Genomic DNA, 57,143 nt, shown 5'->3' with positions numbered 1-57,143 from the left:
CGCCGCCACCGGCACCAGGGCCAGCACCAGCGCGGACACGCCGTAGACCGGCAGCCAGTAGGAACGGCGCGGCGGGGCCTCGACGGGGAAGCGGCGCTTGGGGCGGCCGACCTTCCGCGCGGGCGAGCCCGACCAGCGGGCGCCGGCCTTGACCTTCTTCGCGCCGGTGACGCACGAGCCGGCCTCGACGTGGGCGCCTTCGCCGACGACGGTGCCCGGCATGAGGGTGCAGCGCGCGCCGATGCGGGCTTCGTCGCGGATCTCGATGCGCCCGACGTGCACGACGTCGCCGTCGACCCAGTACCCGGAGATGTCGGTCTCCGGTTCGACGGAGCAGTAGTCGCCGAGGGACACGAAGCCCGTCACCGGCGGCAGGGTGTGCAGCGACACGCCCTTGCCCACTTCGGCGCCGAGCGCCCGGGCGTACCAGAGCATCCACGGGGCGCCGCCGACGCCGCGGGCACCGGAGGCGTCGGCCAGCCGCTCGGCGGCCCACAGCTTCATGTGCACCTTGCCGCCGCGCGGGTGGTCGCCCGGCGTGACGCCGCGCATCAGGGCGCGGGTGGCCAGCGCAGTCAGCGGCAGCGTGCCCAGCGGCGTGATGAACAGCAGCGCCAGCACCAGCGCCAGCCACCACGGCACGGGCAGCGTGAACGGCGCTCCCATGGCGTGGCCGATGCAGTTGAGCACGGCCAGCCACGTCATCCACTTCGCGGCGCGGATGGTCTGCAGCGGCACCATGGACAGGGACTGCGCGTGGCGGGTCGAGCGGGGGACGGGCTTGACGACGCGCTTCGGTTCCGCGTCCGCCGCGCCATCCGCGGAGCCATCGTCGAGCGTGAGACCGCGGGACTCCAGCTCTTCGGCGAGCCGGCCCAGGCGCGGGTGGTCGTAGAGGTCGCGGACGGCGACCTGCGGGGCGCGCTCGCGCATGCGGGCGACGACGGTCGCCGCGGCCAGCGACGTGCCGCCGAGGGCGAAGAAGTCGGCCGCCGCGCCCGGCGGGGGCACGGCCAGGACCTCGGCCCAGATGCCGGAGAGCCAGGCCTCGACGGGCGACAGGCCCGCCAGGGCGGCGTCGTCCACCGCGGCGCCGTCGGTGGGCAGCGGCCAGGGCAGGCCGTCCTTGTCCACCTTGCCCGAGGTGCGCACGGGAAGTTCGTCCATGACGTGGAGGCGCGGGACCATGGCGGCGGGCATCTCGGCGCGCAGGCGCTCGGCGGCGGCATCGGCGTCGACGTTGGCGGCGTTGCCGCCGGCGCCGACGTAGCCGACCAGGATGTCCTGGCCGCCGGCGGTCTGGCGGACCTGCACGCTGGCCTGGGTGACGCCCGGCAGGGCGGCCAGGTGGGCCTCGACCTCGCCGAGTTCGATGCGGCGGCCGCCGATCTTCACCTGGTCGTCGACGCGGCCGACGAAGTGCAGGCCCTCGGGCTCCAGGCGGACGTGGTCGCCGGTGCGGTAGGCGCGGTCCCAGCCGACCGACGGCATGGGGGCGTACTTCTCGGCGTCCTTCTCGGGGTCGAGGTAGCGGGCCAGGCCGACGCCGCCGATGACCAGCTCGCCGACCTCGCCGACGGCCACGGGCCTTTCTTCGGCGTCGACCACGACCAGATCCCAGCCGTCGAGGGCATGGCCGATGGTCACGGGCGCGCCGGGCTCGAGTTCGGCGGCGCAGGCGACGACGGTCGCCTCGGTGGGGCCGTAGGTGTTCCACACCTCGCGCTCGGGCGTCGACAGGCGCTCGACCAGCTCGGCCGGGCAGGCCTCGCCGCCGACGATGAGCAGGCGCACCGAATCCAGGGCCTCGGCGGGCCACAGGCCGGCGAGCGTCGGCACTGTGGACACCGCGGTGATGGACCGCGAGATCAGCCACGGGCCCAGATCCATGCCGGAGCGCACCAGCGAGCGCGGGGCGGGCACCAGGCAGGAGCCGTGCGCCCAGGCGATCCACATTTCCTCGCAGGACGCGTCGAAGGCGACGGACAGGCCGGCGAGCACGCGGTCCTCCGGGCCCAGCGGGCCGTCGGGGTGGTTGGCCAGGAACAGGCGGGACTCCGCGTCGACGAACGCCGCGGCGCTGCGGTGGGTGACCGCCACGCCCTTCGGCTTGCCCGTCGAGCCGGAGGTGAAGATGATCCACGCGTCGTCGTCCGGCACGGGCATGCGGGCGGGTTCCGCCGCGACGTGGCCCGGCGTCACGTGCAGGCCGTCGGCGCCGAACCACGCGGCGACGCCGGCTTCGCCGAAGACCATTTCGGCGCGCTCGTCGGGGTCGTCGGCGTCGACGGGCACGTAGGCCGCGCCGGCGGCGAGGATCGACAGGATGGCCACGTACAGTTCGCGGTTGCCCGACGGCATGCGCACGCCGACGCGGTCGCCGGCGCCGATGCCGCGCTCGCCGAGCCAGCCGGCGGTCTCGTCGATTTCGGCCAACAGGTCCGAGTAGGTGAGCACGACGTCGCCGTCGTCGAGCGCGGCCGCCTCGGGGTGCTCGGCGGCGGTGGCGCGCAGGATGTCGATGAGGGTCCGTTCGGGGGCGGCGAGGTCGCCGCGCAGGTATCCGGACCGGATCGGATCAGTCACGTCGTTCACTGCCTCTTGCCGCCCTTCTTCTTGTTCTTCCGCTTCTTCTTCGGCTTCTTCTGCGTCCCGTCGACGTCGGCGGGTTCCGCGGTTTCCGCGGGCTCCCCGGCGACGGGGGCCGATTCGGGGTTCGCCCCCGATTGTCCGTCGGCGGCGTCGGCCGCGCTCAGTGCGGCGGCCAGGGCGGCGCGCATGGGGGCGGGGGCGGCGGCGAACACGCGGGCCTCGGCGTCGGCGATGCCGGCGCGGATGGAGTCGCGGAGTTCCGCCCCTTCGGCGGTGGGGCCGACGAGCTGGCGGCGCCGGTCGGTGGTGTCGCGGACGCGCTCGACCAGCCCGGCGCCCTCGAGGACGTCGATGAGGCGGACCATGTCGGACCGGTCGATGCACAGCAGGTCGCACAGCTCGCGCTGCGAGTGGGCGGGGGCGGGGCCGATCGCCTCCAGGAGCCAGTACCCGCGCACGGTGAGGGCGGGGTCCTGCGCCCGGTCGGCCAGGACGCCGTCGATCGCGGATCCGAGCTCGGCGTCCAGGCGCCGGATGGCCCACGCCGCGGTCGACGTCACCGCCTCCGGCATGATGGGGGCCGGGCGGTCGGCCCGGGATTCCTTTTTCGTTGGCATGTCCCCATCATATGCACATGTGCGCGGATTCCAATAATGGGGCCGCCCCCACCGAATGTTTACGGCGGGAGCGGATCGGACGGGGAAACCGCTTTACGACGGCCGTCGTAAAGCGGTGCTGGGGCGTGCGGTTGCGGGCTCTCCGCCCGGGTCAGGCCTTCTCGATCGGCCGGCCGGCGTGCTCCCAATCGATCATGCCGCCGGAAATGTTGATGGCGTCGATGCCGTTCATCTCCAGCCACTGGCACACCTGCGCCGAGCGGCCGCCGGAACGGCACATCAGGTAAATGTCGCGGTCGAAATCGAACTCGCCGTAGCGGGAGGGGATCTCCTCCATGGGGATGTGCGTGGCGCCCACGGGATGGCCCTCGTCCCACTCCATCTTCGAGCGGACGTCGATGATCTGCGCGTCGTCGGGAACTTCGCTGACGGGGATGAATTCCATGGCGCCGATTGTAAGGGAGGGGATCGGGAACGGAAGAGGGGGCCTCGACCTGGCGGTTCACCCGCGCGTAATTGGTTGGTGAACAAATGTTCATCCTCCCGTACCCTTGATTCAACCCGAGCGGGACATGGTGATCATTTGTGGAAAGCAATGGGATCGAACCGGAGCGGCCCGGCGTCGAGACGGGCCCGGACGCGGATTTTGGCGCGGACTCGGACGCGGGTACCGGCTCCCAGGAGAAGCTCGAGGCCAGGGCCCGGCGGGCCCGGACCGGCGAATGGCTCCTGGCGGCGCTGCTGCTCGCCCCGAACCTGATCCTGCTGGGTGTATTCACCTACCGTCCGCTGCTGGACAACATCCGGCTGTCCTTCTTCGAGTGGAACATCTCGTCGCCGACGTCCAGGTTCATCGGGTTCGACAACTACGTGGAATGGGCGACGCGCAGCGATACCGCGAAGATCCTGTACAACACGGCCTTCTTCACGTTTTTCGCGGTGATCGGATCCATGGTCCTCGGCCTGCTCCTGGCCTTGTTGCTCGACCAGAAACTGCGCGGCCGCAACGCCGTGCGCTCGATGGTGTTCGCGCCCTTCGTCATCTCCGGCGCCGCCATCGGCGTGGCCTTCCAATTCGTCTTCGACCCGAACTTCGGCCTGGTCCAGGACCTGCTCGAGCGCATCGGCGCGGACAGCCCGAACTTCTACCAGGACCCCAAGTGGGCCCTGTTCATGGTGACGTTCACCTTCGTGTGGAAGAACCTCGGCTACACCTTCGTCATTTACCTGGCCGCGCTGCAGGGGCTCAGCCGCGACCTGTCGGAGGCCGCCGCCATCGACGGCGCCGGGGCCTGGACCAGATTCCGCAAGGTGACCCTGCCGCAGCTGCGGCCGACGACGTTCTTCCTGTCCATCACCGTCACCCTCAATTCGGTGCAGGTCTTCGACATCATCAACACGATGACCCGCGGCGGCCCGCAGGACGGCGGGACGACGACGCTGGTCTTCCAGGTCTACAACGAGACCTTCGTCAACTTCCGGGCGGGATACGGCGCGACCATCGCGACCATCCTCTTCCTCATCCTCCTGGCGGTCACGCTCATCCAGGTGCGCTACATGGACAAGGAGAACGTGCGGGCATGATCGGAACCGAACGCGGCATCGGCTGGCGCATCGTCGGCTACCTGGGCATGGCGTTCGCCGTGGCATTCATCGGCCTGCCCCTGATCTGGATCGTCCTGACCAGCCTCAAGCAGCACGGCGACATCTACTCGGTCCCCGTGCGCTGGTTCCCGGACGAATGGCACCCGCAGAACTACGCGGACGCGACGGAGCGCGTGCCGTTCCTCGCGTACTTCCGCAACTCGATCATCATCACGGTGATCCTGTGCACCATCAAGATCATCCTCGGCGTGATCTCCGCGTACGCCCTGGCGATCCTGCGCTTCCCGGGCCGCAACCTCGTCTTCATCCTGGTCATCTCGGCGCTGATGGTGCCCAGCGAGGTCACGGTGATCTCCAACTACGCGCTCGTCAGCCAGCTCGGGTGGCGCGACACCTACCAGGGCATCATCATCCCCCTGGCGGGCATCGCGTTCGGCACGTTCCTCATGCGCAACCACTTCATGTCCATCCCGCACGAGATCGTCGAAGCCGCCCGCATGGACGGCGCCGGCCCGTTCCGCCTGCTGTTCCAGGTGCTGCTGCCGATCTCGCTGCCCACGCTCGTGGCGTTCTCCATGATCACCGTGGTCAACGAGTGGAACCAGTACCTCTGGCCGTTCCTCATGGCGGATACCGAGGCCTCGGCGCCCCTGCCGGTCGGCCTGACCATGCTGCAGAACAACGACGGCGTCTCCAACTGGGGCCCGGTCATGGCCGCCACGATCATGACCATGATCCCCGTCCTCCTGCTCTTCCTGGCCCTGCAGAAATACATGATCAAGGGCCTCACGTCGGGCGCGGTGAAGGGATGACCCCCTCGCCCCGGCACCTCGGCTCGGGTCCCGCGCCGCCCCAGACGTCGCAAAGCCCGGAACCCCGCACATGCTCCCCCGAAAGGAACCCCCGATGAACGACCACGCGCAGCGACTGCCCAACGGCGTCAACCGCCGCACCTTCCTCGCCCTGCTGGGCCTCACCGGCGCCGGCGCCGCCCTGACCGCGTGCGCGGGCACCGGCGGCGGGGGCGGCGGAGCCGAAGGCGACCCCAACACCATCGTCTGGTGGTCCAACCACCTGGCCAGCTCCAAGGCCATCGAAGAGGAGCTGATCTCCCGCTTCGAGAAGGAGAACCCCGACCTCAAGGTCCGCCTGGTCGACGGCGGCAAGAACTACGAGGAACTCGGCCAGAAGTTCAACGCCGCGCTGTCCGGCACCGACCTGCCCGACGTCGTCGTGCTGTCCGACGTGTGGTGGTTCAACTTCGCGCTCAACGAGCAGATCGCCAACATCGACGACGTCGCCAAGCGCGCCGGCGTGGACACCTCCACCTACGTCGAGAGCCTCTACGAGGACTACGCGCTCAACGGCGGCCACTACGCCATGCCGTTCGCCCGATCGACGCCGCTGTTCTACTACAACAAGGACCTGTGGAAGAAGGCCGGCCTGCCCGACCGCGGCCCCGAGTCGTGGGAGGAAATGACCGAGTGGGGCAAGAAGCTCCAGGACAAGATGTCCGGCCGCGAGCACGCCCATGGCTGGGGCAACGCCGTCGACTACCTGTCCTGGACCTTCTCCGGCCCGCTGTGGACCCTCGGTGGCGCCTACTCCGACGGCTGGGACATGAAGCTGACCAGCCCCGAAACCGTCAAGGCCGTCGAGTGGCTGAAGTCCACCGTCGACGACGGGTGGGCGACCGTGTCCAACGACCTGGCCAACGAGTTCGGCACCGGCCTGCTCGGCTCCGTGGTCGCCTCCACCGGCGACCTCGCCGGCATCCTGGAAACCGCCGACTTCGAGGTGGGCACCGCCTTCCTGCCGAACCCCAAGGGCGACGGCGGCTGCCCGACCGGCGGCGCCGGCCTGGCCATCCCGGCCGGCATCTCCGAGGAGCGCCAGAACAACGCCGCGAAGTTCATCGACTTCATCACCAACACGGCGAACACCTCGTACTGGTCGCGCAACGTCGGCTACATGCCGGTGCGCAAGGACGCCGTCGACGATGCCGAGCAGAAGAAGTTCATGGAGGATAACCCGAACTTCCGCACCGCCGTGGAGCAGCTGCCGGAGACCCGCCCGCAGGACAACGCCCGCGTGTTCATCCCCAACGGCGACCGCAAGATCGGCGACGCCCTGGAGACCATCCTGCTGACCGGCGCCGGCATCGAGCCGACCCTGTCCGCGCTGGAGAAGGAACTGACCGGCACCTACGAGCGCGACATCAAGCCGAAGCTCTGATTTCGGCCCGGGGCGGCGGCCGGCGAACGACCGGCGCCGCCGCCCCGCCACGACTTCCGCGCCGGCCGACCGCCGGCGCCCGAACACCATCCACGAGGAGCAATTCATGGCGGGCGTCATCTTCGACGGGGCCACTCGCATTTTCGCCAAGGACGGCAAGCCCGCCGTCGATTCGCTGGACCTCGACATCGCCGACGGGGAGTTCCTCGTCCTGGTCGGGCCCTCCGGCTGCGGCAAGTCGACGTCGCTGCGCATGCTGGCGGGCCTGGAACCGGTCGACCGGGGCAGCGTCCACATCGGCGGGCTCGACGCCACCGGCGTGCGCCCGCAGGACCGCGACGTGGCCATGGTCTTCCAGAACTACGCCCTGTACCCGAACATGACGGTCGCCCAGAACATGGGCTTCGCCCTGCGCAACCAGAAGGTGCCCAGGGCGGAGATCGACGCCCGCGTGGGCGAGGCCGCGCGCATCCTCCAGTTGGAGCCGTACCTGGACCGCAAACCCGCGGCCCTGTCCGGCGGCCAGCGCCAGCGCGTGGCCATGGGCCGCGCCATCGTGCGCGAACCGGCGGTGTTCTGCATGGACGAGCCGCTGTCGAACCTCGACGCGAAGCTGCGGGTGGAAACGCGCGGGGAGATTTCGGCGCTGCAGCGCAGGCTGGGCACGACGACGGTCTACGTCACCCACGACCAGGTCGAGGCCATGACCATGGGCGACCGCGTCGCGGTGCTGCTCGACGGCGTGCTGCAGCAGGTGGACACCCCGGCGGTGCTGTACGACCGCCCGGTCAACGCGTTCGTCGCGGGCTTCATGGGCTCGCCGTCGATGAACCTGCTGCCCGGCGTGGTCCGGGGCGACGTGGTCGAGCTCGACGGCGGTGCCGTGGTGCCGCTGGCCGCGCCGCAGCGCGACGGGCACCGCGTCACCGTCGGTTTCCGGCCGGAGGACGTCGCCATCGACGCCGATGGCGCGGAGCCGGCCGATCATGCGGCGAAGATCGACGTCACGCAGGTGGAGGAGCTCGGCGCCGAGTCGATCATCCACGGCATCGGGCCGGGCGGCGCGAAGATCGCCGTGCGCCGCGAGCGCGGCCACGGCGTCGCAGCCGGCGACGGGCTGCGCATCGTGCCGGACGCGCGCCGGATCCACCTGTTCGACGGCGAATCCGGCGCGCGGCTCGGCGACTGAGCGCTTACGCGCCCTCGACGGGGGTGTGGCTCAGCGCGTGCATGCGGTTCCAGCCGTTGATGCAGATCGCGGCCCACGACAGCAGCGCGGCCTTCTCGTCGCCGAGGACCTCGCGGGCGGCGTCGTACTCGGCGACGTTCTCGTGCGCGGCCACCGGGTCGGTGGCGGTCTCGGCGATGGTCAGGGCGGCGCGCTCGACCTCGTCGTAGACCGCGCCGGCCTCGCGCCAGGCCGGGGTGACCGACAGCTTCAGGGTGGACAGGCCGGCCTTCAGACCCTCGCGGACGTGGACGTCGAGGCAGAAGGCGCAGCCGTTGATCTGCGAGGCGCGGACGTAGACCAGCTCGATGAGGTCGCGGCCGACGCCGAGCTCCTCGGCCTTCTTCCAGATCGCCTGGGTCTGGGCGGCCTGCGCCTTCCAGGCCTCCTTGAAAACGTCGCCGAGGGGCAGTCGGTCCATGGTGCTCTCGCTCATCGCGGGGTCCTTTCGAAGTGGGTTGGGGGACGGGGCGTCACGGTCCCGGCGTTCGTTCGGCGGCGCCGGGCGGTTGGCGGCGCGGCTGTCCCGGGGAGTTCCGGGGTGCACGCCATCGCACCGTTCAACCATACCCCTCGGGGCATTATTCCGGCGCGTCCCGAAACCCGCGGGCGGGTGCCCCCGCACACGCGAAAACCCGCCGCACGCCCATGGCATGCGGCGGGTTGTCGGCTGCGCGCCGCGCCCTACTTGTGGCGGGCGATGGCCTCGTCGAGGATGCGCTGGGCCTCGTCCTTGTCGCCCCAGCCGGAGCCCGAGACCTCCTTGCCCGGCTCGAGGTCCTTGTAGTGCACGAAGAAGTGCTCGATCTCGTCCAGGGTGAACTGGGAGATGTCGGAGATGTTCTGGAAGTCGTCGAAGCGCGGGTCGTCGAGGACGCAGAGCAGCTTGTCGTCGCCGCCGGCTTCGTCGGTCATCTTGAAAACGCCGACGGGGCGGGCCTTGACGATCACGCCGGGGAACACCGGCTCCGGCAGCACCACGAGGGCGTCCAGCGGGTCGCCGTCCTCGCCGAGGGTTTCGTCGATGTAGCCGTAGTCGGCGGGGTAGGCCATCGGGGTGAACAGGTAGCGGTCGAGGTAGACCTTGCCGGTCTCGTGGTCGACCTCGTACTTGTTGCGCTGGCCCTTCGGGATCTCGATGGTGACCTCGATGGTCATGTGGACTGCTCCTCTGGTGTGGTGTCGTGTCTGCACAGGCGCGGGCGCCTAAAGTGGTTCCAGCTTAGTCGTTGCCTACTGGAGGAGCCCCGTGAGCCGCACCGTCGGGTGGATGTTGTCCGTCGCCGCGTTCGCCGTCGTCGTGTGCCTGATCGTCGTCGCCGGGCTGGCGGTCAACGCCGACCGGGTGACGGTGGCCGAGGCGCCGCAGGTCCCGGCCGCGCAGGCGCCGTTGCGGCCGGCGGGTGCCGTGCAGGGGCTTGACGACGGCCCGTCGTCCGCGCCGTCGGCCGATGAGTCGGATTTGAAGGCGCGGGTCGCCGCGGTGATGGACGGTGCGGCGGGTGATCCGGCGCTGGGGCAGTTGACGGCGATCGTGTCGTCGGCGCAGACGGGGGCGACGCTGTGGGAGCGGGGCGCCGGAGATCCGACGCGGCCGGCGTCGTCGCTGAAGATCCTCACGGCCGCCGCGGCGCTGCTGCAGCTCGACCACGCCAAGACCGTCACCACCCGCGTGGTGCGCTACCCCGGGCAGGATGGCGTGGTGCTGATCGGCGCGGGCGACCCGACGCTGAGCATCGACGGCGCGGGCTTCTACCCGGGGGCCGCGTCGATCGCGGAGATCGCGGAGAAGGTCCGCAAGGCGTCGGGCGTCGCCGCGGGCCAGCCTGTGCCGGGCGCGCCGACGGTGTACGTGGACCGCTCGCTGTTCACGGACACGTTCCACCCGACCTGGGAGCGCGACGGCATCGGCGCCGGTTACATCGCCCCGGTCGAGCCGGTCATGGTCGACGGCGCCCGCCTGGCGCTCGACCGCGAGGACGCCCGCCGCACCCCGGACCCGGCCGCCGGTGCGGGAGAGGCGCTGGCGAGCGCGCTGGGCGCGTCGAAGGTCGAGGTCCTGGCACCGGAGGAGTCGGCCGCGAAGAAATTCGGCGGCGGAGCCGGTGCGCCGGAGGTGCTCGCCGAGGTCCATTCGGCGCCGCTGGTCGATCGCGTGCGGCAGATGATGACGCGCTCCGACAACGTCCTGGCGGAGTCGCTGGCCCGCGAGGTCGCCATCGACCGCGGCCTGACGCCGGACTTCGCGGGCGCGGCGAAGGCCGTGGCCGACACCCTCTCCGAGCATGGGCTGGGCCTGCAGTTCACCGGCCCGGGCGCGGCGAACCTGGCCGATTCCAGCGGACTGAGCGTCGACGACCGCGTCACGCCGCAGCAGCTCGACCGGGTGCTGCTCGCCGCGGCGGGCCGGCACTCCGACGGCCGCGACGTCACGGCGGAGCTGCGGCCCCTGCTCGACTCGATGCCCATCGGCGGCGTTTCGGGCACCCTCGCCGAGCGCTACGCGGGCACCGGCGGCGCCGGCTGGGTCCGCGCCAAAACCGGCACACTCGACGGGACCTCGGCGCTGGCCGGGTTCACGGTCACGAAGGGCGGCGACGTGCTGACGTTCGTCCTGCTCTCCAACGACGCCTCGCTGCTGCCCGCCCGCGCCGCCGCCGACGCCGCGGCGACGAAGCTCAGCGCCATCTCCTGACCCCGTCCTGATCCCGGCCTCCGGCACGGCCCGGCCGCCGCATCCGCACGCGGGCGTCGAAAAGCGATCCCCCGCGAAACGATCTCGTCTACGGTGGCCGTACACGCCCGTGCCCGGGACCGACGCGAGGAGAGATGATGGACGAGATTCAGCCGTTGACCCAGCCCACCGCCCGGGACATCGCCGCCGGGGTGCGCGCCGGGCAGCTGACGCCCGAGGAAGCGGTGCGCGATTCCCTCGACCGGATCGCCGCCGTGGACGGTGCGGTGAACGCCTTCACGGAGGTGTGGGCCGACCGCGCGATCTCCGAGGCCCGCGATCTGGCCAAGCGCCCCGACCTGGCGGATCTGGAACTGGCCGGCGTGCCCTTCGCCATGAAGGCGAACACGGGGCGGGACAACGACGTGGTCGCGCGGCTGGAGGAAGCCGGGGCGATCCCGGTGGGCACGACGGCGAACCCGCAGTTCTGCACGTGGGGCACCACCGACGTCCCCGGCCGCATCACCCGCAACCCGGTCCGCCCGGGGCGCACGCCCGGCGGGTCCTCCGGCGGTGCCGCGGCGGCGGTGGCGGCGGGCATGGTGCCGTTCGCCCAGGGCAACGACGGCATGGGGTCGCTGCGCATTCCTGCGGCGGCCTGCAAGCTGTCCACCATCAAGGCCACGCCGGGCATCGTCCCGGGGCGGTCCGGCCGCAACGACTGGTACGGCATGGCGGTGCAGGGCGTCCTCGCGCAGGACAACGAGGACCTGGTGCTTCTGATGAAGGCGCTGACCCGCGGCCACGTCGACGCCGTCGACGCCCCGCTGCCGCCGCAATTCGGCGCGATCCTGGACCTGTCGTCGCCGGTGGCGGGCTTCGGCGCGCAGCCGGAGTGGAAGGAGGCCGCGCGGATGGCGGCGCGGACGCTGTCCGACGCCGGGCTGCCGGTGCGCGAGGCGAAGGCCCCGTACCCCCTCAACCCGCTGCCGATGCTGGCGCGCTGGTCGGCGAGCGTGGCCAACTCGCTGGAGGACGAGGGCGCCGGCGAGCACCTGGAATGGCGCAACCGCGTCCACGCGGGCATCGGGCGGGGCCTGCGCTGGTCGATCTCCGACCGCCAGGTGGTCCGCGCCCGCGCGAAGATGGAGAAGTTCCTGCCGGGCGACAACGTCCTGATCACCCCGGCGCTGGCCACCGAGCCGCCGTCGGACGCCCAGTGGCACTCGCGGCCCTGGCTGGCCAACATGGCCTCGAACATGCGCTACGCCCCCTTCGTCTCCGTGTGGAACCTGCTCGGTTTCCCGGCGGGCGTGGTGGTCGAGCCGGTGTCGGGCGTGCCGGTGCAGGTCGTCGCCCGCATGACGCAGGAGCGCGTGCTGCTCACCGCCATGGACCGCATCGCCGCGGGCGGCGTTCCCGGCCTGGGCTGAGGGCGCGCGGCAGGGAGGCGGCGGGACTGACATAGCCTGTCGGCATGACCGAAGCACCGTTCTGGCCGCGCCGCAGCCCCGCGTTCCTGCGGGCGCGCCGGGCCGTGCGGCATTGGCTTGACGACGGCCCGCGCGACTCCCATTCGGCCGGCCCCGGCGTCATCGTGGGCCTGTCGGGAGGGGCGGATTCCCTGGCGTTGACCGCGGCATGCGCGGCGGAAGCGATGGCTTCGGGGGCCGGCTGTGGCGCGGTGCACGCCGTCGTCGTCGACCACGGGCTGCAGGAGGGCTCCGGGGACGTCGCCGAGCGCGCGGCCGCGGCGGCGCGGGGGTTCGGCGCGACGGCCGAGGTGATCCGCGTCGACGTGCCCGGCGGCGCCGCCGGAGCGGGGGAAGGGCCCGAGGCCGCCGCCCGCACCGCCCGGCACGCCGCCCTCCACGGCGTCGCCCGCGCCCTGGGGCGGCCGCTGCTCCTGGCGCACACCCTCGACGATCAGGCGGAAACCGTCCTCCTCGGCCTCGCCCGCGGCGCCGGCGCGGGCGCGTTGTCCGGCATGTCGCCCGACCGGACGTGGGACGACGGCGTGCGGGTGGTCCGGCCCTTCCTCGGGTCGGGCGCGCCCCATTCCGACGGTCCCCTGCGCCGCGCGGACACGCTCGCCGCCTGCGCGGAACTGGGGCTGGAACCCTGGCATGACCCGCACAACGACGACCCCAGGTTCGCCCGCGTCCGCGTCCGCGCCACCATCCTGCCCATGCTGGAGGAGCACCTCGGCCCCGGCGTGGCCGCCAACCTCGCGCGCACGGCGGACCTCATCCGCGCCGACGCCGCCGCACTCGACGCACTGGCCGTGGAAGCACTGGGCACCATGACCGAGCTCGACGCCGGCGACGTCGCAAAGCTGCCCGAAGCCGTGCGCACCCGCACCCTGAAGAAATGGGCCGAAGCCAACGGCGCCGCGGCGCTGACCGCCGCCCACGTCGCCGCGCTGGATAAGCTCGTGTGCGACCATCGCGGTCGCGGCCCGGTCGCCCTGCCTTCCGCCGAAACCCCCGATCGGCCCGGATGCAGGTTGGAGGCGCACCGAAAAGGTGGCACTCTGGCAGTGTCGCGGGGCTCCACCGGCCCCGCCGCGACCACGCAGTGATCCCGACGGGATCCCAGGCAGCAACCGCCGGCGCGCCCGCGCGGAAAGGACGACCGCATGCATGACGTCAAGGACTTCAACGTTCCGGACAACCCGTACGGGGAAGATGTCGAAGCCATCCTGATCTCCGAAGAGGAGCTGCGCGCGCGCATCGCCGAAATGGCCGAACGCGTCAACGAGCGCCACGCCGGCGCCGACGAGGACCTCATCCTCGTGGGCGTGCTCAAGGGCGCGGTGTTCTTCATGACGGACTTCGCCCGCGAACTGAAGTGCCCCACGCAGATGGAGTTCATGGCGGTGTCGTCCTACGGCAACTCGACGTCGTCGTCGGGCGTGGTGCGCATCCTCAAGGACCTCGACCGCGACATCGAGGGCCGCGACGTCATCATCCTCGAGGACATCATCGACTCCGGCCTGACGCTGTCGTGGCTGGTGAAGAACCTGCGCAACCGCAACCCGCGGTCGCTGGAGGTCATCACCCTGCTGCGCAAGCCCGACGCCCTGACGGCGAAGCTCGACATCTCCGACATCGGCTTCGACATCCCCAACGAGTTCGTCATCGGCTACGGCCTGGACTACGCCGAGCGCTACCGCGACCTGCCGTACGTCGGCACGCTGCACCCGCGCGTCTACCAGAGCTGACGCCCCGCTCCACGACGGCCCGCCGCGGCGAACAGCCGCGGCGGTCGTTTCGCACAAGGCCCAACACACCCGAGAAAGCCAAGGCCAAGCCACTCCATGGACAAGAACAAGGTCTTCAGGATCGCCGGCATCGTCGGCGTTTTCCTCCTCCTCATCTTCGCGGTGACCACCCTCACCGACGACACGCGGTCCTTCCGCGACGTCGACACGTCGGTGGCGCTGCAGCAGATCGACGCCGGCAACGTCACCGAGGCGCAGATCGACGACCGCGAGCAGCGGCTGCGCCTGAAGCTGAAGAACGGCATCGAGGTCGAGCAGACCAAGGACGTCAAGGAGGTGAAGACGAAGTACCCGGCGCGGGCCTCCGACCGGATCTTCGAGAAGGTCTCCGGCGCGCAGGGGATCGACAAGTACACGACGAAGGTAACCCAGGAGAATTTCCTGGTGTCCACCCTCGGCTTCCTGCTGCCGATGCTCATCTTCTTCGTCCTGATCATGTGGGTGTTCAGCCGCATGCAGGGCGGCCGCGGCGGCATGTTCGGCTTCGGCAGCTCCAAGGCGAAGATGCTGAACAAGGAGGAGCCGACCAACACGTTCGACGACGTCGCCGGGGCCGACGAGGCAGTGCAGGAACTCGACGAGATCCGCGACTTCCTGCAGAACCCGGCCCGCTACGAGGCGCTGGGCGCGAAGATCCCGCGCGGCGTGCTCCTCTACGGCCCGCCCGGCACCGGCAAGACCCTGCTGGCCCGCGCGGTGGCCGGTGAGGCGGGCGTGCCGTTCTACACGATCTCCGGTTCGGACTTCGTGGAGATGTTCGTCGGCGTCGGCGCCTCGCGCGTGCGCGACCTGTTCAACCAGGCCAAGGAAAACAGCCCCTGCATCATCTTCATCGACGAGATCGACGCCGTCGGCCGCCAGCGCGGCGCCGGCATGGGCGGCGGGCACGACGAGCGCGAGCAGACGCTGAACCAGCTGCTCGTGGAGATGGACGGTTTCTCGGACCGCTCCAGCGTCATCATCATGGCCGCCACCAACCGCCCGGACATCCTCGACCCGGCGCTGCTGCGCCCGGGCCGCTTCGACCGGCAGATCCCCGTCGGCGCGCCCGACATGGCAGGCCGCAAGGCGATCCTCGACGTCCACGCCCGCAACAAGCCGCTGGGCCCCGACGCCGACCTGGAGTCGCTGGCCAAGCGCACCGCCGGCATGTCCGGCGCCGACCTGCAGAACGTGCTCAACGAAGCCGCGCTGCTGACCGCCCGCGTCAACGGCGACGTCATCACCGCCGATGCGCTGGAGGAGGCCGTCGACCGCGTCGTCGGCGGCCCGCGCCGCACGTCGAAGGTGATTTCCGAGCAGGAGAAGAAGGTCACCGCGTACCACGAGGGCGGCCACACCCTGGCGGCGTGGGCGCTGAAGGACATCGAGCGCGTGTACAAGGTCACCATCCTCGCGCGCGGCCGCACCGGCGGCCACGCGATGACGGTGCCCGAGGACGACAAGGGCATGTACAACCTGCCCGAGCTCTTCGCGCGCCTGGTGTTCGCGATGGGCGGCCGCGCCGCGGAGGAGCTCGTCTTCGGCTTGCCGACGACGGGCGCGTCGGCGGACATCGAGCAGGCGACGAAGATCGCGCGGGCGATGGTCACCGAATACGGCATGACCGCGTCGCTCGGCCCGGTGAAGTACGGCGAGGAGGCCGGCGACCCGTTCGTCGGCCGCGGCGGCTCCGGCCAGCTGGACTACTCGCCCGCGGTCGCCGCGAAGATCGACGAGGAGGTGCGCGCGCTGATCTCCAAGGCCCACGACGAGGCCTACGACATCCTGAAGGAGAACCGCGACACCCTCGACGTGCTCGCGGAGAAGCTGCTGGAGAAGGAGACCCTGCGCCGCCCGGACCTGGAGGCGATGTTCACCGACGTCCGCATCCGCGAGCGCCTCGATTTCCTGGACACCGACAAGCGCCACCCGCGCGATGGCCGCGAGCCGGTGAAGACCCCGGTCGAGCTGGCCATCGAGCGCGGCGAGGAGCCGCCGCGCCGCGAGAACATCTTCGCCCCGGTGCGCCCGCGCCGCCAGGACGGCGCGCAGGGCGCCGGCGACGGCGGGCAGAAGGAGCTGCCGGGCCAGCCCGGACAGCAGATGCAGCCGGGTCAGCCGGGTCAGCCCGGACAGCAGATGCAGCCGGGACAGCCCGATCGCCGCAACGTGCCGGTCTACGGCGGGACCCCGCCGCCGCCGGATTGGATCGTCCCGGGCTGGCCGCCGAAGGACGGCGGAAACCGTGGTTCGCGGAACCCGTACGGCGCGCCGAACCAGCCTGAGCAGCGGGGACCGCAGGGTCAGCCGGGCCAGCCGGGTCAGCATGGCCAGCCTGGACCGCAGGGCGGCCACCCGGGCACGGCGAATTACCCGGCGCCGTCCGGGTGGGAGCGCCCGGGCCCGAACGCGGCGCAGATCCCGCAGCCGCCGCAGGGCCCGCAGAGCCCCCAGAATCCCCGGCCGCCCCAGACCCCGCAGGCCCAGCCGCAGCAGCCGGACGAACCCCGCGGGTTCCGCCTGCCCGACCATGAGCAGCCGGAGCACCGCGAGACCCCGAAGTCCCGCGAGGACGCCCCCGAGGGCCGTCCGCTCGGCGGCTCGGACACCGAGTCGACGCGGGAGTTCCCCACGGTCGGCTCCGGCCGCCACCGCGCCCCGGGCGAGGAGGAGCCGACCCCGCCGCGCCCGGACGAGACCCCGGGTTCGGGCACGACCGGAACGGAGGAGCCGCGATGAACTACGACCACAGGGATGACGAGGTCCACCCGGACATCGCCGCCGACCACGGCGAAAACGGCGGGACCTTCGACCAGCCCCGCGCCGAGGCGGCCGTCCGCGAGCTGCTGCTGGCAGTCGGCGAGGACCCCGACCGCGAGGGCCTGAGGGAAACCCCGGCGCGCGTCGCCCGGGCCTACCGCGAGGTCTTCGCCGGGCTCCACGTCGACCCGACGGAGGTGCTGCACAAGACCTTCGACGAGGGCCACCAGGAGCTGGTGCTGGTCAAGGACATCCCGATCTACTCGACGTGCGAGCATCACCTGGTGCCCTTCTTCGGCAAGGCCCACATCGGGTACATCCCCGGCCCCGAGGGCCGCGTGACCGGCCTGTCCAAGCTGGCTCGCCTGGTGGACCTGTACGCCAAGCGCCCCCAGGTCCAGGAACGGCTCACGGCGCAGGTCGCCGACGCCCTCGTCGACAAGCTCGAGCCGACCTCGGCGATCGTCGTCATCGAGTGCGAGCACCTGTGCATGGCGATGCGGGGCATCCGCAAGCCGGGAGCGACGACCATCACCTCCGCGGTGCGCGGCGGCTTCAAGTCCGACGCCCGGTCGCGCGCCGAGGCGATGTCGCTGATCACGGGGCGCTGATCGCCGTGGCCCCCGACCGGCTCGCCCTGCCCGCCCGCGACCGCTGCCTGGTGATGGGCATAGTCAACGTCACCGAGGACAGCTTTTCCGACGGCGGCCGCTGGATCGACCCCGACGTCGCCGTCGCCCACGCGGGGCGGCTCATGGCCGACGGCGCCGACCTGGTCGACGTCGGCGGCGAATCCACCCGCCCCGGGGCGGTGCGCGTCGCCGCGGAGGAGGAGCTGGGCAGGGTCGTGCCGGTCGTCCGCGAGCTGGCGGCCGCCGGGATCCCGGTCAGCGTGGACACCATGCGCGCCGCCGTCGCGGAAGCCTCCATCGAGGCCGGGGCGGTGCTGATCAACGACGTCTCCGGCGGCGTCGCCGACCCGCGGATGCTCGATGTCTGCGCCGCCGGCGAGGTGCCGGTGTGCCTGATGCACTGGCGCACCGACCGCTTCGGGTCGGCGTCCGGGCGGGCGGAGCCGTCGGCCGAGGGCATCGTCGCCGAAGTCCGCGGCCACCTGCGGCGCCTCGCCGACCGGGCGCTGGCCGCGGGCATCCCCGAGGAGCGGATCATCGTCGACCCGGGGCTGGGCTTCGCCAAGAACGCCGACGACAACTGGGCGCTGCTGCACGCGCTGCCCGAACTCGTCGCCGACGGATACCCCGTGCTGGTCGGCGCGAGCCGCAAACGATTCACCGCCACCGTCGTCGACGGCACCCCGCGCCCGCCGAGCGACGCCGACGACGCCACCGCGGCGATTTCCGCGCTGTCCGCCGCCGCGGGCGCGTGGGCCGTGCGGGTCCACGAGGTATCCGCCAGCCGCGATGCCGTCCACGTCGCTGCGGCCTGGACCGCCGGGCGCGCGCCCGAGGGCGTCGCCGCCGACGGCGACTACCCGGCGGGCGGGGGCAACAGGCCGATGGCGCAGCCGGGCGCGACGGACGGATCCGCCGGCGCGGGGGAGGAGAACTGACATGGCCGACCGCATCGCCCTGACCGGGCTGAAGGTCCGCGGCAACCACGGGGTCTTCGACCACGAAAAGCGCGACGGGCAGGAATTCATCTGCGACATCATCCTGTGGCTCGACTTCACCGCGGCGGCCGCGAGCGACGACCTGGCGGACACCGTCGATTACGGGGCCGTCGCGCAGACCGCGCACGACGTCATCGCCGGGCCGCCGCGCGACCTCATCGAAACCGTCGCCGCCGAGATCGCCGACAAGCTGCTGGCCGACGACGGCGCCGCGGCCGCCGCGGCCTCCCGCCCGCCGCTGCTGCACGCCGTCGAGGTGACCATCCACAAGCCGCAGGCCCCGATCCCGCTGGAATTCGGCGACGTCGCGGTGACCGCCCGCCGTTCGAGGAAGACCCGGCGATGATCCGCGCGGTGCTGTCGATCGGCGCGAACCTGGGCGACGCCCGGGCGGCGCTGCGCGGCGTCGCCGACGCATTCGCCGACGTCACCGTCGCACGCTCGGACGTGTTCGCCACCCCGCCATGGGGAGGCGTCGAGCAGGGCGACTTCCTCAACGCCGTCCTCATCATCGAAGTCGATCAAACGCCGCTCGAGCTGCTGCGTTTCGGGCAGTCCCTGGAAAACGCCGCCGGCCGGGTCCGCGACGTCCGGTGGGGCCCGCGGACCCTCGACGTCGACGTCGTGCAGGTGATTCCGCTTGGCTCGGCTGATTTGCTTGGCTCGGCTGATTTGCCTGACGACGTCCCGTCCGGCGGGGAACTCGTCTCCGACGACCCGACGCTGACCCTGCCCCACCCCCATGCCCGCGATCGGGCCTTCGTGCTCGTCCCGTGGCTCGACGCCGATCCCGGCGCCCGGCTGCTCGGCGAAAACGTCGCCCGCCTCGTCGCAAAGCTCGATGCGGAGGAAGTGGCCGCGGTGCGGCGCGACCCCGGGGGTTGGGGACCGTGAACCAGATGAAGCCGACCTCGATCGTTTCCCTGGCCGCCGCCGCGCTGGTCCTGGCCTTCGCCGGGTACTTGCTCTACGGGCGCTTCTACGGGTCGATGGGGCCGCGCAGCTGGTGGGACCTGCTGTTCCCGTGGGTGCTCACGCTCGTGTGCGCCGCGGCCGCGCGGTGGATCGGCGCCGCCCTCGACGACGACCGCGTCGGGCAGGACTCCAGCCAGATCCAACCGCTGACGGTGGCCCGCTGGCTGGTCATCGGCACTTCGGCGGCGTGGCTCGGCGCCGTGCTCACGGGGCTGTACGCGGGGGCGCTCGTGTGGGCGATCCCCCGCTGGAGCGACCTCGCGGCCGCCGCCGAAGACGGCCCCGTCCTCGCCGTGGGGGCGGTGAGCGGCGTGGCCCTCGCGGCCGCCGGACTGTGGCTCGAACGGTGTTGTCAAGTTCCCCCGGATGACGACCCGCCCGCCGCGTCGGGCGGGGAACCGGTCCCGCCGTCGGTAGGCTGGGGAACATGACTCAACCGGAGGACTTCGACGTGGACCGAAACGGGCAGCATCCCGACGTGGCCGAGTCCGGGCACGTCGGGGAATGGGATGAGCGGGACGACGACGCGCCAGTCGCCGGCGGTCCGGTGGCGACCGGCGACGGCGACGCCACCGACAAGGTGGCCATGATCATGATGGTGGCGCTCATCGCCCTGGCCGTGGTCGCCAGCATCGTGATGCTGTTCACCGACTCCACCGGTTGGATGAAGATAGCCGTGCTCGCCGGCCTGTGGGCCGCGGTCATCGGCGCGCTGCTGGTCACGCGCTACCGCCGCCAGCTCGCCGCCGAACGCGAGCGCATCGCCGACCTGGAGGTGATGCACGAGCTGGAGCTCGACCGCGAGGTGGCCACCCACCGCGAGCAGGAGCTCATCCTCGAGCAGAACTACCTCGACTCCCTCGACGCGAAGTCCGAGGACACCATCGCCCAGTTGCGCGCCGAGATCGTCGCGCTGCGCGAGCACCTCGCCGAACTGCTCGGCCAGGACCTCGACGAGGAGCGCATCGCGCTGCGGGCCCGCGCCGAGCGCCTGCGGGAGCTCGACGCGCCGATGTCCTCGCCGCTGAAGGACCCGGAGTCGCACCAGCGCCCGAAGCCCCGCGCCACCGCCCACCGCGCCGAGGCCACCGCCAACGGCACCGTCGGCTCCCACACCACCCACGGCCCCCACGGCCCGACGGTGACGGGCGTCCCGGAAGGCTGGGACCGGCGCGATTCCTTCGACTCCCGCGACGACAGCGAGCCGGTCGACGTGCCCGTCGTGGACGGCGGCCCGTCCGGGCAGTCCTACGGCGGCTACGACACCGGTGATTTCCGCGCCGTGCCGTGGGAGACCACCCCCGCCACCGCCCCGGAGAAGGAGCCCGAGCCGGTGCCGGACTACGGGTGGGCGAGCAAGGTGAGCAAGCCCGCCGAGGACAGGCCGGCCAAGCCCGCCAAGCCGGCCGAACAGCCGAAGGAAGAGAAGAAGGAAGAGAAGGCCGAGACCAAGTCGCAGTACCGGCCCCAGCCCGACGCTGCCGAATCCCGCCCGACCGCCGTGCTGCCGCGCATCGAGGGCGAGTCCGGCGATTCCGGCGAGACGGACGCCGGTTGGGCGAGCGATTCGCCCGAGACCGCCGACTTCCCCAAGATCGGCGATCGGCCCGCGCACGGCGCACATGAGGCCGCCGCCGCCACCGATGCAGCCGCTGCCGCCGCCCGCGCCGGTTCGGATGCCCCCGCGGATGCGGAGGCCGAGGAAGAAGGGTCCGGCCGCCGCTCCCGCCACGGCCGCCGCCGCGCCGAGGACCACGAGGGCGGCCTGACCGTCGCCGAGCTCCTCGCCCAGATGCGCGCGCGCAAGGACTCCGGGGAGTAGGCGGCCAGTGCCGGGAGCCCCCCGACTCACCGCCGCCGTCATCTCCGCCGGAGCGGTCGGCACCGCGGTGGGCGAAGCGCTCGCCCGCGCGGGCCACGCCGTCACCGCGGTCGTCGCCCGCTCCGAGGCGTCGAGGGCGCGCGCCGCGCTGCGGCTGCCGCAGGCCCGCATCGCCGACGTCGAGTCCGCCGCGCGCGACGCCGAACTGATCATCCTGGCCGTGCCCGACCCCGAACTGCCGGGCGTCGTCGAGCGGATCGCCCCGCACGTCGGCCCCGGGCGCATCGTGGCCCACGTGGCCGGTTCCCGCGGCCGGGCGGTGCTCGACCCCATCGCCCTGACCGGCGCGCTGACCATCGCCGCGCACCCCGCGATGACCTTCGCCGGCGTGCCCGAGGACACCGACCGCCTGGCCGGGTGCCCCTGGGGCGTCACCGTCGGCGACGAGCTCTCCCGCACCGTCGCCGAACTGCTCATCTCCGAAATCGGCGGCCGCGCCATCCCCATCCCCGAAAGCCGCCGGCCGCTGTACCACGCGGCCATGGCGCACGGCTCCAACCACCTGGGGGCCGTCGTCGCCGACGCCGTCGAACTCCTCGCCCGCACCATCTCCGACCGCGGCGACCCGGCGGCGGGGCATTCGCCCGCGGCCGCCCGCGAACAGGCCGCCGCCCTGCTCGGTCCACTGCTCGGGGCCTCGCTGGAGAACGCCCTGAAATGGGGCCCGCGCGGACTGACGGGACCGGCCGCCCGCGATGACGCCGGCACCGTCGCAAAGCACCTCGAGGTCATCGGGGACGAGCTGCCGCGGGTGACCCCCGCTTACCGCGCCATGGCGCGGCGCATCGCCGAACTGAAGGGTTCGGCCGCCGTCCTGCGCGAATTGGGGGACCCGGGGGACGGGGCCGACTAGGATCGGCCGGGGCCGGGAGACTACCGTCTATCGGGAATTCTCCCCGGCCACCCTTGGGGGAACCACGACGAACGTCAGTCGGGCGTTCGCGCATTTTCGGAGGAAACGTGAGCGGCTACACCGCCGGAGACATCACAGTCCACGACACGATCGCGGGAATCTCGCAGGTCACGCGCGCCATGCGCAAGACCGGCCGGCCCGTCGTCCTCGTGCCCACCATGGGCGCGCTGCACGAGGGGCACCTCGAGCTGGTCCGGGCGGCGCAGTCGCTGCCGCGCGCCGTGGTCGTCGTGTCCATCTTCGTCAACCCGCTGCAGTTCGGCGAGGGCGAGGACTTCGACGCCTACCCGCGCACGCTCGACGACGACGTCGCGAAGCTCAAGGCCATCGGCTGCGAGCTGGTCTTCGCGCCCACCGCCCGCGAGATGTACCCCAACGGCTTCCGCTCCACCGTCCAGCCGGGGCCGCTTGCCGACGAGCTGGAGGGCGCCACCCGCCCCGGCCACTTCGCCGGCGCGCTGACCGTGGTGAACAAGCTGTTCAACATCACCAACTGCACCGACGCCATCTTCGGCGAAAAGGACTACCAGCAGCTCGCGCTGATGCAGCAGATGGTCACCGACCTGAACATGCCGGTGCAGCTGCACGGCGTGCCCGTCATCCGCGAGGCCGACGGCCTGGCCATGAGCTCGCGCAACCGGTACCTCTCCGACGCCGAGCGCGAGCTGGCCGTCACCCTTTCGGCGGCGCTGACCGCCGGCGCGCACGTCGGCGACCACGGCGCGGAGGCCGTGCTGTCCACCGCCCGCGCCGTGCTCGACGAGCGCCCCGAGGTCGACGTCGACTACCTGGAACTGCGCGGCCCGGGCCTCGGCGCCGCCCCCGAGGAGGGCGAGGCCCGGCTGCTGGTCGCCGCCCGGGTGGGTACGACGCGGCTGATCGACAACGTCGGCGTGCTGCTCGGCGACATGCGGGAACGCGAGATCGCCCAGGCCGCGCTGTCCGCCGCCGGCGTCGACGACGCCCCGCTGACCGAAGAGGAGATGGCCGAGCTGAAGAGGCTCAAGGCCCGCGTCGACGAGGTCCGCGCCGAACGAGAGGCGCGCGAGGCCCGCGAGGGCCTGCGCGGCGCCGGTTTCGCGGCGGGGGGAATGGGTTTTCGCGCCGAAGGCGTTGAGGGTGGTACGGTGCGTCGTCCGGTTTCGGAGGGCGATGTCGCCGGAACCACCGATTCCGCAACCGCCGATCCCGATACCGCGTCCGAAGGAGGCCGCTGATGTTCCGCACCATGCTGAAGTCCAAGATCCACCGCGCCACCGTGACGCAGGCGGATCTGCACTACGTCGGTTCCTGCACGATCGACGCCGATCTGCTGGAGGCCGCCGACCTGCTCGAGGGCGAGCAGGTCGACATCGTCGACATCGACAACGGCAACCGCCTGACCACGTACTGCATCACGGGCGAGCGCGGGTCCGGCATCATCTCGATCAACGGTGCCGCCGCGCGACTGATTTCGCCCGGTGACCTGGTGATCATCATCGGCTACGGCACGATGACCGACGAGGAGGCGCGCACCCGCAAGCCCAACGTCGTCTTCGTCGACGAGAACAACCGCATCGTCACCGAGGGCGACGATCCCGCCAACGTGCCGGTCGGTTCCGGCCTGTGGGATCCCCGCAAGCCCGAGGAGTTCTAGGCGCGGCGGATTCTCCCGGCCGGCGCTGCTAGGTCAGCAGCTGGCCGGCCTTGTCCAGTTCGGCATACGCGCGGCGAAGATTCACCACCGCGACCTCCTCGGCCGGATTGAGCATCCGCAATGCGAGTCCGTCCAGCTTCGCCCGCTTCTGCCGGACGGCTTCGATGATCTCGAAGCCCGAGGCGAAACGGGAAAGGCCGAGCCTCTGCCCGTTCGAGGTGCCCTGGCACACTTCGAATACCGCGGCGGTGATCTCGGGGTCCGCTCCGTTCATGAGCAGAGCCTTGAGATCGCCCAGCAACAGCACCGGGTACATCCGCGGGTCGAATCGGAGGGCGGAGGCGAGGCGCCGGATCTCCGGTCCATGCTCCCTGTGCTCGTAGACGAGCCGCTCGAAACGCTCGACGCAACGCCAGGCCCTGTGGAGCCGCGCGTACGGGCCGAGGGCTTCGTGGAGGGATTCCTCGAGCGCGGGCACCCCCGAGCGCTCCTTGAGCCAATGGGTCAGCTCCGTCGCGCCCCCGTCCACGCGCCGGCGTCCTTCGATGAGCCCGTACTCGCCGATCACTTCGATCAGCTCGAGAATCTCGTCGCGATCCGGCGTGCGCGGGCCGTGAACCAGGGCCATGATTTCCGCGGGGGACTTTTCCCGGTTCGCTGCGACGCGGCGGGCGAATGATTCCGTGACCGCGCCCCCGATGGCCGACTGCGCCATCAGCCCCGCGACGGGAATCACGCGGAAGACGAACTGCCGGAGCTGATCGAGAAGCACCGACGAATGCGCGAGCGCCGCGTCGATCGGATCTTCCGCGCCCAGCGCCCCCGGCCCGAAGGAATCCGCGCGCGACAAAACTCCCAGCAGGTTCAGGGGAGTGAAGCCCAACTGCTGGACGAACTCGATTTCGTCGGCGCGCGGCACCGCATCGAACAGGAACACGGCGGCATCGGCGGACGCGGACGCCTCCCTGGTCTGCTCGAAACCGTCGATGCCCAGGGCCCGCCTGGTCGTCCGCTCATTGGCTTCGGTCAACGTGGCCAGCCCCGGGGTGTCGATGAGCGTGTAGTTCCGCAGGGCACCGGCCGGCATCCACCGCTCCACGAAGTCGACCTCGTCCGCGGGGACGGACAGAGACGCGACCTCTCCCCTCCGGGTGGCGACGGGAATGCGATCGCCCGTCTTCAGCACCACTTCCGCGCGATCCGGGGCCCCGTACTGGTACGCAGTGACGGCGTTCGTGGCCTCGAGGGTCGCCGTCTCGGCCACGGGGGCACCGATCAACGCGTTGACCAGGGTGGATTTGCCCGCCTTGAGGCGGCCCGTGATCACGATGCGGGGCGGCTTCGACAGCTCGTCGGAGATGGCGTCGGATTCCGCCCGCAGTTCGGGTGACAGGCGTGCCAGGGCCGACAGGGCCGAGTCCAGGGCGGATTGGATGGGGTCCACTACCGTGCTCCTCCGCGGTCATCGGCGCCGGGGGACTCCGGCACCGCATCTTGTTCGAGTACTTCGATCATCCGCTCGACGCGCAGGATGCTCTTCACCACCACCGCGTGGTTCTTCTTCAGCCGTTCCAGCGAGCGCTTCCGCGAGGCACCGTCCCGTTCCGCCTGGGCTTCGGCGACCCTGATTTGGCGCTGCAAGTCTTCGGTGGCCTCGCGGAGTTGAGCTCGGTACCTCAGCACGATCGCGGGCCTGGCGCTCGCGGCGACCGAGTCGATCAGGCGCGAGGTGAATTGCTTGGTGGTCACGGTGGTTTCCCGGATCCAGGTCACGAGATTGTTCTTGCCGGTGCGCATCGCCTTGAAACCGACGTTGAAGGCCACCCAACCGACGCCCGCGATCAAGCCGAGACCCGCGAAGGAAACCACCGTGGCCAGGGCCGTGCCGATCATCGTGCCGCCGGAGACGCCCATCATGAGCATCATGGGGTCGACGATGCCCTCCCTTTTGCTCTTTACGGAGGAAGTGCGGAGCTCGCGATCGAGGAGCGCGCCCTTGATGTCCTCCTCGATGTCGCGCCACACCAGTTCCGATTTGAAGCGCGGCTCGACGATCTCCGTCCGGAGCTCATCGGTGTAGGCGGTGAGCGCCGAGACGACTGCACCATTGAATTCCGCCTCCATGAGAGACGTGAAGTACTGGGGGTTCTTCCGGAGGACCTTCATCCCGGACTTCGAGATCCGCTCCGACCAGGACTGGCGGATGCGGTCCAGTTCCGAATCGAGCTGCAACGCCACCTTTTGACGCAGCAACGTCAGGTCGCGGCCGAGGTAGTGCTCCCACTGTTCCATCTCGCGCTTCAGCGCCTTGAGTTCGTCCAAGTCCTGCGCGAGCTTGGGCACGACCCCGGCACCCTGCTCGACGACGGCCAGTTCTTCCTCGAGCTTCGCCTTCAATTTCTGCAGCGTCGCCGCGGCCACGCGCAGCCCGTTGATGGCCGGAAGGTTCTCCGCGTTGGCCAGGCGCCGGAAGATGGCCTCCCGGAGATCCCCGATGCCCGAGAATGAACGCATCAACTCCATGTCCCCTGGATCGGGGGATTCGTACGTGGCCATCACGCTGGACACCGGAATCACCGGGAGTTCCCGGCCGACATGCGCGAGCAGGAGTTCCCGGTTCTGTTCGGCGATGGACCTGAATCCGGTGGCGTGCTTGTCGGTCTTGGTCACCGCCACGATCACGGAGCCGATTTCCGAGCCCGTGGTGCGGATGAAGTCCATTTCGGGTTTCGTGATCGGGGTCGAGGCATCGACCGTCACGACGAGGATCGTCGCCTGCCGTGCGTTGGTGACGGCCAAACCGGCATGGTCGGAATTGATGCCGCCGACGCCGGGGGTGTCGATCACGATTGCGTCTCCCATGGCGGAGTCGGAGACCGCGACGAATGCCCTGGTGGGCCGATCTTCCGCGGGATCGCCGGGAACGCTGGCCGTGGGCGAGGTGACGTGCGCGGCCAATTCCCCGTGTGGGATCGCGACCGCGCGGTCGGGGTAGAAGAGCTCCGCCATTCCGCTTTGCAACGCCTCCGATTCGGGGCCGAGCGCGATCGCCGTCGAAGTCGTCAATCCGACGCCTTGGGGCGAGGCCCCCGGCATACCGACCAGGGCACTGGCCAACGCCGACTTGCCGCGGGATACTTCGCCGACCACGACGACCGTCTTCTGCTGGGATGCCGCGGAAAAGCGCTCGCGGGCCACGTCGCATTCCGACGCGTATCCGTAGGGGAGCAGCACCTGGTCGATGACGTGATCGAGCAGCGCCGAAGCTTTCTCCAGCGGCGTGGACGGCATTGCCTTGGTCATGTTCCTCCTAGCGCGGTGCAGCACGGTGCGGTGCAGCACCGCTGCCCACTGCGCACAACATTATTGCAGGGGAACCCGGGGGTGGGCGGGGCAAAAGATGTAACCATCCGGATGAACGCCCCATCTAACTTCATGAAGGTCCGCCACCGGTCGCCGGGAAACCCCGAACGGCCCGTGGCAGGGACGTGATCGATCCGAAGGAGCACCGGAATGAAGAAGAAAAAGATGGCGACGATGTTCGCGGCAATTGCCTCGTGCATTGTCTTGGTCGGCTGCGGGGGAGATGTCGCCCCCGATGCGGCGGGAGCGGAGTCCTCGGCGGATCAGGCGTCGCCCCCGTCCGCGGCTTCGGGGGTCGATCCCGGCTCGTTCGATTCGGGCCCGTTCTTCGACAAGTACCGGATTCCGCTCAAGAAGATCGATAACGCGGAAGTCGGACGCGTCGTCGAAAGCACCGCCATCGGCAACAGCATGCCCTTGGCCTCCGAAATCGATCCCGATTTCACCGTCGGAAGGGGCGGCCGCGAGGTGATCGGCAGTGCGTCGACTTCCTTCTTCTTCGGCAAGGAGAACATTGAGTCGCTGAAGCCGTTCGATCCTTCGTATCGCGGCGGCTATTTCCGCCTTGCCAACGATGTGGGGCGGAACAAAACCGTCACGGTCGCGGCGTTGCGCTACGAAACCCCGGAAATAGCGGCACGGGCAAGTGCCGCACTGTACGAGTCCTACACCAACTCCGCTCCGACTGAAAGTGAATCCATGAAGGGAGAGGGGTGGGTCAATGGTTTGCCCACGACGCGGGCGATTGTTTGGGCCACCGAGCACAAGGACGATAAGAATGAAGCGATGTTCACTTTCTCGACGGAGGGGGAGTTCATCTTCTACATTTACTACGAAGGGGGAGAAGGGTCCATCAAGGACATCCGCGAATTCCACTCGGAATATCTTTCCCGTGTTCCGGACATGGTGGCGGAACTGGCCGACATTGCGAAGACGGATGAGTCCGGCAAGGTAGTGGAGTGGCCGGAGGTGGATCCCGATGGATTGCTGAGGTACGCGGTTTCTCCGCTCGGCGACGAAAAACCTGCACTCTTCCCCGCGACCAACAACCCTCGCGGATATGCTGGCACTCAGAGTTTCGTGACGGAAACGAAGCAGGCCGTTGAGCTGTCGGGAATCGAGTCCTTGGGCGTCTACAACACGGCCGTGGCTAGGGCTCGCAGCAACACGGGGGCGCAGGCGATGCAGAGCGCGGTGATCACCGTCTACGAGTCGAAGGATTACGAGATCTACGAGGATCCCCAGGGGCTCCCCGATGTCACGTGCGCCGAAGGGGCCCCTACGCCGGGCGGCATGCACTTGACCTGCGTGATGGTGTACGGCGACAAGGTCGCAATTGGCGAAGAAGTCTATTTCGAGCGTTCAAGCGGGAAGTCCCGGGACGTTCGGGAATCCGAGTCCGAAAAGAACAAGCCGAAAACCCTGGAAGAGGCCCGAAAGCGCCTTTCGCAGAAGATGGCGGCGCAGTACAAAATCTTCCGTGACGCGGAAGTCAATCCGGAAGGGTCGAAGCTTCCCGGCGCTGAAGTGCGGGATGAGCCTTCCAGTGAGGCGCCGACCGTTTCCGGAACCATGTCCACGGAAAAGCCGGCCGGGTCCGCCGAGCCGACCCCGGAGAAGTGAGGGTCGGACATGAGCGCAGTCGCGACGAAGACGAAAGCAGGTTCTTGATGTCCGGCAACGAGTGGATTTTGGGCATTGACTTCGGAACGTCAAACACGGCCGCGGCCCATACGAATCCGATCAAGGGCGTTATCGAAGCGGTGAATCTCGGCCATGGCAACGCGACGATGCCGTCCTCGGTCTACTACGGCTCCGAAGCCGATGTAGAGGTCGGTAACGTGGCGATCGATCGGGGCGAGGCGAATCCCGCAGGGTTCATTCCGGCGCCGAAGCGTTTGGTTCCGCAGCAGACGTTCCAGTTGAACGGCTACGACATCGACAGTTCCGCGCCGATTGCCGCCGTGTTGGCGTCGGTCGTGGAAAGGGCGACGAAGGAGCACGGCGGTGTCCGGCCCTGCGAGATCGTCTTGACTCACCCGGAATCATGGTCGGATCTGGAAATCGAGGTGCTTCGGACCGCGGCGCGCAATCTCGGGGTGCCGCCCGAGAACATCCGGATGGTGTCCGAACCGAAGGCGGCCGCCCATTACTATTCCCGGGCCAAGCGGCTGGAACCGGGCCAGCGGATCGCCGTGTTCGATTTCGGCGGTGGCACGCTGGACGTTGCGGTGCTCGAGGCTCAGGACGACGGCTCCTTTTCGGTCATCGCGGCGCGCGGGGATCAGGCACTCGGCGGAAAGAGCTTCGATGCGGTGCTCAGGGGTTGGATCGACGAGCAAATCGAGTCGTCGGATCCGGAGCTGCTGGAGTACGTGCGCACGCGATCGCCGCTCGTGGAACGGCACGCGACCGAGGACTCCCTGCGTCGCGCGAAGGAGTTGCTTTCGGAGTCGTCGGTCGCTTCGGTGAGCGTCATCGCGGCGGGCGAAATCCACCAGTTCCAGATAGCGCGGAGCGAGTTCGAGGAACTCGCCCGCCCGCTGATCGATCGCGCCGTCGATTTGACCAGGAAGACGCTGGCGGACGCCGGCATCGTCGGAGCGAACGAGATCGAAGCGCTCTATTTGACGGGTGGGTCGTCCCGTATTCCGGCGGTGCAGGAGGCACTGAAATCACTGGGCCCGCTGGCGACGCTCGACGACCCGAAAACCGTCGTCGCGCAGGGCGCGCTGAGCGCGGTCGGTCCCGTGCTGACTCACTTGCGGGCGGGGCCGCCCCCCTCGGGGCCGGTGGGCGCGGAGGAAGAATCCGCGCGGGCGAGCCTTCCGGAAACGATGAGGGAAAGTGTGATCGGGGATTCGCCGGCCCCGACGAAGCCCTTGGCGCGGGCGGGTTCCCGGAGCAGATGGCCCCTCTTCGCGGTCGTCGGCGCCCTGGTGGCGGTGGCGTTGATCGGGGGTGGCGCTTGGGCGGTCAAATCAGCGTCCGGGGATTCCGACGAAGCCGTGGCAAAGCCAACGTCCGGCGCGGCGACTCCGTCAGGCGAAAACACGGGTTCGTCGGAGCAGTCGCCCACGGCCGATGCGGGGCGGGCGACGGCGTCGCCGGTCGACAACGCGCTGGCGGCGATCCCCGCGGGCATGGAACCGGAGATCGGCCGGTGCGTCGAGTCAAGTCACTATCGCGCGGGAAACCCTGCCGGGATCAATTGCGACGTCGTCAATTCGGATCGGATGGCCGAGTTTTTCAACTTCAGTCGGGAATTCGACAAACCCCAACTCTCTTTTTACGTGAGCGAAGTCGGCGCGAAGGGTGAACGCACCAGCGCGCGGGATGGGAACGGTTACGGGGACGTCGTCCTGCGCGATTTCGACCGTGACCGCAGCACGTCGGTCTACGTGTCAAAGGAAACGTATTCGGAGACGAATGTTCGGGCGATCTACGTCGACGTTGAAAAGAACCTCATCATCGAGGCGAGGCATCTGAAGGGTCCGGACGAGGCGATTGCCATGTTGCGTGCATTTGATTTGTTGCCCGCCGATTCTCAGCCGATCCCCGAGGGCGAGTGAGCTGCGGCCGGTGGGGCGTCATTTCGTTAAGGTGGGATCCGACCGGAGTGCGAGGGAGGTGCATGGTGGTCCCGAGCGAAGACCCGTTGTTTGAGCTCGTCGGGTTTCCCGATGATGAATGGCCGTCGTTTCTCGACTTCGCGCTGAACAACGATCCGGTGGTCGGCGACGGCGAACTGGTTCCGGAGGATTCGCCGGTGGCCGCCGACGGGCTCGACTTCGGCGAGGATGCGCCGGCCGGCGTCGGCGGCGAGGATGGCGACGAGGATTCGGGGCCGGCCCCGGATGATTTCGACGTCGGCGTCGAATCCCCGGAGACGACCGATTGGGGGGTCGGGGAGGATGGGGGCGCGGGGCAAGAAGTTTCCTCCGAAGACGGTGCCGACGGCCCGTTCGCGATAGAATCCCCGGAAACCTGGGATTCGGCGGAGGGCTCGCTCTGACGTTCGGTGTCCGGAACCCGGTGTCATGACCGTGAGCCGTTCGTCTGGGAAAGGGGTCGTTCCGGATGCCCCGTGAGGAGCTGGAGATCGTCCGCGAAGCCCTCGGCGGCGATCAGCGTGCCTTCGCCGAGCTCGTGACGCGGCATCGGTTGAAGGCGTGGAACGTGTGCCTCCGGATCTGCTCTGACCAGCATGATGCCGAGGATGCGTTCCAGTCCGCGATTGCGCTGGCTTGGCGCAATCTGGGGAAGTTCCGGGGAAACTCGGGTTTCGGCACCTGGTTCTACCGCATCGCCTCGAATGCGTCGCTCGAGCTGGTTCGTTCCCGGCGGGACGTGGTGTCGCTGGACGGGGAACTGGGGGATGGGAAAGAGGTCCATTTGGTCGGGCACTCGCCGAGTTTCGAAAACTCGGTGGTCGACTCCCAGGAACTGAGGGCGGCGCTGGAGGGGTTGACCCCGGAGGCCCGTGAGGCGATCGTCCTTTTCGAGATCGCGGGGCTGAAGGTCGCCGAAATCGCCGATCACCAGCAGTCGACGCTCTCGGCGACGAAGGTTCGGCTCCATCGGGCCAGGAAACAGCTCGCGTCCGCGCTGGTGCATGACGGGTAGTCCGATCGCCGTCGCCGATTGACGGGCGCGGGGCTGCCGTCGCGGGGTTGCCGGGGTGGGGCCGCCGGTGGGGGTCGCCTGGGTGGGGGTTGGAGCGAGGTCACGGAAAAACATAACGAAAAACATTGCGCTGGCGGGCGTCGCGCAGTAGGGTAACGAATATCGATGGGGTATCGACATTCGTTACCCTCCGCATCAAGGTCCGAGGAGGCCGACATGTCCACCTGGAACGACGAAACACGGCGGCGCGACGGGCGCCGCTATCCGGAGCCCGCGACGCCGCGCCGCGAACGCATCGACATCTACGCCACGGGTGCCGCGCTGGCCTTGGCCTTGCTTCTGCTGCTCAATCACGCGCTGCGCCCATTGCTCGACGGCGAAGGCGTCCCCGCCAAGGTCGCCCGCATCGCCGGCGACGCCGCGGTCGACGAGGGCCGGGCGGTCTCCCGCGAGGCCATTTCCGACGGTGCCGCGAATTTCCTGTGGGCGGCCCATTGGATCGGGGCGGCGGCCCTGCTGGTGGTGGTGTTGTGCGCCGCGGGTCTCACCCGCAACTTCCTGCGCGGTGACTTCTTCACCCTCGGCTCGTACCGGTGGGTGTCGGCGTTGTGCTGGGCGCTCATCTTCTATCTGCTCGTGCCCGGTTTCGTGGGCATGCTCGGCGGCAACATGGTGCTGCGCGACCTGGGCCGGGACTGGTTGAGCATTCCGGCGATCGACACCAGCGACTTCATAGTCATGTACGTGCTGGTGATGACCCTCTCGCTCGTCGCCGTGGCCATCCGCCGGGCCAGCGTCCTGGAGCGGGACACGGAGGGCCTGGTCTGATGGTTCCCCCTCCCGCCGCCGAGGCCGACGGCCACCGGGTCCGCTGCCACCTCGACCGGCTGCTCGAGGAGCGGGGCCTGACGCTCCGGGCTCTGTCCGAGATGGTCGGCATCAGCACGGTGAACCTGTCGGTGATGAAGAACGACCGTGCCAAGGCAGTTCGCTTTTCGACGCTGACGGCGTTGTGCGACGCGCTGGCGTGCACCCCGGGAGACTTGTTCTCCGTCGAGCCGTCGTAAAGCAAAAGCCGGGGCCTGCACCGCCCGCCCTCAGCCGGCAAGCGCCTCGAAGAACCGGGCCATGACCAGCGCACCCGGGTCGGCGACGCCCTTCGCGGCGTCGCCGACGTAGCTCGCCCGCCCCTTGCCCGCGACCCGATCAGCGGTCGCCTCCGCGCCGGTGGCCGCATGGTGCGCGGCGTCGGCGAGCGTGCCGCCGTCCTCCAGCGCCAGCACCGCCGGTTCGATCGCGTCGACGACCGTGCCGTCGCCGACCTGCGCCCCACCCAGCTCCACCACCGCGTCGAGGCCAGCGCGGGCCACGGCGGCGAGATCCACGTCGGACAGGGATTCCGCGTCCCCCGCGGTGGCGCCCATCGTGGCGAAAAACAGGCCGAAGACCGCCCCCGATGTGCCTCCCGCCCGAACCAGATACGACTCGCCCAGCGCGTGGAGCACTGCGCCGACCGTGCCGCGCAACGGCAGGTCGAAGGGGGCGAGCGCCTCGCGCATGTTCACTCCGAAATCCCCGTCGCCGGCCTTTCGGTCCAGCTCCGTCAACTCGTCGGAAGCGGCGAGGACCCGCTCGACCCATGCGGACAGCTCCGGCTGTGCCGGGCCGGAGTCGGCCGCGGGCAGGTCGTCGAGCGCGCCATCCGAAATCTCGGGAACGCCGGAGTAGGGGGCCGGGGCGTCCCAGGCCGGCGCGGAGGTGGGGGCGTCGAGCAAGTCGAGCAGATCGTCGTCGACGCCGAGCACCGTCAGCGAAAACCCGGCCATGTCCCACGCGGTGATGTAGTTCCCGCACATCGTCCGTTCGATGCGCGCGCCCCGGGATTCCAGTTCGCCGCAGGCCAGCGCCAGAATCGCCTCGAGCTCCAGGCCCGCGATGCCGCCGAGGCCATTGGCCAGGACAAGTACGCGGTCGGGGGAGCCCGCGGCGCCGTGGACCTCGTCGATCATCTCGGCGACGGCGTCCTCGACCGACATGCGCTTGCGGCGGTCGACGCCGCGCTCGCCGTGGATGCCCACGCCGAACTCGGCTTCGTCGTCGGCGAGGGAGAAGGACTCCGCCGAACCCGGGGTGCGGGCACCGCCGAGCGACATCGCGATCGACCGCGCGCGGCGCGCGACGTTGCGCCCCACGTCCGCGACCACCCCGAGCTCCGCGCCCCGGGCGGCCGCCGCGCCGCAGGCCTTCTCCACCAGGATCGTCGCACCCGTGCCGCGGCGCCCGGGGCCGCCGGATCCGCCGGCCACCCCGTCGCCGTCACCGTTCCCGCCTCCGTCGCCGTTCCCGTCCCCCAAGTCGGTGGCGACGTCGTCGCCGACCAGCACCGTCTCCACGCGGATGCCCTCCTCGGCCGCGAGAGCGGCGGCGACGCCGAAGTTCATGACGTCACCCGTGTAGTTCTTCACCACGTGCACCACGCCGGAGCCGTCGTCGACGGCGCGGGTGGCCTCCAGCACCTGGCGCGCGTTCGGCGACGTGAAGATGTGCCCGGGGCACACCGCCCCGAGCATGCCCTCGCCGAGAAAGCCGGCGTGCAGCGGTTCGTGCCCCGAGCCGCCGCCGGAAACCAGGGCCACGCCCTTCTTCCGGTCGGTCAGCTCGAGGAAGCCCCGGTCGCGCCAGGCGATGTCGGAGCGCCCGGCCACCATGCCGGCCAGGCCCAATCGGTACGGAGTCGTCGCGTCGTCGAAGAATGCGCCCATGCCACGACGGTACGGGCCGCCGGCACATCCGGCATGCGCCGGAAACCGCCGAAAAGTTCCCGCCGATACGGATGCTCACCAACCGTTAACTTAAGCGTCACCTTTCAATCACCGGCGGTCCACCCGGGCGTCCTAACCTTTTCTGCGTCTGGGCCCCGCCGCGGAGCGTTCCGCCGGTGGGGCCGACCCCATGAAGCCAGCCCAGAAATGAATGAGGTGCGCCGTGGCGCTGATCAACAAGAACCTGCTGAAGAACCCGTTCGCTTCTTCCCGTAGCTCCCTGACCTGCACGTACAAGTGCGGCAACGCGTGCCGCGACGAGGCCCCCAACGAGTTTTCGGCGAACGAGTACTTCGGTGACGTCGCCAAGCGCGCGTACAGCCGCCGCCAGGCCCTGAAGGCCGGCGGCGCCGCCACCGTCGCGTTCGGCGGCGCGTCGCTGCTCGCGGCCTGCACCTCCGGCGACGGCGACGGCGGCACGACCACCGCGACCACCGGCAAGGACGGCAAGGGCGGCGAGGCCCTGGAGGGCATGCGCTTCCCGGTCGTCGAGCCGAACGAGAAGGACGAGGTCGTCATCCCCGAGGGCTACGAGCAGAACGTGCTCATCGCCTGGGGCGACCCGGTCGAGGACGGCGCCCCGGAGTGGGACTTCGACAAGCAGACCGCCGAGGCCCAGAAGAAGCAGTTCGGCTTCAACAACGACTTCGCCGGCGTCCTGAAGGCGACCGACGGCACCCTGGTCTACGTCTGCTCGCACGAGTACACCACCGAGCCGATGATGTTCCGCGACTGGGACGTCGAGAAGACCACCGAGGAGCAGGTCAACATCGGCATCGCCGCCCACGGCCACACCGTGCTGGCGGTCGAGGAGGACGACAAGGGCTTCCTCAAGCCGATCAAGGGCCACGAGCTCAACCGCCGCATCACCGGCTTCACCGAGTTCACCGTCACCGGCCCCGCGGCCGGCCACGAGCTGCTGAAGACCAAGGCCGACCCGAGCGGCAAGAAGGTCATCGGCACGTTCAACAACTGCTCCGGCGGCATCACCCCGTGGGGCACCATGCTCTCCGGCGAGGAGAACGTCGACCAGTACTTCGGCGGCATCGACAAGGTCGACGACGACGAGCTGAAGGACAAGTACTCCCGCTACGCCATCAAGAACGAGAAGTCCGACCGCGGCTGGGAGAAGTACCACGACCGCTTCGACCTCTCCAAGGAGCCGAACGAGCCGAACCGCTTCTACTGGATCGTCGAGATCGACCCGTCCGACCCGAAGTCGACGCCGGTCAAGCACACCGCCCTGGGCCGCTTCAAGCACGAAGCCGGCCAGATCCACGTCACCGACGACGGCACCGTCGTCTGCTACATGGGCGACGACGAGCGCTTCGAGTACATCTACAAGTTCGTCTCCTCCCGCAAGGTCAAAGAGGGCGACCTCAAGCACAACATGGGCATCCTCAACGAGGGCACCCTGTACGTGGCCAAGTTCAACGGCAACTCGCCGGCCGACCAGATCGACGGTTCCGGCGAGCTGCCCGAGGACGGCAAGTTCGACGGCGAGATCGAGTGGATCCCGCTGATGACCGCCAAGGCCGACGGCTCCGGCGAGTCCCACGTCGACGGCATGGACGCCGCCGAGGTCTGCGTCTACACCCGCCTGGCCGGCGACAAGGTCGGCGCCACCCGCATGGACCGCCCGGAGGACGTGGAGGCGTCGCCGGTGACCGGCAAGGTCTACGCCGCGCTGACGAACAACAAGTACCGCGGCATGTCCAAGGGCGGCGACCAGGGCGTCCAGGACAACAAGCCGGACAAGTCGACCGACGGCGCGGGCCGCCCCTACGAGGGCCCGACCGAGGTCGCCCCGATCACGGAGAACAAGAACGGCCTCGTCCTGGAGATGGAGGACGACCACGCCGGCACCAAGGGCAAGTGGAACCTGCTGCTCGTCTGCGGCGACCCCGATGAGGCGTACTCCTACTTCGGCGGCTTCGACAAGAAGTCCGTCTCGCCGATCTCCTGCCCCGACAACCTGGCGTTCGACGAGTACGGCAACCTGTGGATCTCCACCGACGGCAACGCCCTGAAGTCCAACGACGGCCTCTACGCCGTCGCCGTCGAGGGCGAGCGCCGCGGCGAGGTCAAGTGCTTCCTCACCGTGCCGGTCGGCGCCGAGACCTGCGGCCCGATCGTCGAGGGCAAGCGCGTGATGGTCAACGTCCAGCACCCGGGCGAGGACGACGACGCCACCCCGGCCGACCCGATCTCGCACTGGCCCGAGGGCGGCGACGCCCAGCCGCGCCCGGCGGTCGTGCAGGTCGTCCGCGCCGACGGCGGCAAGATCGGTGCCTAAAACCCCGGTCCATCGCGGGAGGTTCCCGCGTTGACCTTCCGTCATGGCCCCACCTTCCTTAAGGTGGGGCCATGATCGTCGTTGGCGGAGAAATGTTGGTTGACCTGGTGCCCGTCCCGGGGACGGACCCGGGTGGCGACGGAAGAGAGAGCGGCGGTGCCGGGGCGGGGGAGGCGGCCGGTGCGGCGGGCACCGCGCCGGCGGGGCCCGATCTGCGGCCCCATTTGGGCGGCGGCCCGTTCAACGTGGCCATCGCAGCGGGGCGGCAGGGGGCGGAGGTCGCTTTCCTGTCGAGGGTGTCCAACGACGCCTACGGCCGCGCCGGGCTGGAGCGCCTGGAAGAGGCGGGCGTCGACGTCGCCCACGTGCAGCGCGGCGGCGAACCGACGACGCTGGCCGTGACGCAGATCGACGCGGACGGGTCGGCGACCTACGACTTCCACTGGGCGGGCTCCGCCGACCGGCTGGTCGCCGATCCCGGGCCGATCGACGCCGACGTGGTGTGCCTGGGCACGTGCTCCCTGGTCTTCGAGCCGGGCGCGTCGGTCTACGAGACCATCCTCTTCCGCGAGGCCGACCGCGGCCGCGTCGTCGCGCTCGACCCGAACGTCCGTCCGGCCATCATCTCCGACCCCGCCCGGTACCGGGAGCGGTTCCGCTCGTGGTTGCCGCACGTCACGGTGCTGAAGCTCTCCGATGCGGATTTGGCTTGGCTTTACGACGACCCGCGCATCGATGCCCACCGCACGTGTTCGGAGATCGCCGCGGAGTTCGGAGGTGCCGTGGTGCTGACGGAAGGGGCCGGGGGCGCGACGGCGTTCACGGCTCACGGTGCGGTGTCCGCCGCGGCGCCGAAGGTGGATGTCGCCGACACGATCGGCGCGGGCGACACCGTGATGGGCACGATCGTCGCCGAGATCGACGCGCGGCTGCACGGAGCCGGCGGTGGCACCCCCGCGGACCTGGTCCGGCGCTGGGGGCCGGAGCAGTGGGAGCCGATCCTCGATCGTGCCGTGCGGGCGGCCGCCATCACGGTCTCCCGCGCCGGGGCGAATCCGCCGACGGGCGCGGAGTTGGACGGGGAGTGACCCGGGACTCGTTGAAGCGGGCGGGTGAGCCGGGAGAGGAACGCCATGGAGGAGTTGGTTTTCGGGGAAGACGAGGGCTTCGAGGTGCTCGTCGACGTGAAGGGCGGGGTCGGGGAGATCTTCCTGAGCATCAGCGACGACCTGGATTCCGCGTATGAGCCGGTCGGGGACGAAAGCCGGGAGAGGATCCGGCGCTTCATCGACCGGGTGGAGGAATGGCTGCCGGTCGCGGAACGCCGGCTCGAAGCCGACGCGTCGAGCATCGATCCCGCCAACGATGAGGCGTTCAAGTTGGTGAGAATCGCGATCCTGTCGGAGCTGGTGGACGCCGATCTGGTGTTCGGCCTCCAGTTCTGGGTCTCGGGCGACGTCGAGCATGGGCGTGGGATGAAGATCCGGGAGAGCGATTTTGAAATCCTCGACTATGGCTCGGCGGAAGTGGCGATATTCCCCGATTAGGCGTTCCGCCCGGCCGGCTACCGGAGCGCCGTCCACCTGAGCAACACCATGCCCTCGCCGGCTACCGGGGACATCACCGCGCCCGGTGCCGACCCGCCGCCCACCTGAGCGCCGCCGCCCCCGTCGGCTACCGGGGCGCCGTCCACCTGAGCAACACCATGCCCTCGCCGGCTACCGGGGCGCCGTCCACCTGAGCGCCGCCGCCCCGTCTTCTACCCGGTCGGGGCCGCGTCCCTTCATGCAAACCCACCCCGAATGCGCAGACCCACCCGCTGTAACGGGTGGGCCTGCGCATTCGGGGTGGGTTTGCCACGGAGGTTGCCTAGGCCGGGCACCATTCGGGGTGGGCCTGCGCATTCGGGGTGGGTTTGCCAGGGAGGTTGCGGTTGAGAGCCGGCACCGCCCGGTGCCGCCCCGCCTCCCGCCCCCGCAGGCCGCGATTCGGGGCGTTTTTCGCGGGGCGCCCGGACAGGATCCGGCACCGCCCGTATCCTTTGCTGCACGGAAGCTCCTCGCCCGCATCGGGCGCCGGGGCGCAGATGGTAACCGGATCGGACGAAAGGGCGGGACATGAACCTGATCATCGTGGTGGGGGTGGTCATCGTCATCCTGGGAGTGGTGTTGGTCGTCATGGCCCAGAAGAAAGAGACCGACGATGGCCCCCGGTACAACGATCCGCTGCTGACCGGCGAGTTCCGCAAGTTCGGGCCGACGTCCATCGCCCCGGGCGCGATCATCGGGCGCGAGGGCCACGATCACGTCGTCCGCGGCACCCTCGCGCTCAGCGAGGGCCCGTTCCGCTGGTGGGAGCACCTGCTCGACGGCGGCCGCGACGGTGCCTGGTTCGGCGTCGAGGAGGACGAAGCCGAGGTCGAGCTGACCTGGTGGCAGCGTTACCCGGGCGCCCACCAGCCGACGAATCCGCTGGTCATCGAGGGCATCGAGTACCGCGAGCAGGATCGCGGCACGGCCCATTACCGGTCCGTCGGCACCACCGGCCTGCCGCCGGAGGGGACGATGGAGTACATCGATTACGAGGCCGACGGCGGCCGTCTGCTCGGCCTCGAGCGCTGGTCCCCGAACGGCCCGTGGGAGGCGTCGTTCGGCCACCGGGTCTCGCCGGGCGAGTTGACCGTGTACTCGGCGCCGACCGACCCCAACGGCCAGTTCCCCGCCTCCGGCAACGACGGCCAGTGACCATGGGCAGCGCAATCGGCACCATGGCTCCGGCCGCCGCGGGCGCCATCGCCCTCGACGTGCCCTTCGCCGACGTCCGCGCCGCGGACCTGCGTCTCTCCATCGGCGGCGCGGTGCCCGCGATGCTCGCGAGCGTGGTCATCGACCCCCGCTCATCCGCGGCCGGGTCCCTGCCCGCGCAACCGCCGCTGACGCTCGGCATCCTCGGTTCCTCGCACGTGGCGTTCGTCGGCGATGCCGAGGCGCCCGAGCACGTCGAGGAGCTGTCCTGCACGGCCCCCGGCGGAGTCCCGCTCCACGCCGCCGGGCGGATCCCCCACGCCCCGGCCATCCGCGTCGAAAAGCTGGGCGAGGAGGGCTTCGGCTCCGTCGTCACGCGCATGCGGGGGCTTTGCGACGACCCGTCGGCCCTCGTCGCGGAGTTCCCCGGGGCCGACGGCGCCATCACCGCCGTCCGCGGGGACGCCGTCCCCGGCGGATACCGCTGGCGGACCTGGCACCTGTACCCCGATGACGCGGGCGGCGGCGAAGTCGTGGCCACCGAGTCCGTCTGGCGGAAGGGGGCGGAGCGATGAAGCGCGGCGGCATCGTCCTGATCATCATCGGCACCCTGCTGATCATCGTCGGCGCTTTCTCGGGGGCCAGGTCCGTCGAGGGCACCATCGACGACCGGTACGAACGCACCGGCAGCCCCGCCGGCGTGACCACGTGGAGCTGCGGCAACGACGATCCCATCAAGGTCGGCCGCGAGCTCCGCGAACGGCTGCGCCCCCAGGCGTACCAGGAGCACGAGGGCGCGGCGTACCTGCGCACCAAGAGGCGCACCGTCATCGTCGAAGGCGGCGCCGACGGATGCCGCATCACCGCGGAAACCCACGACCGCAGGTACTCCCACGGCGGATTCATCTTCCTCGGGCCCGGCTTCGGGCCGTCCTCGCCCGCCGGCGGATCCGGGGGCAACTCCGGATCCTGGGGTGGCGCGAAATGACCGCGAACCGCTTTTCCGACATCCACCCCGCATGAGCCAAGGAGCCCCGAGATGACCAACGCCCTCAACGACAACGGCACCTACGACTTCTTCCTCGCCGCCCGCGGCGCGGTCGAGCCCGCCGCGGAGTCGCTCGGCGAACAGCTCGCCGTCGGCGTGCCCGCCACCATCGCGTACTTCGCCACGGGCATCGTCGTGCTCGCCGTCGGGTTCGTGGTGCTCGACCTGCTCACCCCGGGCAACCTGCGCGAGCTGGTCTTCGTGGAGAACCGCGCCGGCGCCGCGGCGCTGGCCTCCGCGCAGCAGATCGCGCTGGGCATGATCATCGTGTCGGTGATCAGGGCCTCCGACGACCGGCTGTGGATCGGCATCGCGGAAACGCTCATCTACGGTGCCATCGGCATCGTTGCGCAGGGCCTGGCGCTGCTGGTGCTCGAGGCGCTGGTGCCGGGCCGCTTCCGCGACGTGGTCATGGATGCCAAGCTGCGGCCGCGCGCCGTGATGGCGGGGGTGACGCTCGTCGTGATCGGCCTGATCAACGCCGTCGCGCTGTCGTGACGCGGCAGTCGGTGAGCGAAGGGGACGCGGCCCCCGGCCGGCTCTGGCGCGCGCTGCTGCTGGCCTCCGTCGCGGCCTGCGCGGCGTGCGGCCTGATCTACGAACTCGCGCTGCTGGCGCTGTCCGCGTCGCTGGGGCGCGGCGACGTCGTGGCCACCTCGGTCATCGTCGCCGGCTACGTCGCGTCGCTGGGCCTCGGCGCCCTGCTGGCCAAGCCGCTGGTGCGGTGGGCGGCGGCGTCGTTCCTCGGCGTCGAGGCGGCGCTCGGGCTGGTCGGCGGGTTCTCCGCGACGCTGCTGTACCTGGCGTTCGCGGTGACCGGGGATTCCCTGTCGGCGCTGACCATCGCGACCATCGCCATCGGCGTGCTCGTCGGCGCCGAGGTCCCGCTGCTGATGACGCTGCTCCAGCACGGCCGCCGAGCCACCGCCGCCGAATCCGGCGCGGTGGTGGCCAACCTCAACGCCGCCGACTACCTCGGGGCGCTCATCGGCGGCCTGTCGTGGCCGTTCATCGTCCTGCCCGTGTTCGGCATGCTCCGGGGCACGGCGGTGGCCGGGCTGATCAACGTCGCCGCGGCCCTGCTCATCGCGTCGCTGCTGCTGCGCCGGATGCTCACGCGCCGCGCGCTCGCCGTCGCCGTCGCGGTGCTGCTCGCCGCGGCCGTCGCCCTGGTGACGCTGCTGTTCACCGTCCGCCAGGTCGAGGTCACCGCGCGGCAGGCGCTGTTCGCCGCGCCGATCGTCCACGCGGAGCACAGCGACTACCAGGAGATCGTGATCACCCGCTCCGGCAAGGACACCCGCCTCTACCTCGACGGCGGCCTGCAGTACTCCAGCCGCGACGAGTACCGCTACACCGAATCCCTGGTCTACCCGGCACTCGGCGCCAACCCCCGGACGGCGCTGATCCTCGGCGGCGGCGACGGGCTGGTCGCCCGCGAGCTGCTGCGCATGCCGGGCATCGAGCGCATCGTCCAGGTGGAGCTGGATCCCCGCGTGGTCGAGCTCGCCCGCACCGAACTGGCCGCCGACAACGGCGGCTCGCTCGACGACCCCCGCGTCGACGTCGTCATCGACGACGCCTTCGCGTGGCTGCGCGGCCATTCGGCAAAGCCCCGCGACATCCCCGCCGGCGGCTTCGACGTCGTCTACGCGGACCTGCCCGACCCCGACACCCCGGTGCTGGGGCGGCTGTACTCGCAGGAGTTCTACGGGCTCATCCGCGGCGTCGCCGCCCCGGGCGCCCGGCTGGCAGTGCAGGCCGGTTCGCCGTTCTCCACTCCCGACGCCTTCTGGCGCACCATCTCCACCATGCGCTCGGCGGGCTGGGCGACGACCCCCTACCACGTGCACGTGCCCACCTTCGGCGACTGGGGATTCGGGCTGGCCACGCTCGGCGCCGGCCCCGGCCCCGAGGTCACGCTGCCGCCGGGGGCGCCGCCGCTGCGCTTCCTCACCTCCGACGTCGCCGCGGCGGCCACGGTCTTCGGCGCCGACAACGCCCCCCGCGTCCTCGAACCGAGCACGCTGGCCGCCCCCGCCATCGTCGATGACCTGCGGCGCGGTTGGCGGCGCGCCGGCGAATAGGCCGAGCACGGTCCGGGCACGCACGCGCGGGCGGGCCGGAACGCGTCCGGATATGCCGTCGTAAAGCGGTGGGCTACCCTGTGAAACCGTGACTGACGCGAAGAACCCCGCCCCGAACCAGGCCCAGAAGCCCGCCACCGACCTGCCCGAGCAGCTGCGCATCCGCCGCGACAAGCGCGCCAAGCTGCTGGCCGACGGCGGCGAGGCCTACCCGGTCGAGGTCCCGCGCACCCACACCCTGGCGCAGGTCCGCGAGCAGTGGGGCCACCTGGAGGCGGGGGAGGAGACGCAGGATGTCGTCACCGTCGTCGGCCGCGTCATCTTCGTGCGCAACACCGGCAAGCTGTGCTTCGCCACCCTGCAGGAGGGCGACGGCACGCAGCTGCAGGCCATGCTCAGCCTGAAGGAGGTCGGCGAGGACGCGCTGGCCGCCTGGAAGTCCGACGTGGACATGGGCGACTTCGTCATCATCACCGGCCGCGTCATCGCGTCGCGCCGCGGCGAGCTGTCCGTCATGGCCACCGAGTGGACCATGGCGTCGAAGTCGCTGCGCCCGCTGCCGTTCGCGCACTCCGACATGAGCGAGGACCAGCGCGTCCGCCACCGCTACACCGACCTGATCATGCGCCCGGAGGCCCGCGACAACGCGGTCACCCGCATCAAGGTCATCCGCGAGCTGCGCCACGCGCTGGAGCGCCGCGGCTTCCTCGAGGTCGAGACCCCGATGCTGCAGACCCTCCACGGCGGCGCCGCCGCCCGCCCGTTCGTCACCCACTCCAACGCGCTCGACCTGGACCTGTACCTGCGCATCGCGCCGGAGCTGTACCTCAAGCGCTGCGTCGTCGGCGGCATGGAGAAGGTCTTCGAGATCAACCGCAACTTCCGCAACGAGGGCATCGACTCGTCGCACTCGCCGGAGTTCGCCATGCTCGAGTACTACGAGGCCTACGGCACCTACGACGACTCCGCCCGCACCGTGCGCGAGGTCATCCAGGAAATCGCCGAGGCCGTGTTCGGGTCCACGAAGGTGACGCTGGCCGACGGCACCGAGTACGACTTCGGCGGCGAGTGGAAGCAGCTGGAGATGTACCCCTCGCTCAACGAGGCCCTGGCCCGCAAGTTCCCCGGCCAGCCCGAGGTCACCGTCGACTCGACGGTCGACGAGCTGAAGGCCATCGCCGACGCCATCGGCCTGGAAGTGCCCGAGAAGGGCGGCTGGGGCCACGGGAAGCTCGTGGAGGAGATCTGGGAGCTGCTGTGCGAGGACCAGCTCGACGGTCCCGTCTTCGTCCGCGACTTCCCGGTGGAGACCTCGCCGCTGACCCGCCAGCACCGCTCCAAGCCGGGCGTCACCGAGAAGTGGGACCTGTACGTCCGCGGCTTCGAGCTGGCCACGGGCTACTCCGAGCTGGTCGACCCGGTCATTCAGCGCGAGCGTTTCGAGGACCAGGCCCGCCTGGCCGCCGGCGGCGACGACGAGGCGATGGTCCTCGACGAGGACTTCCTCCACGCCATGGAGCAGGGCATGCCCCCGACGACCGGCGTGGGCATGGGCGTCGACCGGCTGCTCATGGCCTTCACCGGCCTGGGCATCCGCGAGACGGTGCTGTTCCCGATCGTGAAGCCCGAGCAGAACTAGGCTCCGGAGCAGAACTAGGCTCGCGGTTTCCGGGCCACGGGCCCGGCTGCTTGACGACGGGCCGGCGTGGTGATGCGCCCGCACACCTCGGGTGAGTCCGGCCGGTTCTCCGTCATGGGCCCCGGAGTCGCCGGGGTGCCGTCGCAGCGGCACTCGAAGACGTACTCGCGGCCGGGTTCCAGGCCGTCGACGGTGATGACGTGGACGCCCGTGCCGGAGTCGCCAGCCGCGACGACGGGCAGTTCCGGCATGCCGGGCCGGGCCCAGGTGCCGCCGGGTCCGGGGATGGCCGCCGGGCCGACCGGGTCGGCCATCACCGCGGGGTCGTCCGCCGGGGCCATGGCCACTTCGCCGAGCGTCGGCACGGTCGGGCGCACGGGGCCGAAGGCGGGGTGCGGGGCGGTGCGCGAGGCGAACGCCAGCGTCACGGAAGTAGGGGTGAGGGCGACGACCGCGAGGTCCGTCGCGTCGATGCCGCCCGTCCGCACGGCCCGCGCCTTGGGGACCACCGACGCCGCGAGCAGTGCCCCGATGCCCGCCGCCACCGATGCCCCGGTTCCCGATCTTCCCGACGCGCCGCCGACCATGTCCATGGGCGGGACGCTAACGGCCGAAGGGAAACGAAAGGTTGCGGGCGCGTGACGGGGAGGTGACGCGGGGGATCCCGGGTTGCCCCGGGGCGCGCATGCCGAACGATCCCCCGGGGCGTTCCCGCGGGGCCGGGATGCGGGCGGCGCCCGGCGGACGGTGCGGCGGTGCCGCCATGATGCCGGCTGCGCCGCGGGGCTCGCAGGCGAAGCGAATTCGGCGCCGTCGGAAGGGCTTGGCGACGCGTGTACGGCGCATACCTGCGATAACGCCGTTTCCACGTTCGTCGTCAAGCGAAATATGACGCTGACCTCGTGTTTCGCGCGGGGGTGCGTTACGGGGGCGGCGATAGTGCCAATTTAGGGGTAGTTCTGCCAAAAGATGTGACAACGATCACGAGATGGCTTTATCGTTATCCCAGTAACAGTTCTGACTCGAAAGGCCATGAACCCATGAGCGAGAAGAAGAACCGCGAGGATTCGACCGTCGGCCGCAATAACCCCGGTCGAGACGCGATCGGCGCGGCAATGCGGTTCATCACGTCCATCACCGGCTCCGACTTCGCCCAGAAGTACGACCTGCAGCCGAAGCTCGATCGCGTGATCTACCAGTCGACCAAGTCCGGGTTCAAGACCCTGGGCGCCGCCAACCGCCAGTTCAAGAAGGTCGCCGGCTCCGGCAAGCCGCAGCGCCCCGCCCGCGACGCGCAGGCCGCGGCGCCGGACGACGCCGCCTCCGCCGAGCCCGCGAAGACCCCGTCCAAGAAGCTCTTCGACCTCACCCCGACCGAGGATCAGCAGATGATCGTCGAGACGGTGAAGGAGTTCGCGGAGTCCCGCCTGCGCGACGCCGCCGCCAAGTGCGACCACGAGGCGACCCCGCCGGAGACCCTCCTGTCCGAGGCCGCCGAGCTCGGCGTATCGCTGATCAACGTCCCCGAGTCCTTCGAGGGCATCGCCACCGGCGAGGACGTCACCACCAACGCGCTCGTCGCCGAGGCCCTCGCCTACGGCGACATGGGCCTCGCCCTGGCCGTGCTCGCCCCGGCCGGCGTCGCCGCGACGCTGACCGCCCACGGGTCCGACGCCCAGCAGAAGACCTACCTCCCGGCCTTCGCCGGCGAGGACGTCCCCGCCGCCGCCGTCGTGCTCTCCGAGCCGCGCCCCCTCTTCGACCCGCTGAAGCCGGAGACCACCGCCCGCCGCGAGGGCAACGAGCTCGTGCTCAACGGCGTCAAGTCGCTGGTCCCCAACGCCGGCGCCGCCGAGCTGTTCATCGTCGGCGTCGAGCTGAACGGCAGCCCCGCCCTGGTCATCGTCGAGTCCTCCGCCGAGGGCCTCCACGTCGAGGCCGACCCGTCCATGGGCCTCCGCGGCGCCGCACTCGGCCGCCTCGTGCTCAAGGACGTCCGCGTCCCCGCCGACGCCATCCTCGGCGGCGAGCAGATCTCCGCCGAGCAGGCCGCCGAAGAGTACCGCGACATCCTCCGCCGCTCCCGCCTCGGCTGGGCCGCGCTGGCCGCCGGCACCTCCCTGGCCGTCCTCGACTACGTCGTGCCCTACGTCAACGAGCGCGAGGCCTTCGGCGAGCCGGTCTCGCACCGCCAGGCCGTGGCCTTCATGGTCGCCGACATCAAGATCGAGCTCGACGGCCTGCGCATGATCCTCCTGCGCGGCACCTCCCGCGCCGACCAGGGCCGCCGCTTCGACCGCGAGGCCGCCCTGGCGAAGCACTACGCCACCGAGAAGGGCATGAAGATCGGCTCCGACGGAGTCCAGCTGCTCGGCGGCCACGGCTTCATCAAGGAGCACCCGGTCGAGCGCTGGTACCGAGACCTCCGCGCCATCGGCATCGCCGAGGGCATCGTCGTCCTGTAAACCGCCAGACACTTCAGAATTGAAAGAGGATCCGAAATGATCAACCTCGAACTGCCGAAGTTCCTCCGGGCGGGCGCCGGTCAGGCGCACCAGGTCGCGGCGGAAATCTTCCGGCCCGTATCCCGAAAGTACGACCTCGCCGAGCACGAGTACCCGCGTGAGCTGGACACCCTCGCGTCGCTGATGGACGGCATGGCCGATGGCGGCACGTCCTTCTCCGGCGCGGCCGGCGGCCGCGGCGACGAGAAGAAGAAGCGCGTCGGCGTCAAGAACGGCGGCAACATGGCGTCGCTGCTCAACGTCATCGAGACCTGCTGGGGCGACGTCGGCCTGACGCTGTCCCTGCCCTTCCAGGGCCTGGGCAACTCCGCCCTCGCCGCCGTCGCCACCGACGAGCAGCTCGAGAGCTTCGGCAAGACGTGGGCCGCCATGGCCATCACCGAGCCGTCGTTCGGCTCCGACTCGTCGGCCGTCACCACCACCGCCCGCAAGGACGGCGACGAGTACGTGCTCAACGGCACGAAGATCTTCGTCACCTCCGGCGAGCGCGCCGACTCCGTCGTCGTGTGGGCGACCCTGGACAAGTCCCTCGGCCGCGCGGCCATCAAGTCCTTCCTGGTGAAGAAGGGCACCCCGGGCTTCACCGTCGAGCGCCTCGAGGAGAAGCTGGGCATCCGCGCCTCCGACACCGCGGTGCTGCGCCTGGAGGACGTCCGCGTCCCCGCCGAGAACCTGCTCGGTTCCCCGGAGATCGACGTCAAGAAGTCCTTCGCCGGCGCCATGGCGACCTTCGACAACACCCGTCCGCTGGTCGCGGGCATGGCCATCGGCGTCGCCCGCGCCGCGCTCGAGGAGCTGCGCCGCATCCTGGAGGAAGCCGGCGTCGAGATCGACTACGACGCCCCCGCCTTCTCGCAGTCCGCGGCCGTGGCCGAGTACATCCGCCTCGAGTCCGACTGGGAGGCCGCGTACCTCATGGCCCTGCGCGCCGCGTGGATGGCCGACAACAAGCAGCCGAACACCCTCGAGGCCTCGGCGTCGAAGGCCAAGGCCGGCCGCATGGGCACCGACGTGACCCTGCGCGCGGTCCAGCTGGCCGGCGCCTACGGCTACTCGGAGCGCAACCTGCTGGAGAAGTGGGCCCGCGACTCCAAGATCCTGGACATCTTCGAGGGCACGCAGCAGATCCAGCAGCTCGTCGTGGCCCGCCGCGTGCTGGGCCTGAGCTCGAAGGAACTGAAGTAGCCCGGTAGGGGAGGGGGCCCGGGGACCGCCCCTGATGCGGCCCGGCCCACCCGCTTGCCGAAAACTCCCGCCCGTCCCCGGCGGGAGCGGAGCAAACCCCGGACGCTTCCGCGATGCCATCCAAGGACATCGCCGTGAGCGTCCGGGGTTTCTCGCGCTCTCGGGTCTTTGCGGAGCGGTGATTCGCCGATGCGGCGCCGGCCGCGGCGGCTACCGGCCGATGACCGCCACCGAGGTGCCGCGCAGCCGCTCGCGGGCGCCGGCGACGAGCTCATCGAACTCATCGGCCCATCCCGGGCGGTCGGCGCGGAATCCGGCGGCGGCCTCGGCGTCCGGCGACACCCCGTCGGGCCGTGCCTTCTGGATGGCCCAGGTGAATGCGGCCTTTCCCTCAAACTCCGTGGCCAACTCCGCACCCGGCTCGGTGGCCACGCCGGCGAGCACGTCGGCGATGCCCGGCACGCCCGCGACCGCCGGTGAATCCGGCCACACGGTGGTGCGGACCTCGAGCGCCGGCCGTCGGGCGCCTGCCCCGTCCGGAACCGGCTCGGCCCCCGCCGTTGCTCCCGGCGCCGCGCCCATCATCGCTCCCGCGACGATCTCCAGGCTGCGCAGCACCTTCGCGCCGGCGACGAGCTGGGCCGGCGCGAAGCCGCGGCCGGCCTCCCCGCCGCCGTGCTCACCTCCGCCAAAGTCCCCGCCGCCGTACGCGACCCGCGCATAGGCTTGCGCGTCGCGGGGATCGGACTTCACGTCCAGGCCGATCCACTCGGGGCAGTGCTCCCGCACGATGCGCCCGAGCGCCTCCGGGTAGCAGCCCGACGTGTGCAGTCCCACGGCGAAGCCCATGTCGTGCACCGCGTCGATTGCGGTGCCGAGCCCCCGGTGCATGGTCGGCTCCCCGCCGGTGAACACCACGGCGTCGAGCAGCCCCCGCCGCTCGCCCAGCAGGTCCAGCACCCCGCGCCACTCCAGGTCATGCGCCGCCGCCCCGACGTCACCGCACTTCGCCGCATCCCGAAGATCCGGGTTGTGGCAATACGGGCAGCGCCACGGGCACCCCTGCAGGAACAGCGTCGCCGCCAGCGTCCCCGGCCAATCGACGGAGGAAAAGGGCACCACGCCCGCGACGGGCACGGGAGCCGGGGCGACGTCGCAAAGCGAATCAGGCGACATGACCCTGCGAGGCGAGATGGCCCTGCGCGAAGGCCAGCCGCTCGTGGTGCTCGCCCTTCTTGCCCACGTTGAACGACGACACCGGGCGGAAGTAGCCCATGACGCGCGTCCACACCTCGACCTCGCCGCCGCAGGTCGGGCACGCGTCGACCTCGCCGGACCGGTACCCGTGCACCGGGCACACCGAGAACGTCGGCGTCACCGTGACGTAGGGCAGGTGGAAATTCTCCAGCGACCGGCGGACCAGCGCCGCGCAAGCATCGCCGGAATTCAGCGCCTCGCCCATGTACAGGTGCAGCACCGTGCCGCCGGTGTACTTCGACTGCAGATCCTCCTGCTCCGCCAGCGCGCGGAACGGGTCATCCGTGTAGCCGACGGGCAGCTGGGAGGAATTGGTGTAGTACGGCTCGTCGTCCGTGCCGGCCTGCAGGATCCCGGGGTACCGGCGCCGGTCCTCGCGCGCGAAACGGTACGTCGCGCCCTCCGCCGGCGTGGCCTCCAGGTTGAACATGTGGCCGGTCTCCTCCTGGAACTCGACCAGGCGGGCGCGGATGTGGTCGAGCAGGTCCGCGGCCATCCGGTGCCCGCGCGCCGTGGTGATGTCGTCGGCGTCGCCCGTGAAATTGCGGACCATCTCGTTGATCCCGTTGACGCCGAGCGTCGAAAAGTGATTGTCCAGGCCCGGCAGCCACCGCCTGGTGTACGGGTACAGCCCGTCGTCGATGAGCTTTGCGACGGTCCGGCGCCTGGCCTCGAGCACCCCCACCCCGAGTGCGAGCAGATCGTCGAGCTCCGCCAGCAGGGCCGGCATGTCGCCGGCGTGGAGGAACCCGAGGCGCGCGCAGTTGACCGTGACCACGCCGATGGACCCGGTCAGTTCGGCCGAACCGAACAGGCCGTTGCCGCGGGCGAGCAGCTCGCGCAGGTCGAGCTGCAGTCGGCAGCACATCGACCGGATCTGGCCGGGGTCGAGGTCGGAGTTGATGAAGTTCTGGAAGTACGGCAGGCCGTAGCGCGCCGTCATGTCGAACAGGCGGCGGGCGTTCGGGTGGTCCCAGTCGAAGTCCGGGGTGATGTTGTACGTGGGGATGGGGAAGGTGAAGGCCCGGCCGGAGGCGTCGCCGCGGCCCATGACCTCGATGAACGCGCGGTTGAGCATGTCCATCTCCGCCTGCAGCTCGCCGTAGGTGAAATCCGCGGGTTCGTCGCCGACGAAGGGGATCTGATCCCGCAGCTCCGGCGGGCAGACCCAGTCGAAGGTGAGGTTCGTGAACGGCGTCTGCGTGCCCCACCGCGACGGGACGTTGAGGTTGAACACGAACTCCTGGATCGCCTGCTCGACCTGGTCGTAGTCCAGCCCGTCGAGGCGCACGAACGGCGCGAGGTAGGTGTCAAAGCTGGAAAACGACTGCGCGCCGGCCCACTCGTTCTGCAGCGTGCCCAGGAAGTTGACCATCTGGCCCAGCGCCGACGTCAGGTGCTTCGGCGGGGCGGAGGACACGGCGCCGGCGACGCCGCCGAAGCCCTCCTCCAGCAGCGCGCGCAGCGACCAGCCCGCGCAGTAGCCGGCGAGCATGTCGAGGTCGTGGATGTGGATCGCGCCTTCGCGGTGCGCGGCGCCGGCCTCCGGCGCGAAGACGTGGTCCAGCCAGTAGTTGGCCACCACCTTGCCGGAGGTGTTGAGCATCATCCCGCCCAGGCTGAAGTCCTGGTTGGCGTTGGCGTTGATCCGCCAGTCCGCGCGGTCGAGGTACTCGTCGATGGTGGAGCAGGGGTCGATGAGGTGCGGGGAAGAGGGCGTCATGGCCCTCACCCTAAAACCCGAATCACATAAATGGGATTCGGTGAATCGTGACATTACTTACACGTATCGACGGGAACCGCCACAAGATGTGGGGCTGCACCATTGTCGAGCGGCCATAAGTTGTGTGGCCGCTATCGACGCCGACTGTTTGCCCCTCCGTTCGGGGGAGGGAGGGGCGACGGCCGCCGCGGTTTCGCGCGGCGGCCGCCGGGGATCGTCCGGCGGGGTTACTCGCAGGCGATGCCATCCCTGTCGCGGTCCAGTGCGGCGCGGTAGCCGGGCTCTCCCGCCAGGATCGGCGCGGCACCCGCGGCGCGGGCGGCCTTGCAATTGGGGTAGTACACGTCACCGCCGCCACCGGTGACCGGAGCCGGAGCCGGAGCCGGAGCGGGCGCGGGTGCGGGCTCGGGCTGGGGTTCGGGTGCCGGAGCAGGAGCGGGCTCGGGAGCCGGCTCGGGTTCCGGCTCGGGCGCGGGCTCCGGTTCGGCTGCCGGGGTGGGCTCGGGGATGGGCTCGGGCGCAGGCTCTGCCTCGGGAGCGGGCTCCGGTTCGGGCGTGGGGTCTGGCGCAGGCGCTGCCTCGGGCGCGGGCTCGGGCTCCGGTTCGGGAGCGGGGTCTCCCATGATCCCCGCGGGGGCGACCGGGGCCTCTGCGGCATCCGTGGCGCCGGCCTCGTCGGCGATGGGGCAGGCGACACCGTCTCCGTCGGGGTCGAGTTCCGGGCCGTAACCGGGGTCCCCGGCGTACAGCGGCGCGGCGCCGGCGTCGAAAGCCTGCTCGCAGTTCGCGTACGTCGGCGGGGTCGCAACGGGGACCACCGCAGGGGCCACGATCGGGGCCGGAGCCATCGTGGACGGCGTCGTGGTGGGCGTCGGGGTGGCCGACGATGAAGTGGCGGAAGTGGGGCTGGCGGACGGCGTCGTGGTGGACCGCGAGCTGGTGGACGTCGAGGAAGGTGTCCGGGAAGACGGAGCGGAACTCGACGTCGAAGAAGTGCTCGACGGTGCTTCCGCGTCCACGGTGCCGCCGGGCGAGCCGCAGGCGGCCAATGCCAGCGAGGTGGCGGCGAACGCGCTCAGCGCGACGCGCCGCAGCGGGCGACGCGTGCGACCGGTGTCGTGGGGGAGGGGGGTGCGGGGAGAACGGAATTGCGGGTTCACGAGATTTTCTTCGGCAGGGGCCCGCGATCGCGGCGGGCCGGGGACGAATGGCCCCGTCATAATGGCCCGCCCCACCGCGCGGGCGGAAATCCGGTTAACCCCGTTAGGGTGGCCCGGGCGGTGCGCCCGCGGCCACCGGATCCCTATCCCGCCGGGCGCAGCTGATCCTGGCCGACCAGCTGGGCGCCGTCGCCCTCCCACGGCTTGGGCAGCATGCGCGGGACGACCTTGCCCACGGCGTTGCGGGGCAGCTCGTCCATGAACACGGTCTCGCGCGGCACCGAGTGGCGGGCCAGGCGCTGCCGGACGAAGGTGCGGATCGACTCGTCGGTGAGCGCCTCGCCCTCCGGCGAATCCTCGCGGACGACCCACGCGACCAGGGCCTGGCCGAAGCGGTCGTCGGGCACGCCGGCGACGGCGCATTCGCGGATGCCGGGCAGGTTGGACAGGGCGTCCTCGGTCTCGCGGGGGAAGACGTTCTCGCCGCCGGAGACGATCATGTCGTCCTCGCGGCCGGAGATGTACAGCATGCCGTTCTCCAGGCGCCCGAGGTCGCCGGTGCAGACCATGCCGTCGATGATCTCCTTGTCGGCGCCCGGGCGGGTGTAGCCCTCGTAGAGCATGCCGTTGCCCACGAAGATGCGGCCGGTCTCGCCCTCGCCGAGCTCGTTGCCGTCGGCGTCGCGGATGGAGACGCGCGTGCCCAGCGGTGCGCGGCCGGCGGTGGTCGGGTTCTGGGCGAGCTCCGCCGGGGTGGCGATGGTCGCCCAGCTGACCTCGGTGGAGCCGTACTGGTTGTACAGGACGGGACCGAAGCGGTCGAGGGTCGTCTTCACGATGTGCTCGGGGATCGCCGAACCGCACGACGCGATGACCTTCAGCGGCGACGTGCTCACGTCGTAGTCGTCGGGCATGACCTCGACCATGCGCTGCAGCATCGTCGGCACGACGAAGATCGTGTGGGGGTTGTGCGCCTCGACGATGTTCAGGGCGTCGGTGGGGTTGAAGTGGCGGCGCAGGATCATGGTGGACCGCAGCGCGATGCACAGCTGGGCCGTCGCGAAGCCCCACGTGTGGAACAGCGGCGCCGCCAGGTAGGCGGGCCGGTTGTGGCGCAGGGGGATGCGGCTCATGATCGACGACGCAGGCATCCACGACTTCGGCTCCGGGCGGCGGGCGCCCTTCGGGGTGCCGGTGGTGCCGGAGGTCAGGATGATCACGCGGCCGCGGCGGGGGCGCGTGGGCAGGTCCGCGGTGGGCCAGGCCTCCGGCGGGGCGGTGCGCAGCATCTCGCGCATCGACGTCCAGCCCTCGCGGACGCAGGAGGTGTCGGTGTGGTCCTCGAGCCACGACACGGCGACGGGGCACTGGTCGAAGTCCTCGGGGAGCATGTGGGTGAATTCCTCGTCGATGAAGAGGAAGTCGATCTTCTGCTCGCGGATGACGGAGCGGGTCTGCTCGGCGGACGCGCCGGTGTTGAGCAGCACCAGGTCGGTGCCCAGGCGGCCGTGGGCGCACAGGGCGAGCAGGAAGCCGCGGTGGTTGCGGGACAGCACGCCGATGCGGTCGCGGGGCCGGATGTCGCCGTGGCGCAGGGCGCGGGCGAGGCGGTTGGCGTTGTCGTGGAACTCGGAGTACGTCATCGACCCGCCGTCGTCGATGATGGCGGTGTGGTGGGGGTCGCGCGCGGCGGCGATGCCGAGCAGCCCGGAGGGCAGGAAGTCCCAACGGTAGATCGAGTGGGCGGCCTTGCCCATCGCGCCCGGGCCCATCGCGCCGAGCACGCCGGCCTTGGTCACCGGGGCGAGGCCCCGGATGAGGTCGCCCGTGCCGCGCAGCGATTTCCGGGCTCGCGCGCGGAACTTCTCCGCGGCGCCGATTTCCGCGGTGTCGGCGTTGGTCGTCGCGTGGACGTCGATCTTCTCGGACATCTGGCTCGCGCCTCCTCTATGGGTTCCTTGTGAAAAAGAACCATATACGTGGCGTAAGTCACCGCGAGGGCTTTTTCCGGGAAAACCCCGGGCCCGGTGCGGGGCCCGCATTTTCGCTTGTCGACGGCCCGCGCGGGCACCGGTTCAGCGCGTCACCGGGCGGGGACGTGGTCCAGATCGAGGGCTTCGGCGACGTACCCGTTGCGCAGCGTCCCTTCATGCGTCATCAGCCCGTCGGCAAGCCCGGGCAGGACCTCCGCCGCGCCGGGCCAGCTGTGCTCGGCCAGGGCCATCGCATAGGGGAGGGTGGAGTTCGCCAGCGCCTGCGTCGACGTGTTGGCCACGGCGCCGGGCATGTTGGTCACGCAGTAGAAGAGGGTGTCGTGGACCCGGTACACCGGGTCGTCGTGGGTGGTGGGGCGCGAGGATTCGAAGCAGCCGCCCTGGTCGATGGCCACGTCGACCAGCACCGCGCCCGGCTTCATGCGGGCGACCAGGTCGTCGGGCACCAGGGTCGGGGCCTTCGCGCCCGGGACGAGCACGGCGCCGATGACCAGGTCCGCCTGGAGCAGCTCCTGCTCGATCTCGTGGGCCGTGGAGAAGACGGTGTCCACCGTGCCGCGGTAGATGTCGTCGATGCGCTTGAGCGCCCGCGGATCCAGGTCCAGGACCGTGACGTCCGCGCGCAGGCCGTGCGCCATCGCCACCGCCGACGCGCCCACCTGGCCCGCGCCGATGATGGTCACCCGCGCCGGGCGGGTGCCGGGGACGCCGGGCAGCAGGATGCCGCGGCCGCCGAAGTGGCTCATCAGGTGGTACGCGCCCACCTGCACGGCCAGCCGGCCGGCGACCTGGCTCATCGGCGTCAGCAGCGGCAGCTCGCCGCGGTCGTCGGTGACGGTCTCGTAGGCGATGGACGTCGTGCCGGCGTCGAGCAGCGCCCGCGCGCACTCCGGGGCCGCCGCCAAATGCAGGTAGGTGAACAGGATCTGGTCCCGGCGCATCAGGTCGAACTCGGGGCCGATGGGCTCCTTGACCTTCAGCAGCAGATCGCCCTTCGCCCACACCTCCTCGGCGGAATCGACGATCGTCGCGCCCGCGTCGGCGTACGCCCGGTCCGGCATCGAGGACCCCTCGCCGGCCCCGGCCTCCACGAGAACCTCGTGCCCGGCTCGCGTCAGCGACGCCACTCCGGACGGGCTGGCCGCGACGCGATGCTCGCCGCTCTTGATCTCGCGGGGGATTCCGATGCGCATGGGGTGCTCCTGGTCGGGGAAACGGGGTTTCCCACAATCATGGCCCCGACGGGGAGGGCCGCACCAGTCCCGAGGGGCGCGGGCGCCTAGAGCCCCAGCACCGCCTTCGCGATGAGGAAATACACGATCAGGCCCGACGCGTCGCAGAACGTCGAGATGAACGGCGTGGAGAACACCGCCGGGTCGGCCTTGATGGCCCGGGCGATCATCGGCATGATGCCGCCGACGGTGGCGGCGATGGTGCAGATGGACACCAGCGTCAGCCCGATGATCAGCCCGAAGTCGAGCCCGTAGACGACCCCCGCGACCACCGCGCCGATCAGCCCCAGCAGCACGCCCATGGTCACGCCGACGCGGACCTCGCGCCACGCCACCTTCCACGTGTCGCGCAGCCGCACCTCGCCGACGGCCAGGGCGCGGGTGACCGTCGTCGCCGCCTGCGAGCCGGTGTTGCCGGCGGTGCCGGTGAGCAGCGGGATGAACAGCGACAGCGTCACCACCTTGGCAAGCGCGTCCTCGAACATCTCCAGCACCTGCACCGTCAGGATCGCCGACAGCGCGAGCACCAGCAGCCACACGATGCGCGACCGCACCAGCGTGGCCACCGACGTGACCAGGTACGGGCGGTCCAGCGGCTCGGACGCGCCGGCGCGGGCGGCGTCCTCCTCGTCGGCGCGGTCGATGATGCGGTTGGCGTCGTCGATGGTCAGGATGCCGATCAACCGCCCCTCCTCGTCGACCACCGGCGTGACCAGGTGGGTGGTGCGCACCGCCCGGCGCGCCGCGGTCTCGGCGTCCTCCGACGCCGTCACCGACTCCGGGGCCTTCATCAGGTCGCGGACGGTCAAGGGGTCGCCGGCTGCCTCGCCGCCCTCGCCGTCCTTACCGCCGGCCTCGCCATCCAGCGCGAAGATCAGGTCCCGCAGCCCCACCACGCCCTCGAGGCGGCGGTGGTCGTCGGTGACCATGAGCAGGTACACGGTCTCGGCGCCCTCGCCGGTGGCTCGGACGTGCGCGATGGCCTCCCGTGCCGTCATCCCCGGACGCACCCGCACGTATTCCGTGGACATGTGGCGGCCGATCGCGCCCGACGGGTAGCCGAGCATCGGGGCGGTGAGCTTGCGCTCCTTCTCCGACAGCCCGGAAAACAGCTTCGCCGACACCGACGCGGGCAGCTCGTCGACCAGCGCCGCGCGGTCGTCGGGGTCGAGGTGCTCGAAAACGCCGACGACGTGCTCGTCGCGAAGCCCCGTCAGCAGCTCCGCGCGCATGCTCCCGTTGAAGCGGTCGAACACCTCCAGCGCCAGCTCGCGCGGCAGCAGCCGGTAAATGATCGCCCGGTCATCCGGGTCCTCCCGCTCCAGCACGTTGACCAGATCCGACGGCGGCATGTCCCGGATCAGCTTCTCTATCGACGCCAGATCCTCCTGCGCCAGCATCAGCGCCAGATGGTCGGCCAGGACGTCGAA

At 70.5% G+C, this 57,143-nt stretch carries 49 protein-coding genes and 1 pseudogene (2 of these 50 running past the window's edge); 35 read left to right on the top strand and 15 right to left on the bottom strand.

Annotated features, from left to right (window positions below; translation table 11 throughout):
- The 3 genes from CHAN_RS12445 to CHAN_RS12435 all read right to left on the bottom strand — a co-directional run.
- Positions 1-2,595, bottom strand: partial view of a Pls/PosA family non-ribosomal peptide synthetase gene (locus CHAN_RS12445; RefSeq protein ID WP_377748494.1) — the 5' portion only. The gene continues 1,395 nt to the left of window position 1, outside the view; the window shows 2,595 of its 3,990 coding nt (coding positions 1-2,595); its start codon is at positions 2,593-2,595; its stop codon lies off the left edge, out of view.
- Positions 2,592-3,209, bottom strand: a complete 618-nt coding sequence (locus tag CHAN_RS12440) for a MarR family winged helix-turn-helix transcriptional regulator (RefSeq protein ID WP_290290205.1) — start codon at positions 3,207-3,209, stop codon at positions 2,592-2,594. Before CHAN_RS12440 ends, CHAN_RS12445 begins: the two co-directional genes overlap by 4 nt.
- Before the next feature lie 151 nt (positions 3,210-3,360).
- Positions 3,361-3,654: a rhodanese-like domain-containing protein gene (locus tag CHAN_RS12435; protein WP_048739815.1), complete on the bottom strand. Its 294-nt coding sequence runs from the start codon at positions 3,652-3,654 to the stop codon at positions 3,361-3,363.
- A gap of 284 nt (positions 3,655-3,938) precedes the next feature.
- Here CHAN_RS12435 and CHAN_RS12430 point away from each other — a divergent pair, with 284 nt between their 5' ends.
- The 4 genes from CHAN_RS12430 (at position 3,939) to CHAN_RS12415 (ending at position 8,238) form a co-directional block, all read left to right on the top strand.
- Positions 3,939-4,793: a carbohydrate ABC transporter permease gene (locus CHAN_RS12430; RefSeq protein WP_290293522.1), complete on the top strand. Its 855-nt coding sequence runs from the start codon at positions 3,939-3,941 to the stop codon at positions 4,791-4,793.
- Positions 4,790-5,626: a carbohydrate ABC transporter permease gene (locus tag CHAN_RS12425; RefSeq protein WP_290290202.1), complete on the top strand. Its 837-nt coding sequence runs from the start codon at positions 4,790-4,792 to the stop codon at positions 5,624-5,626. The genes CHAN_RS12430 and CHAN_RS12425 overlap by 4 nt, the downstream gene beginning before the upstream one ends.
- Before the next feature lie 94 nt (positions 5,627-5,720).
- On the top strand, positions 5,721-7,049 hold the full coding sequence (locus tag CHAN_RS12420) for an ABC transporter substrate-binding protein (protein WP_290290200.1): 1,329 nt from the start codon (positions 5,721-5,723) through the stop codon (positions 7,047-7,049).
- A gap of 106 nt (positions 7,050-7,155) precedes the next feature.
- Complete coding sequence (locus CHAN_RS12415; protein WP_048739819.1) at positions 7,156-8,238, top strand: ABC transporter ATP-binding protein; 1,083 nt, start codon at positions 7,156-7,158, stop codon at positions 8,236-8,238.
- Between the two features lie 4 nt (positions 8,239-8,242).
- On the opposite strand, the gene CHAN_RS12410 is transcribed toward CHAN_RS12415, so the two are convergent.
- Together CHAN_RS12410 and CHAN_RS12405 are read right to left on the bottom strand one after the other, a co-directional pair.
- Entirely contained in the window at positions 8,243-8,713 is a 471-nt protein-coding gene (locus tag CHAN_RS12410; protein WP_065421425.1) for a carboxymuconolactone decarboxylase family protein, read from the bottom strand.
- A 248-nt stretch (positions 8,714-8,961) separates the two neighbouring features.
- Positions 8,962-9,435, bottom strand: coding sequence for an inorganic diphosphatase (locus tag CHAN_RS12405; protein ID WP_048739820.1), 474 nt, complete (start codon positions 9,433-9,435; stop codon positions 8,962-8,964).
- Positions 9,436-9,526: 91 nt separating this feature from the next.
- On the opposite strand from CHAN_RS12405, the gene dacB reads away from it, so the two are divergent.
- From dacB to panD, 14 genes and pseudogenes are all read left to right on the top strand, one after another.
- The gene (gene dacB, locus CHAN_RS12400) at positions 9,527-10,972 is read left to right on the top strand and encodes a D-alanyl-D-alanine carboxypeptidase/D-alanyl-D-alanine endopeptidase (protein ID WP_290290196.1); all 1,446 of its coding nucleotides are present in this window, start codon (positions 9,527-9,529) and stop codon (positions 10,970-10,972) included.
- Positions 10,973-11,106: 134 nt separating this feature from the next.
- Positions 11,107-12,384 carry an amidase gene (locus CHAN_RS12395; RefSeq protein ID WP_290290194.1) on the top strand — a complete coding sequence of 426 codons (1,278 nt, stop codon included), beginning with the start codon at positions 11,107-11,109 and terminating at the stop codon, positions 12,382-12,384.
- Between the two features lie 44 nt (positions 12,385-12,428).
- The gene (gene tilS, locus CHAN_RS12390) at positions 12,429-13,532 is read left to right on the top strand and encodes a tRNA lysidine(34) synthetase TilS (RefSeq protein ID WP_290290191.1); all 1,104 of its coding nucleotides are present in this window, start codon (positions 12,429-12,431) and stop codon (positions 13,530-13,532) included.
- A 57-nt stretch (positions 13,533-13,589) separates the two neighbouring features.
- Positions 13,590-14,174, top strand: a complete 585-nt coding sequence (hpt, locus tag CHAN_RS12385; protein ID WP_048739822.1) for a hypoxanthine phosphoribosyltransferase — start codon at positions 13,590-13,592, stop codon at positions 14,172-14,174.
- A 96-nt stretch (positions 14,175-14,270) separates the two neighbouring features.
- Positions 14,271-16,955 carry an ATP-dependent zinc metalloprotease FtsH gene (gene ftsH, locus CHAN_RS12380; RefSeq protein ID WP_290290187.1) on the top strand — a complete coding sequence of 895 codons (2,685 nt, stop codon included), beginning with the start codon at positions 14,271-14,273 and terminating at the stop codon, positions 16,953-16,955.
- On the top strand, positions 16,952-17,587 hold the full coding sequence (folE, locus tag CHAN_RS12375; protein WP_048739824.1) for a GTP cyclohydrolase I FolE: 636 nt from the start codon (positions 16,952-16,954) through the stop codon (positions 17,585-17,587). Before ftsH ends, folE begins: the two co-directional genes overlap by 4 nt.
- A 53-nt stretch (positions 17,588-17,640) precedes the next feature.
- Positions 17,641-18,546 carry a dihydropteroate synthase gene (gene folP / locus CHAN_RS12370; RefSeq protein WP_153251431.1) on the top strand — a complete coding sequence of 302 codons (906 nt, stop codon included), beginning with the start codon at positions 17,641-17,643 and terminating at the stop codon, positions 18,544-18,546.
- A gap of 1 nt (position 18,547) precedes the next feature.
- Positions 18,548-18,952 carry a dihydroneopterin aldolase gene (folB, locus tag CHAN_RS12365; protein WP_290290183.1) on the top strand — a complete coding sequence of 135 codons (405 nt, stop codon included), beginning with the start codon at positions 18,548-18,550 and terminating at the stop codon, positions 18,950-18,952.
- Positions 18,949-19,500, top strand: a complete 552-nt coding sequence (gene folK / locus CHAN_RS12360; protein ID WP_290290181.1) for a 2-amino-4-hydroxy-6-hydroxymethyldihydropteridine diphosphokinase — start codon at positions 18,949-18,951, stop codon at positions 19,498-19,500. Before folB ends, folK begins: the two co-directional genes overlap by 4 nt.
- A 5-nt stretch (positions 19,501-19,505) precedes the next feature.
- On the top strand, positions 19,506-20,012 hold the full coding sequence (locus tag CHAN_RS12355; protein WP_290290179.1) for a DUF3180 domain-containing protein: 507 nt from the start codon (positions 19,506-19,508) through the stop codon (positions 20,010-20,012).
- The gene (locus CHAN_RS12350; RefSeq protein WP_290290177.1) at positions 20,009-21,403 is read left to right on the top strand and encodes a DUF6779 domain-containing protein; all 1,395 of its coding nucleotides are present in this window, start codon (positions 20,009-20,011) and stop codon (positions 21,401-21,403) included. Before CHAN_RS12355 ends, CHAN_RS12350 begins: the two co-directional genes overlap by 4 nt.
- A 7-nt stretch (positions 21,404-21,410) precedes the next feature.
- A complete protein-coding gene (locus tag CHAN_RS12345) occupies positions 21,411-22,316 on the top strand; it encodes a Rossmann-like and DUF2520 domain-containing protein (protein WP_290290175.1) in 906 nt (301 codons plus the stop codon).
- A 107-nt stretch (positions 22,317-22,423) separates the two neighbouring features.
- Positions 22,424-23,323 (top strand): annotated as a pseudogene (gene panC, locus CHAN_RS12340) (pantoate--beta-alanine ligase); the annotation flags it as partial.
- 269 nt (positions 23,324-23,592) lie between these two features.
- Positions 23,593-24,012 (top strand): aspartate 1-decarboxylase, encoded by a 420-nt coding sequence (gene panD, locus CHAN_RS12335; protein WP_048739834.1) that lies wholly within the window; start codon positions 23,593-23,595, stop codon positions 24,010-24,012.
- Between the two features lie 28 nt (positions 24,013-24,040).
- On the opposite strand, the gene CHAN_RS12330 is transcribed toward panD, so the two are convergent.
- Both CHAN_RS12330 and CHAN_RS12325 read right to left on the bottom strand, forming a co-directional pair.
- Positions 24,041-25,456 (bottom strand): dynamin family protein, encoded by a 1,416-nt coding sequence (locus tag CHAN_RS12330; RefSeq protein ID WP_290290172.1) that lies wholly within the window; start codon positions 25,454-25,456, stop codon positions 24,041-24,043.
- On the bottom strand, positions 25,456-27,315 hold the full coding sequence (locus CHAN_RS12325; RefSeq protein WP_290290170.1) for a dynamin family protein: 1,860 nt from the start codon (positions 27,313-27,315) through the stop codon (positions 25,456-25,458). Before CHAN_RS12325 ends, CHAN_RS12330 begins: the two co-directional genes overlap by 1 nt.
- A 210-nt stretch (positions 27,316-27,525) precedes the next feature.
- Here CHAN_RS12325 and CHAN_RS12320 point away from each other — a divergent pair, with 210 nt between their 5' ends.
- The 6 genes from CHAN_RS12320 to CHAN_RS12295 all read left to right on the top strand — a co-directional run bounded on the left by CHAN_RS12320 (position 27,526) and on the right by CHAN_RS12295 (position 33,068).
- Entirely contained in the window at positions 27,526-28,998 is a 1,473-nt protein-coding gene (locus CHAN_RS12320; protein ID WP_048739837.1) for a DUF7373 family lipoprotein, read from the top strand.
- 47 nt (positions 28,999-29,045) lie between these two features.
- Positions 29,046-30,947 (top strand): Hsp70 family protein, encoded by a 1,902-nt coding sequence (locus CHAN_RS12315; RefSeq protein ID WP_290290166.1) that lies wholly within the window; start codon positions 29,046-29,048, stop codon positions 30,945-30,947.
- 62 nt (positions 30,948-31,009) lie between these two features.
- On the top strand, positions 31,010-31,390 hold the full coding sequence (locus CHAN_RS12310; RefSeq protein ID WP_290290163.1) for a hypothetical protein: 381 nt from the start codon (positions 31,010-31,012) through the stop codon (positions 31,388-31,390).
- Between the two features lie 65 nt (positions 31,391-31,455).
- Positions 31,456-32,001, top strand: a complete 546-nt coding sequence (locus CHAN_RS12305; protein ID WP_048739841.1) for an RNA polymerase sigma factor — start codon at positions 31,456-31,458, stop codon at positions 31,999-32,001.
- Positions 32,002-32,217: 216 nt separating this feature from the next.
- On the top strand, positions 32,218-32,829 hold the full coding sequence (locus CHAN_RS12300; protein ID WP_290290159.1) for a hypothetical protein: 612 nt from the start codon (positions 32,218-32,220) through the stop codon (positions 32,827-32,829).
- Positions 32,829-33,068, top strand: coding sequence for a helix-turn-helix domain-containing protein (locus tag CHAN_RS12295; RefSeq protein WP_048739844.1), 240 nt, complete (start codon positions 32,829-32,831; stop codon positions 33,066-33,068). The genes CHAN_RS12300 and CHAN_RS12295 overlap by 1 nt, the downstream gene beginning before the upstream one ends.
- Before the next feature lie 30 nt (positions 33,069-33,098).
- Here the strand turns inward: CHAN_RS12295 and CHAN_RS12290 are convergent, their stop codons facing one another.
- The gene (locus CHAN_RS12290; protein ID WP_290290153.1) at positions 33,099-34,763 is read right to left on the bottom strand and encodes a dihydroxyacetone kinase subunit DhaK; all 1,665 of its coding nucleotides are present in this window, start codon (positions 34,761-34,763) and stop codon (positions 33,099-33,101) included.
- 223 nt (positions 34,764-34,986) lie between these two features.
- Between CHAN_RS12290 and CHAN_RS12285 the strand changes: the two genes are divergently transcribed.
- From CHAN_RS12285 to lysS, 9 genes are all read left to right on the top strand, one after another.
- Positions 34,987-37,119 (top strand): PhoX family protein, encoded by a 2,133-nt coding sequence (locus CHAN_RS12285; RefSeq protein ID WP_290290152.1) that lies wholly within the window; start codon positions 34,987-34,989, stop codon positions 37,117-37,119.
- A gap of 71 nt (positions 37,120-37,190) precedes the next feature.
- Positions 37,191-38,207: a carbohydrate kinase family protein gene (locus CHAN_RS12280; protein ID WP_290290150.1), complete on the top strand. Its 1,017-nt coding sequence runs from the start codon at positions 37,191-37,193 to the stop codon at positions 38,205-38,207.
- A gap of 45 nt (positions 38,208-38,252) precedes the next feature.
- Positions 38,253-38,666 (top strand): hypothetical protein, encoded by a 414-nt coding sequence (locus tag CHAN_RS12275; RefSeq protein ID WP_290290148.1) that lies wholly within the window; start codon positions 38,253-38,255, stop codon positions 38,664-38,666.
- Between the two features lie 570 nt (positions 38,667-39,236).
- On the top strand, positions 39,237-39,863 hold the full coding sequence (locus CHAN_RS12270; protein WP_290290146.1) for a DUF4178 domain-containing protein: 627 nt from the start codon (positions 39,237-39,239) through the stop codon (positions 39,861-39,863).
- Positions 39,864-39,865: 2 nt separating this feature from the next.
- Entirely contained in the window at positions 39,866-40,438 is a 573-nt protein-coding gene (locus tag CHAN_RS12265; protein ID WP_290290144.1) for a DUF2617 family protein, read from the top strand.
- Positions 40,435-40,851, top strand: a complete 417-nt coding sequence (locus CHAN_RS12260) for a DUF4247 domain-containing protein (protein ID WP_290290142.1) — start codon at positions 40,435-40,437, stop codon at positions 40,849-40,851. Before CHAN_RS12265 ends, CHAN_RS12260 begins: the two co-directional genes overlap by 4 nt.
- Before the next feature lie 51 nt (positions 40,852-40,902).
- Complete coding sequence (locus CHAN_RS12255) at positions 40,903-41,409, top strand: DUF350 domain-containing protein (RefSeq protein ID WP_082144595.1); 507 nt, start codon at positions 40,903-40,905, stop codon at positions 41,407-41,409.
- On the top strand, positions 41,406-42,998 hold the full coding sequence (locus tag CHAN_RS12250) for a polyamine aminopropyltransferase (RefSeq protein WP_290290137.1): 1,593 nt from the start codon (positions 41,406-41,408) through the stop codon (positions 42,996-42,998). The genes CHAN_RS12255 and CHAN_RS12250 overlap by 4 nt, the downstream gene beginning before the upstream one ends.
- Positions 42,999-43,086: 88 nt before the next feature.
- On the top strand, positions 43,087-44,637 hold the full coding sequence (gene lysS, locus CHAN_RS12245) for a lysine--tRNA ligase (protein WP_290290135.1): 1,551 nt from the start codon (positions 43,087-43,089) through the stop codon (positions 44,635-44,637).
- Between the two features lie 14 nt (positions 44,638-44,651).
- Here the strand turns inward: lysS and CHAN_RS12240 are convergent, their stop codons facing one another.
- Complete coding sequence (locus CHAN_RS12240; protein WP_290290133.1) at positions 44,652-45,230, bottom strand: hypothetical protein; 579 nt, start codon at positions 45,228-45,230, stop codon at positions 44,652-44,654.
- A 447-nt stretch (positions 45,231-45,677) separates the two neighbouring features.
- On the opposite strand from CHAN_RS12240, the gene CHAN_RS12235 reads away from it, so the two are divergent.
- On the top strand, positions 45,678-47,102 hold the full coding sequence (locus CHAN_RS12235) for an acyl-CoA dehydrogenase family protein (RefSeq protein WP_290290131.1): 1,425 nt from the start codon (positions 45,678-45,680) through the stop codon (positions 47,100-47,102).
- Between the two features lie 36 nt (positions 47,103-47,138).
- Positions 47,139-48,347, top strand: coding sequence for an acyl-CoA dehydrogenase family protein (locus CHAN_RS12230; protein ID WP_048744054.1), 1,209 nt, complete (start codon positions 47,139-47,141; stop codon positions 48,345-48,347).
- A 210-nt stretch (positions 48,348-48,557) separates the two neighbouring features.
- Here CHAN_RS12230 and CHAN_RS12225 read toward each other — a convergent pair whose 3' ends face one another.
- The 6 genes from CHAN_RS12225 to mgtE form a co-directional block, all read right to left on the bottom strand.
- A complete protein-coding gene (locus tag CHAN_RS12225; protein WP_290290129.1) occupies positions 48,558-49,523 on the bottom strand; it encodes an anaerobic ribonucleoside-triphosphate reductase activating protein in 966 nt (321 codons plus the stop codon).
- Positions 49,513-51,327: a ribonucleoside triphosphate reductase gene (locus tag CHAN_RS12220; protein ID WP_290290126.1), complete on the bottom strand. Its 1,815-nt coding sequence runs from the start codon at positions 51,325-51,327 to the stop codon at positions 49,513-49,515. The genes CHAN_RS12225 and CHAN_RS12220 overlap by 11 nt, the downstream gene beginning before the upstream one ends.
- 227 nt (positions 51,328-51,554) lie before the next feature.
- The gene (locus tag CHAN_RS12215; RefSeq protein WP_290290124.1) at positions 51,555-52,175 is read right to left on the bottom strand and encodes an excalibur calcium-binding domain-containing protein; all 621 of its coding nucleotides are present in this window, start codon (positions 52,173-52,175) and stop codon (positions 51,555-51,557) included.
- 455 nt (positions 52,176-52,630) lie between these two features.
- A complete protein-coding gene (locus tag CHAN_RS12210) occupies positions 52,631-54,418 on the bottom strand; it encodes an AMP-binding protein (RefSeq protein WP_082144597.1) in 1,788 nt (595 codons plus the stop codon).
- 152 nt (positions 54,419-54,570) lie between these two features.
- Complete coding sequence (gene ald / locus CHAN_RS12205; protein ID WP_290290122.1) at positions 54,571-55,674, bottom strand: alanine dehydrogenase; 1,104 nt, start codon at positions 55,672-55,674, stop codon at positions 54,571-54,573.
- 86 nt (positions 55,675-55,760) lie between these two features.
- Positions 55,761-57,143 carry the 3' portion of a magnesium transporter gene (gene mgtE, locus CHAN_RS12200; protein WP_290290120.1) on the bottom strand. It continues 27 nt past the right edge of the window, so only the last 1,383 of its 1,410 coding nucleotides appear in the window; the start codon falls outside the window, past its right edge; it ends in the stop codon at positions 55,761-55,763.

The organism is Corynebacterium hansenii, from assembly GCF_030408795.1.
Taxonomy (GTDB): Bacteria; Actinomycetota; Actinomycetes; order Mycobacteriales; family Mycobacteriaceae; genus Corynebacterium; species Corynebacterium hansenii.
Note: the sequence above shows the minus strand (reverse complement) of the source record. Positions and strands in the feature narration are given on the sequence as shown.

Excerpts from the sequence above, each read along its gene's own strand:
- folB (WP_290290183.1), top strand. The coding sequence starts at position 18,548 with ATGGCCGACCGCATCGCCCTGACCGGGCTGAAGGTCCGCGGCAACCAC.
- CHAN_RS12210 (WP_082144597.1), bottom strand. The coding sequence starts at position 54,418 with ATGTCCGAGAAGATCGACGTCCACGCGACGACCAACGCCGACACCGCG.
- CHAN_RS12270 (WP_290290146.1), top strand. The coding sequence starts at position 39,237 with ATGAACCTGATCATCGTGGTGGGGGTGGTCATCGTCATCCTGGGAGTG.
- CHAN_RS12325 (WP_290290170.1), bottom strand. The coding sequence starts at position 27,315 with ATGACCAAGGCAATGCCGTCCACGCCGCTGGAGAAAGCTTCGGCGCTG.
- CHAN_RS12350 (WP_290290177.1), top strand. The coding sequence starts at position 20,009 with ATGACTCAACCGGAGGACTTCGACGTGGACCGAAACGGGCAGCATCCC.
- tilS (WP_290290191.1), top strand. The coding sequence starts at position 12,429 with ATGACCGAAGCACCGTTCTGGCCGCGCCGCAGCCCCGCGTTCCTGCGG.
- CHAN_RS12235 (WP_290290131.1), top strand. The coding sequence starts at position 45,678 with ATGAGCGAGAAGAAGAACCGCGAGGATTCGACCGTCGGCCGCAATAAC.
- CHAN_RS12420 (WP_290290200.1), top strand. The coding sequence starts at position 5,721 with ATGAACGACCACGCGCAGCGACTGCCCAACGGCGTCAACCGCCGCACC.
- CHAN_RS12310 (WP_290290163.1), top strand. The coding sequence starts at position 31,010 with ATGGTGGTCCCGAGCGAAGACCCGTTGTTTGAGCTCGTCGGGTTTCCC.
- CHAN_RS12300 (WP_290290159.1), top strand. The coding sequence starts at position 32,218 with ATGTCCACCTGGAACGACGAAACACGGCGGCGCGACGGGCGCCGCTAT.
- CHAN_RS12425 (WP_290290202.1), top strand. The coding sequence starts at position 4,790 with ATGATCGGAACCGAACGCGGCATCGGCTGGCGCATCGTCGGCTACCTG.
- CHAN_RS12265 (WP_290290144.1), top strand. The coding sequence starts at position 39,866 with ATGGGCAGCGCAATCGGCACCATGGCTCCGGCCGCCGCGGGCGCCATC.
- CHAN_RS12410 (WP_065421425.1), bottom strand. The coding sequence starts at position 8,713 with ATGAGCGAGAGCACCATGGACCGACTGCCCCTCGGCGACGTTTTCAAG.
- ald (WP_290290122.1), bottom strand. The coding sequence starts at position 55,674 with ATGCGCATCGGAATCCCCCGCGAGATCAAGAGCGGCGAGCATCGCGTC.
- folK (WP_290290181.1), top strand. The coding sequence starts at position 18,949 with ATGATCCGCGCGGTGCTGTCGATCGGCGCGAACCTGGGCGACGCCCGG.
- CHAN_RS12320 (WP_048739837.1), top strand. The coding sequence starts at position 27,526 with ATGAAGAAGAAAAAGATGGCGACGATGTTCGCGGCAATTGCCTCGTGC.
- CHAN_RS12415 (WP_048739819.1), top strand. The coding sequence starts at position 7,156 with ATGGCGGGCGTCATCTTCGACGGGGCCACTCGCATTTTCGCCAAGGAC.
- CHAN_RS12395 (WP_290290194.1), top strand. The coding sequence starts at position 11,107 with ATGATGGACGAGATTCAGCCGTTGACCCAGCCCACCGCCCGGGACATC.
- CHAN_RS12255 (WP_082144595.1), top strand. The coding sequence starts at position 40,903 with ATGACCAACGCCCTCAACGACAACGGCACCTACGACTTCTTCCTCGCC.
- folP (WP_153251431.1), top strand. The coding sequence starts at position 17,641 with ATGGGCATAGTCAACGTCACCGAGGACAGCTTTTCCGACGGCGGCCGC.
- CHAN_RS12240 (WP_290290133.1), bottom strand. The coding sequence starts at position 45,230 with ATGGACATGGTCGGCGGCGCGTCGGGAAGATCGGGAACCGGGGCATCG.
- folE (WP_048739824.1), top strand. The coding sequence starts at position 16,952 with ATGAACTACGACCACAGGGATGACGAGGTCCACCCGGACATCGCCGCC.
- CHAN_RS12355 (WP_290290179.1), top strand. The coding sequence starts at position 19,506 with ATGAAGCCGACCTCGATCGTTTCCCTGGCCGCCGCCGCGCTGGTCCTG.
- CHAN_RS12405 (WP_048739820.1), bottom strand. The coding sequence starts at position 9,435 with ATGACCATCGAGGTCACCATCGAGATCCCGAAGGGCCAGCGCAACAAG.
- ftsH (WP_290290187.1), top strand. The coding sequence starts at position 14,271 with ATGGACAAGAACAAGGTCTTCAGGATCGCCGGCATCGTCGGCGTTTTC.
- CHAN_RS12435 (WP_048739815.1), bottom strand. The coding sequence starts at position 3,654 with ATGGAATTCATCCCCGTCAGCGAAGTTCCCGACGACGCGCAGATCATC.
- CHAN_RS12220 (WP_290290126.1), bottom strand. The coding sequence starts at position 51,327 with ATGACGCCCTCTTCCCCGCACCTCATCGACCCCTGCTCCACCATCGAC.
- panD (WP_048739834.1), top strand. The coding sequence starts at position 23,593 with ATGTTCCGCACCATGCTGAAGTCCAAGATCCACCGCGCCACCGTGACG.
- hpt (WP_048739822.1), top strand. The coding sequence starts at position 13,590 with ATGCATGACGTCAAGGACTTCAACGTTCCGGACAACCCGTACGGGGAA.
- CHAN_RS12230 (WP_048744054.1), top strand. The coding sequence starts at position 47,139 with ATGATCAACCTCGAACTGCCGAAGTTCCTCCGGGCGGGCGCCGGTCAG.
- CHAN_RS12290 (WP_290290153.1), bottom strand. The coding sequence starts at position 34,763 with ATGGGCGCATTCTTCGACGACGCGACGACTCCGTACCGATTGGGCCTG.
- CHAN_RS12275 (WP_290290148.1), top strand. The coding sequence starts at position 38,253 with ATGGAGGAGTTGGTTTTCGGGGAAGACGAGGGCTTCGAGGTGCTCGTC.
- CHAN_RS12440 (WP_290290205.1), bottom strand. The coding sequence starts at position 3,209 with ATGCCAACGAAAAAGGAATCCCGGGCCGACCGCCCGGCCCCCATCATG.
- CHAN_RS12305 (WP_048739841.1), top strand. The coding sequence starts at position 31,456 with ATGCCCCGTGAGGAGCTGGAGATCGTCCGCGAAGCCCTCGGCGGCGAT.
- CHAN_RS12280 (WP_290290150.1), top strand. The coding sequence starts at position 37,191 with ATGATCGTCGTTGGCGGAGAAATGTTGGTTGACCTGGTGCCCGTCCCG.
- CHAN_RS12215 (WP_290290124.1), bottom strand. The coding sequence starts at position 52,175 with ATGGCTCCGGCCCCGATCGTGGCCCCTGCGGTGGTCCCCGTTGCGACC.
- CHAN_RS12315 (WP_290290166.1), top strand. The coding sequence starts at position 29,046 with ATGTCCGGCAACGAGTGGATTTTGGGCATTGACTTCGGAACGTCAAAC.
- CHAN_RS12295 (WP_048739844.1), top strand. The coding sequence starts at position 32,829 with ATGGTTCCCCCTCCCGCCGCCGAGGCCGACGGCCACCGGGTCCGCTGC.
- CHAN_RS12225 (WP_290290129.1), bottom strand. The coding sequence starts at position 49,523 with ATGTCGCCTGATTCGCTTTGCGACGTCGCCCCGGCTCCCGTGCCCGTC.
- CHAN_RS12260 (WP_290290142.1), top strand. The coding sequence starts at position 40,435 with ATGAAGCGCGGCGGCATCGTCCTGATCATCATCGGCACCCTGCTGATC.